This is a genomic window from Arthrobacter sp. 9MFCol3.1 (assembly GCF_000620385.1).
In the GTDB taxonomy this organism is placed as follows: Bacteria; Actinomycetota; Actinomycetes; order Actinomycetales; family Micrococcaceae; genus Arthrobacter.
The window spans coordinates 112706-167069 of record NZ_JIBJ01000007.1 but is presented as its reverse complement, the minus strand read 5'-3'; the positions used below and the strand labels follow the sequence as shown (position 1 = coordinate 167069).

The window sequence follows — 54364 nt, the reverse complement described above, 5'->3', positions numbered from 1 at the left end:
GCTCGACGACGGCAGGGGCACCGTTGACTCCGGCACGCCCGCGACCGGCGCGCAGGCAAAGCCGGACGCTCTGGACTCCTTCGGCACCGGGCATGGAATCGCCGGAATGCGGGAGCGGGCCAGGATCTACGCCGGCACCGTGTACGCCGGGCGCGCCGGTGACCGCGGCTGGCGGGTGCACGCGGAACTGAACTGCAACGGCGGGAATGCCACGGAATCAAGGGGGAACAATGTCCGACAACGGACCGGTACGCGTCCTGCTGGTGGATGACCAGCCGCTGCTTCGGATGGGCTTCCGCCTCATTCTGGAGGGTGAGGACGATTTGAGCATCGTGGGCGAGGCATCCAACGGTGCCGAAGCGGTCCGCCACGTCCGGGAGCTCGCGCCCGACGTCGTCCTGATGGATGTGCGGATGCCGGTGCTGGACGGGATCGAGGCCACCCGGGCCATCGCCGCCTCGGGATCCGACGCCAAAATCATCATCCTGACCACCTTTGACCTCGATGAATACGCCTTTGCAGCCCTGCGGGCCGGGGCCTCTGCGTTCCTGCTCAAGGACGTGGCGCCGGCGGAACTGATCAGCGCGGTGCGGGTGGTGGCCAGCGGCGACGCCGTGGTGGCACCGCGCGTTACACAGCGGCTGCTGGAGACCTATGTCCGCGGTGCCGGCGGCATGGATCCTGCAGGGACAGCCGACGGCCAGGGCGCCGTCAGCCCCGCACGCCCGGCGCGGGATCCGTTGCTGGAGGACCTGACACCCCGCGAAAACGAGATGCTCGGGGCGATGGCGGAGGGGCTCTCCAATGCCGAAATCGCGCACCGATACTTCCTGTCCGAGGCCACCGTCAAGACGCATGTGCGCCGGATCCTGACCAAGCTCCACCTCCGCGACCGCGTCCAGGCCGTGGTGTACGCATACGAGACCGGCCTCGTGGTGCCGAGCAACGCGGACTACTGACGGACGCCGCCCGGCGGCCGCGAGGCAGGCTACCGGCCGGTAGTGCCCGGAGCAGTGGTTTCAGGCACATTGCCGAATTGCCCGTGAGGCAACTTTGGTTGCCCCATCGGCCTTCCCATTGGGGGATAGCCCGGTCTCACCCGCCGTCATTTGTGGGACTGCACAAGACGGACCGTGCGCCGCGCGGTCTAGTGTGAAACGACATTGTGGTCCGCCGCACAGCATGGATTCGATTCCGTGCCGGCACAGAGCGGGCCTGAACCCCCCCACGAAGGACGGCGCTTCCATGCCCGCTGACCAGCAGCTCTCAAAATCCCTGAAACCCAGGCATCTGTCCATGATTGCGATCGCCGGCGTGATCGGCGCCGGACTGTTTGTCGGTTCGGGTGCGGCGATCCAGCAGGCCGGCCCTGGCATCCTGGTTGCCTATGCCGCGGCGGGCCTCGTCGTCATCCTCGTCATGCGGATGCTGGGCGAGATGGCCGCGGCCAACCCGGAAACCGGCTCGTTTTCCACCTACGCGGACAAGGCCCTGGGCCGCTGGGCGGGGTTCAGCATCGGCTGGCTCTACGCATGGTTCTGGATCATTGTCCTCGGCATCGAGGCCACGGCCGGGGCAGCGATCATGCACCGCTGGGTCCCCGGCATTGACCAGTGGGTGTGGGCACTTGCCCTGATGGTGCTGCTGACGCTGACCAACCTCGGGTCCGTGAAGTCGTACGGCGAGTTCGAGTTCTGGTTCGCGTCCATCAAGGTCGCGGCCATCGTGCTCTTCCTGCTCTTCGGCGCCGCCGCGATCCTGGGCCTCGTCCCCGGCGTTCCGGCGCCCGGCCTGGACAACCTGATTGGCAACGGCGGGTTCATGCCCAACGGCCCCGGCGCCGTCCTGGCCGGCATCCTCGTGGTGGTGTTCTCGTTCTTCGGCGCCGAAATTGCCACCATCGCCGCCGGCGAATCCGAGAACCCGGTCGATGCCGTCAAGAAGGCCGTGAAGTCCACCGTCTGGCGCATCCTCGTGTTCTACATCGGCTCCATCGCCATTGTGGTCACCCTGCTGCCCTGGAACTCCGCTTCCGTCGCCAAGAGCCCCTACGTTGCGGTCATCGAGCTGTTCGGCATCCCCGGCGCCGGAACCATCATGGACATTGTGGTGCTGACCTCGGTGCTCTCCTGCCTGAACTCCGGCCTCTACACCGCCAGCCGCATGCTGTTCTCGCTGTCCCGCCGCGGCGATGCCCCCAAGTCGTGGATGCGGATTTCCAGGCGCGGCGTGCCTGCTGCCGCGGTGCTGGCCTCGACGGTGGTCGGCTTCGTCACCGTCGGACTGAACTACGTCGCCCCGGACACGGTCTTCCTGTTCCTGGTCAACACCTCCGGCGCCATCGCGCTGTTCGTGTGGCTTGTCATCGCGACTTCGCAGCTGATCCTGCGCCGCCGCATGGGGGCCGCCGCCAAGGACCTCCAGCTGAAAATGTGGCTCTTCCCGTACCTGACCTGGGTCTCGATCGTCAGCATCGTGGCCCTGCTGATCGGCATGGTGATCCTGGAATCCACGCGGGAATCGCTGCTGCTCTCGCTGGCTCTCGCCGCCGTCGTCGTGGGGATCGGGGTCGTCCGCTACCGCAGGAACGGTTCGAAGGCCGCTGTTCCCGCAGCAGGTGCCGCCGGGACTGTCACCGGGGACGCCACGGTGGCTGACTCCGAGGCTGGCGCCGAGGACGCCACGGTGGGCGCCCGTCCGGTGTCGTAGCCCGGAAGGCCCCCGCTGCGGTCCCGGACCACCGGACATGCCCTCCCCCCGCGCCCACCAGTGGACATAGCGCCATTATGTCCACTGCTCGGCGCGAGGGGAGGGCATCTCCATGCGGGCCGCGGGACATGCCCAGTCCCGGGGCCGAGGGGCGGGCATCTCCCTGCATGCCGGGGGGACATGCACAGTCCCCGGGCCGAGCGGAGGGCATGTCCAGCGGGAGCACAGCCGCATCACAGGAAGGGACTAGCCAGCCCATAGCGCGGCCGGGTTCGATGGGCTCATGACAAAAATGCCCCAGCCCCCGCACGAGCCGCACCCCAACCATGACCGCGGCCTGGAATTCGATCTCTCCACCCTCGTGAGCCGCCGGTCGCTGGGCATGTTCCTCGGCGCGGGAACGGCCGCGGCCCTCGCGGCCTGCAGCCCGGCCGGCACCAGCGGCACCGGCGGCGGTCCGACGTCGGCCGCGGCGACGTCGGCGGCAACAGCGGCGGCAACGTCGGCCGCAGCGACTTCGGCCTCGGCCACTCCGACGCTGACCCGGGCAATCGCCGAGTGCGGGGTTGAAATCCCGCAGGAAACCGCCGGACCCTTCCCCGGTGACGGTTCCAACGGTCCCAACGTCCTCGAGGCATCCGGTGTGGTCCGTCAGGACATCACGTCCAGCTTCGGGACCTCTACCAGCACGGCCGAGGGCGTACCGCTGACCGTCACCCTGACCCTGCTCGACAACGCCAACGGCTGCACCCCGCTGGCCGGTGCCGCAGTCTACGCCTGGCACTGTGACCGCGAGGGCAAATACTCCATGTACGATTCCGGGCTTCAAAACGAGAACTACCTCCGCGGCGTCCAGGAGGCCGACGCCAACGGACAGGTCACCTTCAGGACCGTCTACCCCGGCGCCTACAACGGCCGCTGGCCGCACATTCACTTCGAAGTGTTCGAGTCCATGAACAATGCGACGGCGGCCGGCCAGGTCCTGGCGGTGTCACAGATCGCGCTGACCGAGGCGGCCTGCAAGGAGGTCTACGGGTCGGCCGGGTACGAATCCAGTGCGCAGAACTTCCCCCGCACCACGCTGAAGTCCGACAACGTCTTCGGCGACGACGGCGGCATCTACCAGCTGGCCACCATGACCGGCTCGGTAGCCGCGGGCTACGCCGCCGGTCTCAACGTCACCGTCTAGGCACGGCGTCGCCCGTCTCCGGGGCCCGTGCGCGCCGGACTAGACTCGGAGCCATGCCAACACCGAGCACTGCCGCAGAGCACATCCAGGACCTCGGCGCGTACGTCAGCGCGTCGCCGTCGAGCTTCCACGCCGTCCACGCAGCCGCGCGCCGGCTGGACGCGGCCGGCTTCACGGGCCTGGACGAACTGCAGCCCTGGCCGGAGCCCGCGGCCGCCACTGCCGGCAAGTTCTACGTGATCCGCGACGGTGCCCTCATCGCCTGGGTGGTGCCGGCAGGCGCCGGACCGACCACGGGCTTCAACATCCTCGGCGCGCATACGGACTCGCCGTCCTTCAAACTCAAGCCGAAGCCCACCACCGGCAAGTTCGGCTGGCTGCAGGCCGGCGTCGAGGTCTACGGCGGACCCCTGCTGAACTCCTGGCTGGACCGCGAACTCCAGCTCGCCGGCCGGCTCGTCATGCGCGACGGCACGCAGCACCTCACGGCCACCGGCCCGCTGCTGCGCTTCCCGCAGCTCGCCATCCACCTGGACCGGGCCGTCAATGAGGGCCTGGCCCTGGACAAGCAGCAGCACATGAATCCGGTCTTTGGCCTGGGCGATCCCGCGGGCGAGGACCTGCTCGGACTCCTCGCGGACCGGGTTGCCGACGCCGAGGTGGATCCGGCGCAGATCGGCGGGTACGACGTCGTCATCGCGGACACCCAGGCCCCGGCGGTGTTCGGCGCCAGGGGCGAATTCTTCGCCTCCGGCCGGCTCGACAACCTCTCCGCGACGCACGCAGGGCTCACGGCCCTGGTGGCGAACGCCGCCACGCCGCTGCCGGACGGTGCGCCCATCGCCGTGCTGGCCGCTTTCGACCACGAGGAAATCGGCTCGGCGTCCCGGTCCGGGGCGTGCGGGCCCATCCTCGAAGATGTCCTCGTGCGGATCTCGGACGGACTCGGTGCCTCGGCAAGCCAGCGGCGGCAGGCCTTCGCGGCCTCGTTCTGCGTCTCCGCGGACGCGGGCCACGCCGTGCACCCGAACTATCCCGAGCGGCACGATCCCGCCAACCGGCCGGTCCTCAACGGCGGTCCGCTGCTGAAAATCAACGCCAACCAGCGCTATGCGACCGACGCCGCCGGGGCCGCCCTCTGGGCGCGGCTGTGCACCGACGCCGGTATTCCGTACCAGGAATTCGTCTCCAACAACGTGATGCCGTGCGGGTCCACGATCGGCCCGCTGACCGCCACGCGGCTGGGAATCCGGACGGTCGACGTCGGCGTCGCCCTGCTGTCGATGCATTCGGCACGCGAGCTCTGCGGTGTCGAGGACCCGCACCGGCTGGCCGTGGTGACCCGGACGTTTTTCCGGACGGCGGCCTGACGCCTGGCGGTGCCCCGGCCAGCCCGGCCGGGACCCCTGGCGGGCGTGGCCGGGCCTGAGCCGGGCCTAGACGGTCAGCCCGACCACGAGGTTGAGTGTGGCGGCCAGGATGATGGTCCCGAAAACATAGGACAGCAGGCTGTGTTTGAGCGCCTCGGCGCGCACACTGTGGTTTTCCAGGGCAGTGTCCGAGACTTGGTAGGTCATGCCGAGGCTCGTGGCGAGGTAGGCGAAATCCGTGTACTGCGGGGGGCCGGCCTGGTTGAAGTCGATGCCGCCAACCGCCGCCCCCGCGCGGACGTCGGTGCTGTAGTACAGCTCGGCGTACCGCAGCGTGAACAGGGTCTGGACCAGCAGCCAGGACATCGCCACCGAGGACAGCACCAACAGCCCGCCGCCGAAGCGCGCCCAGGTGTCAGTGCTGTGGGAATCGATGACGACGGCGGCCACCGCGACGAGGCTCGCCGCATTCGTGGTCAGGATCAGCAGGTCGGTGACGCTGCGGGACGGGTCCTCGGCCGTGGCGTGGGCCCTGGTTTGGGTGGGGTCCAGCCGGCCGACCACCAGCCAGACCCAGACCACGTAGCAGGCCGCGGCGCAGGTCCAGCCGACCGCCGGCGCCTCCACCCAGTACCCTGCCAGCCCGGTCACCGCGGCGGCGATCACGCCGACCATCATCATGGCCGCGAACCGCAGCCGGCTGCGGCGTACCGGTGGCGGCACGGAGGAGGAATCGGTGTCGGTGTCCATTTTCAGATCATGGCACAGACCCTGTCCCGGCAACCCGCCCCGCCGCGCTCCGTGCGGCGGTTTTCCACATGAGCGTCCCGCCCGCTTCCGGCGCCGGGCGCCCGGGTCTAGCGTGGCCCCATCAGGAATCGTCGAAACCAGCCCCGATGCACTAAGATATTGAAGTCTGTGCTGCGCCCTGCCTCCGTTCCGGCGGCCGGGCATTGCATGGCACCGCAAATGAACCTCCTGTTACGGAAATGCCGTAACCGCTTAGCCCAAAGGAGGTGGGTTCACATATGCGTCCTTACGAATTGATGGTAATCATCGACCCCGAGGTCGAAGAGCGTGCCGTTGAGCCGTCGCTTCAGAAGTTCCTGAACGTCATCACCAACGATGGTGGAACCATCGAAAAGGTTGACATCTGGGGCCGTCGTCGCCTGGCTTACGAAATCCAGAAGAAGTCCGAAGGTATCTACGCCGTGGTGAACTTCACCGCTGAGCCGGCTACCGCCAAGGAACTTGACCGCCAGCTGAGTCTCAACGAGACCATCATGCGCACCAAGATCACCCGCCCCGAAGAGCAGAAAGTTGTTGCTGAGTAATTCAGCGGCCAACCTTCAATCTTCATCCCCGCAGGAACGCACAAGGAGGCAGTAGATGGCAGGCGAAACCACTATCACGGTTATCGGTAACCTCACCAATGACCCCGAACTCAGGTTCACACCGTCCGGTTCGGCCGTAGCAAATTTCACCATCGCTTCTACTCCCCGCACCTTCGACCGGCAGTCCAATGAGTGGAAGGACGGGGAAACCCTGTTCCTCCGCGCTTCGGTCTGGCGCGAAGCAGCCGAAAACGTCGCCGAGTCCCTGACCAAGGGCATGCGCGTGATCGTCTCCGGCCGCCTGAAGAGCCGTTCCTACGAAACAAAAGAAGGCGAGAAGCGCACCGTTATCGAGCTTGAGGTCGATGAAATCGGCCCGAGCCTGCGCTACGCCAACGCCAAGGTCAACCGCACCCAGCGCTCCGGCGGTCAGGGTGGCCAGGGTGGCTTCGGCGGCGGCAACAGCGGCGGTGGATTCGGTGGCGGCCAGGGTGCAAACCAGGGCGGCAACACCGGTGGGACATGGGGCGGCAACCAGCCCGCCGCGCAGGAAGACCCGTGGGCCACGCCCGGGGTCAGCAATGCGGGCGGCGGCTGGGGCAACGGCCCGGATTCCGAACCTCCCTTCTAAACAACATCTAAGGTCCGGCAACGAAAACCGACTGGCCGCCGCAAGGCGGCCTGGTGCAGACAGCGCCGGATCACCACCATCCCGTGGATCAATATCCACGGGCTCCATCGAATAGGAGCTCCACGATGGCTAAGGCTGAACTCCGTAAGCCCAAACCAAAGTCCAACCCCTTGAAGGCCGCTGACATCACTGTCATCGACTACAAGGACGTAGCATTGCTGCGCAAGTTCATCTCCGACCGCGGAAAGATCCGCGCCCGTCGCGTCACTGGCGTCACGGTGCAGGAACAGCGCAAGATCGCCCAGGCAATCAAGAACGCCCGCGAAGTTGCTCTGCTGCCTTACTCCGGCGCTGGCCGCGGCTAAGGAAGGGATTAACTAAAATGGCAAAGCTCATTCTGACCCACGAAGTAACCGGTCTCGGTGCTGCTGGCGACGTTGTCGAGGTCAAGGACGGTTACGCACGTAACTACCTGCTGCCCCGCAACTTCGCCCTGACCTGGTCCAAGGGTGGCGAGAAGCAGGTTGAGTCCATCAAGGCTGCCCGCGTTGCCCGCGAGCACGCTTCCCTGGAAGACGCTCAGAAGCAGGCTGCTGCACTCTCCGCCAAGCCGGTCAAGCTGGTCGTCAAGGCTGGCGCAACCGGACGCCTGTTCGGCACCGTCAAGCAGGGCGACGTGGCCGACGCTGTTGAGGCCGCAGGCCTGGGCCGCATCGACAAGCGCAAGGTTGAACTGCCGGCACACATCAAGTCGACCGGTTCCTACCAGGCAAACGTCCGTCTCCACGACGACGTTTCCGCTGTGATCGAACTCGACGTAGTCGCAGGCAAGTAGCCCTCACCGGCTGCAGTCCTGAACTGCTGGAAGGCTCCCGCCTCCGGACCCCTCTGAGGGACCGAAGGCGGGAGCCTTCTGCTTTTAACGCCAGCGCACGGGGCCTAGCCGTGGTGCAGCACCGTGGTGACATGCCGGTAGCCGAGCCGGACCAATTCCGCCAGCACGGCCTCGTCGACGTCGTCGAGCTTGTTGACGTACAGGCAGCCGGCGCCGAGCTTGTGCCTGCCCAGCCCGCCGAGGAGTTCGGCGGCCTCCGGCCCATACGTCAGGCCGTAGAGCGACAGGCTGGATTTCCTGGGGGAGAAGCCGACCGCCGCGGCATCGCCCTCCCTGCCGCTCGCGTACTTGTAGTGGTAGCGGCCGAAGCCCACAATCGTCGGACCCCACATTTGCGCCGGTTCGCCCGTGATTTCGGACATCAGTGCCAGTAGGCGGAACCCGTCAGCGCGCCGGACCGGATGCTCGACGGCAGCCAGGAACTCCTGAACCGACGCGCCGGTTGCCTGTGTTTTGTTGTCAGCCATGAGGGCAGTCTGACAGAGCGCGGCAGTCCTGTCAGGCGGCGCGGGTGCCCGGGAATAAATCCCCGCGCCCGCCGCTTCTAAAGGTAGATGCAAACGCATGTAGTCGTGTTGCTGACCAGGATTCAACTTAGGAGCACTCCGTGGAAACCCGCCGTATCACCGTTATCTCCGCCGGACTCGGCGTCCCCTCCTCGAGCCGCCTGCTGGCGGACCAGCTGGCTGCCTCGGCCGAGCGGCAGCTTGCCGCGGCCGGCTACGCAGTGGAGATCGAGGTCTTGGAGCTGCGGGACCTCGCCGTGGACATCGCCAACAACTTTGTGACCGGATATGCGGCTCCGCGGCTGGCCGAAGTGATCGCCGGTGTCGAGGCCGCTGACGGCCTGATCGCCGTCAGCCCCGTGTTCAGCGCATCCTACAGCGGGCTTTTCAAGTCCTTCATCGACGTCCTCGACCCCAAGGCGCTCGAAGGCAAGGCCGTGCTGATCGGGGCCACCGCCGGAACGGACCGGCACCAGATGGTGCTGGACTTCGCGATGCGGCCGCTCTTCACCTACCTGCGCACCCGGATCGCCGCCACCGCGGTTTTCGCCGGCCCGCAGGACTGGGGAAACAACGACGACGGCGGCTCGCCGCTCTCGGTGCGCGTGGACCGGGCGGCGGGGGAGTTTGTCGCCCTGCTGCAGGACTCAGGGCCGCAGCAGAAGCCGGCCGCGCTGGAGTCCCTGCCGTTTGAGCAGCTGCTCGCCGGGATCTCTGCCCAGCGGTAGGGCCGCCGGCCTTCCGAACCTGCAGCGTCCGTCCGAACCTTTTCGGCCGCCCGCTCGTTGTCCGGGACATGAAGTGTCCCGTGGATTCTATTGACCTGATCATGAGTGAACGCAGCGGTGTGGAGATCGACTATTGCCCCCAATGCCGCGGGGTGTGGCTGGACCGGGGAGAGCTGGACAAGATCATCGACCGTGCGGCGGAGTCACTGGGCCCGGCAGCTGCAGGCCCCGCCGCGCCGTTGCCGCCGGCAGCGATGCCACCTACTACACCCGGTCACATACCGCCCCCGCTGTACAACCTGGACCCGCGCCGGGATGACCGGCGTCCGGATGACCGCCGCTATGACGACCGCCGGTACGATGAGCGGCGCGACCGTCCCCGCCCCGACCAGGGGCGGTATGAGCAGCCGCGTTACGATGACCGGCGCCGTCCCAAGAAGAAGGAAAGCTGGCTGGGGGACCTGTTCGACTTCTAGCCCTGCGGACTACCGGGCCCTGAGGGTGGCCCGGACTGGGCGTGGGGCCGGCGGTGCTCAGTCGCCGAGCAGTGCGATGAATTCCCGGGCCTGCTTCATGGAAATATCCGAGTGGCGGGTCAGGGCGGTCGCTGCGGCCTCGGTGTCGCCGCTCTTGGCCAGGGTGCGGATCCTCCCGTAGATCTCATCATTGAGCATGTTGCTGCTCACCTCGCGGGTGACATCGCCCTTGCTGGCGATCGCGCGGTAGCGGTACGAGAAACGCTGCGGGACGTCGTCGTCGTCCGGAACGGCCGCCGGCGCTGGCTCCGGGGCGCGGAAGGGCTGGGGGTGGGCTGCCAGTGCCGCGACGGCGTCGCGGGACGCCCGGAGGCCCTCGCCTGTTGCCTCGAGGTAGACCTTGATAGCGGCCATGGCCTGCCCCTGCGCGATGAGCGCGTAGAGCTGCCGGTGCTGCTCCTGGGTGAGGCTGGCGGCCGCCGTCCGGGCCAGCTCCGCGGAATCGGGGTCCGGCTGCGTCGCTGGAGCGGGCCTGGTGCGTTCGCCGCGGCGGCTCCACGCCCGCACCGTCAGCAGCACGGCGGCGGCCACGAGCACCAGGATCAGTACGGGAATGAGCAGGGAGTCCATGTGCTAGAGCCGATCTACGTAATTCTTTGCGGTCTTCAGGTCCGAGTTGGTCGATTGCCGCAGCAGCCGGACGGCCTTCGTCTTGTGGCCGTCGTGGGCCAGCGACTGCAGCTGCAGGAGGAGTTGGGGGTTCAGGTGTCCAATGGCGGACAACCCACCTTGGTGGCCGGAGCCGTCCCGGCCCAACAGGGCGGAGCGGGCGTGGTCGGCCTGCTGCGACTGCTGCTGGGAGTTCTGGCTGGGGCGCGTGGTCGCTTCAATCCGGGCGCGGGAGGCCTCGGCAGCCCGGACCTGCGCCGCGTAGTGGGCCTGGGACTTGAGCGCCAGTTCCTGCTGGTAGCGCTCGGCCTCTGAGATGCCGTGGTTCCGCGGCTTCAGCGCCGTGACCGCCGCCCAGAGCACCGCCGTGAGGATGAGGGCAGGCAACATGACTATCAGTACATCGCCCATGTTTAGAGCTTATGCCAGATTGCCGTTATCCACAGCATGTTCCGTACCTCGCATACAGCGCGCGGCGGCCGGCGTCAATTCGCTTCGGTGGGATGAATCCGGTCACAAAATGTGCGTATCGGGCGGCAAATGTGGCCTCCTGTGCTGCCTCGTATCCCCAGCCCCAAGGTGCAGGCTGTGGATGAAGCTTGGCGGAAATTGTTTTGTGTCCACAAGATGAATCCAACATTTCCGCAGGTCAAGTACGGATTACAGGCTTAACTTTTTTTCTATCCACAGCTCTACCCACAGACTGTGCACAAGCATCAGGCACTAGTGCACAGGTTATCCACAGGGCAGCGGAGTGGCCGGGTTGGTGCCTGCCCCATCGGCGGATAACGTTGCAGGATATCGGGCGTGGGAAGCGGAAAACCTGCGGTCGCCGGGTGGTGCCAACCAGGCCACCGACCCCGGGGCCCGATGGCCCACGGAGCCGCACCAACACTGTGGATAACGGCGGTGGTCGGACCGCGCGAACTGTCGGAGCTGACTGGTAGGAATAGAGCGGCCGGCATGTGCCGGGGTTTGCCGCCGGCTTCACAGCGGTTCAGCATCACAGCGGTTCGGCGTCACAGCGGTTCGGCGTCACAGCGATTCGGCATCACACAATGAAGGACGGCAGTTTTGTCAGTTACGCATCTGGACTCAGTCGAGGGTACGCGGGGAGCCGAAGGCAGCCGCAAGCCTCCGCAGGACATTCCCGCGGAGCAGTCAGTCCTGGGCGGCATGATGCTGTCCAAGGACGCCATCGCCGACGTCGTTGAGATCCTGCGTGGCCAGGACTTCTACCGTCCGGCGCACGAAACCATCTACGAGGCCATCATCGACCTCTACGGCCGCGGCGAGCCCGCGGACGCCGTGACCGTCTCGGACGAGCTGACCAAGCGCGGCGAAATCAACAGGATCGGCGGACCCGCCTACCTGCACGAACTCATCCAGACCGTCCCCACGGCCGCCAACGCCGGCTACTACGCCGAAATCGTGGGCGAACGCGCGGTGCTGCGCCGCCTGGTTAACGCCGGCACCAAGATCGTCCAGCTCGGCTACGGACAGGACGGCGAGGTCGAAGACCTGGTCAACCAGGCCCAGGCCGAGGTCTACGCCGTCGCCGAACGCCGGACCGCCGAGGACTACGTGGTCCTCAAGGACGTCATGGAATCCACCGTGGACGAGATCGAGGCCTCGGGCCACCGCGGCGAGGGCATGGTGGGCGTCCCCACCGGCTTCTACGAGCTCGATGAACTCACCCACGGCCTGCATCCGGGCCAGATGATCGTCATCGCCGCCCGCCCCGCTGTCGGCAAGTCCACGTTCGCGCTGGACTTCGCCCGCTCCGCCGCCATCAAGAACAACCTCGCGACCGTCATGTTTTCCCTCGAAATGGGCCGCAACGAAATCGCCATGCGCCTGTTGTCCGCCGAGGCCACGATCGGCCTCCAGGACCTCCGCAAGGGCACCATCAAGGACGAGCAGTGGTCCAAGATTGCCACCACCATGGGCCGGATGAACGATGCGCCGCTGTTCATCGATGACAGCCCCAACATGTCGCTGATGGAAATCCGGGCCAAGTGCCGGCGCCTGAAGCAGCAGCATGACCTCAAGCTGGTGATCCTGGACTACCTGCAGCTCATGAGCTCGGGCAAGAAGGTGGAGTCGCGCCAGCAGGAAGTCTCCGAGTTCTCCCGTGCCCTGAAGCTCCTGGCCAAGGAGCTGCAGGTGCCCGTGATCGCGCTGTCGCAGCTGAACCGTGGCTCCGAGCAGCGCCAGGACAAGCGCCCCATGGTCTCGGACCTGCGCGAATCGGGCTCCATCGAGCAGGATGCCGACATGGTGATCCTGCTGCACCGCGAAGACGTCTATGACAAGGAGTCCCCGCGCGCCGGTGAGGCGGACATCCTGATCGCCAAGCACCGTAACGGCCCCACAAAAGACATTGTGGTGGCCTTCCAGGGCCACTACTCGCGGTTCGCCAACATGGCCGCCGACGCCGGCGGTGGCGGCGGCTTCTAGCCCCCCGGCCCCTGTCCGGCCCTAGCGGTCGCGGGCCGCGAGCAGGTGGTTGGGCAGCCGGTTCCCCGGGGCCCGGCCGCGGATTTCCAGCAGTTCGCGGGCGTGGGCGTGGAGCCGGATGTCTTCCGCGGACACCGGCACCCACTGCGGAATCGGAACCGAGGTGCCGGTCTCGTCGCGGGCGACCATGACGGTCAGGCAGTAGGTGGTCAGGTTCAGCTCGCGCCCCTTGGGGTCTCCGGACCGGACGTGGACGGCGATGTGCATGCCCTTCGTCCCGGTGTAGACCAGCCGGGCCTCCACCTCCACGACGTGGCCGATCAGCAGCGGCCGGTAGAACCGCACGCCGCCGGAGAATACGGCCACGGTGTCCTTGCCGCAGTAGCGGGAGGCGCAGACGTAGGCAGCCTCGTCGATCCATTTCATGACGATGCCGCCGTGCACCTTGCCGCCCCAGTTCACGTCCGTGGGTGCCGCCATGAACCGCAGCACCACACGCTCGGCCGTGCCGGCGTCGGTATATTCCTGTGCGCTCATGGCCTCCACGATGTCCTCGCGGACTTTGATCCGGGCCAGCGCGTGGTCCCGCTGTTCGATTTCTTCCGGCGTCACGGGGACGAACTGCGGCACCGGTATCGGCTTGCCGTCCGCGCCCACGGCCACGAAGATCACGATGCACTGGCTGCGCATGGTGGCGGGCCCGCCCTTCGGATCGCCCGAGGACACCACGGTGCGGATATGCATCGAGGACCGCCCGGTGTACACGATCGTGGCCTCGACCTCCACCATGTCGCCGCTGTTGACCGGGTCCGCGAAGTGGATGTTCCCCACGTAGGCCGTCACGCAGTAGGACTTTGCCCAGCCGACGGCGGCTGCATAGGCGGCCTTGTCCACCCACTCGAGCACGGTGCCGGCGTCGACCGAGCCGCTGTGGCCGACATCGGTGGGGGCCGCCAGGAAGCGCAGGGTCACGGAATTGGGCGCGTTCTCGCTCATATTGTGAGTTTACTGATTCGCCCGGCGCGTGCCGCCGGCCGGCGACACAATGGCTGTCCGGTACGCCATAACCCCGCCGTAACCCGAAGACATGCGACGGCGGGCGGCCACCAGAAGGTGACCGCCCGCCGTCGCGCTCTCTAGGCCGTGAGCGGAGCCGTGTGTGCCTTAGGCCAGGACGCGGAGCTTCGAGTCGGCGCGGCCGAAGAGGGCGCGGTCGGCGGAGAGCCTGCCGGCGCCGACGAGGGCCACGGCTGCGGCGGCGGCCGCCAGGATCAGGACGAGTTCGTAGCCGCCGGTTGCGACGAAGACGCCGGCGGAGGCGTGGACCATGAACAGGGCGCCGAGCATGTCCAGGGCGAGGAGGGCCGCAAAGACGCGGGTGAGCACGCCCAGGATCAGCGCGAGACCGCCGACGAGCTCGAGGGTGGCGACGACGGGAGCCGCCGCCTGGGCTGCCGGGACTCCCATCTGGGTGAAGGCGGCCTGGGTGCCGGCGATTGTGAATTCGTTGAATTTCTGCCAGCCGTGGGCGGCGAACAGGAAACCGGCGATGACGCGCAGGATGGTTCGGGCGGAGGTGGTCAGGGCGGGCTGGTTCATGGGAAATACCGTTTCGTAAGGAGGAGGCGTCGCGGCTCTCTGCCGCTGCGGCTTCGGTGGCGTTCAACGTCAAGTCTCCCCGACATTTAGTTGAAATGTCAACTAAATGTCGGACTGGGTCGATGCGTTGGCCCGGCTAGGGTTAAGCCGTGCAACCTTCCCCGCAGCTGTCCACCGCCCCGCCGCCGTCCACCGGGCAGCGCCGGGAGATCCTGCGCCTGGCAGTGCCGGCCTTCGGCGCGCTGATCGCCGAGCCGCTGTTCCTGCTCGCGGATTCGGCCATTGTGGGCCACCTCGGCGTGGCCGAACTGGCCGGCGTCGGGCTGGCATCGGCGGTCCTGCACACGGCAGTCGGACTGATGGTGTTCCTCGCGTACTCCACGACGCCGGCAGTGGCGCGGGCCATCGGCAACGGCCAGCTGCCCAAGGCCCTCGCCGCCGGACGCGACGGCATCTGGCTGGCGCTCCTGCTCGGACTCGTCCTTGCGGTCGCGGGATTCCTGGCCGCCGGGCCGCTGCTGGACCTGATGGGCGCCCGCGGCGAGGTGCATGGGTTTGCCGTGGACTACCTGCGCGGGTCCATGCCCGGCCTCGTGGCGATGCTGCTCATCTTCGCGGGTACCGGCGTGCTGCGCGGACTCCAGGACACCCGGACCCCGCTGATCGTCGCCGCCGCAGGGTTCACGCTGAACATCGCCCTGAACCTGGTCCTTGTCTACGGGCTGGGCTGGTCCGTCACCGGCTCGGCCGTGGGCACCAGCATCGCGCAGTGGGCCATGGCGGCCGTCTATGTGCTGATCGTCCGGCGCAACGCCGGCACCAACGGGGTGTCCCTGGGGCCGGACTGGCGTGGCATCCGGGCCCTGACCGGAGTGGGTTCCTGGCTGATGCTGCGCACGCTTAGCCTGCGGATTGCGATTCTCGCCACGGTGGTGGTGGTCACCGCCCAGGGGCCGGTCAATCTCGCCGCGCACCAGCTGGCCATGACCATCTTCACATTCTTCGCCTTCGCCCTCGACGCCCTCGCGATCGCGGCCCAGGCCCTGATTGGCAAGGAACTCGGCGCGGCCCGGCCGGCGGAGGCACGTGCGCTGACGCGAACCATGACCCGGTGGGGGCTCGGCTTCGGCGCCCTGACCGGGGTCCTTCTGGCTGCCGCGGCACCATGGGCGGGCGCCCTCTTCACGCCCGACGCCGAGGTCCAGGCGGCGCTTACCGTCGCCCTTTGGGTGCTCGCCGCCGGGCAGCCGCTGGCCGGATACGTCTTTGTCCTCGACGGCGTCCTCATCGGCGCGGGCGACGCCAAATACCTGGCGATCGCCGGGGTCGTCAATCTCGCCGCCTACCTGCCGCTGCTGCTGGCCGTGCTGTCTTCCGGCGCCGGTGCCGGGACGGGATTGCTCTGGCTGTGGGCCGCCTTCTCACTCGGCTACATGGCGGCGCGGGCGCTGACGCTGGGTCTCCGGGCCCGGACGGACCGGTGGATGGTCCTCGGCGCGCGGTGAGTGCAGGCTGGGTGAGCATTGGTCCCGCCCGCGGGCAGGCGCGCGCAGCGGCGGCTTCGCACTAAACTGGACGGGTGACTCTTCCCGCAGCGCCTGACGCGACCCCTGCCATCCGCGCCGCGGCCGACCTCTTCAAGCCCGTGCTTGTCAGGGCGGCCGTTGCGCTCGTGTTTGGCGCGGTCACCGTGTTCTGGGCGGCGCCCCCGGAGTCGGGCATGGGCTGGGCCGGCGGCCTGTACGTGCTGGCCACTGGTGTGGTGATGATCTGGACCGTGCCCAAGACCGGATTCCGCCCGCAGGAAGGCGCCGGCAGGGTCCTCTCCGCCGGCGGAGCAGCCCTGGCCGGAGCCGGCGCGGCCGTGGCCCTGATCCCCGCCCCGCTGGTCTTCGGAATCATCGCGGCAATGGGCCTGGGCGTGGCCGGCGCCGCGGAGCTGTTCGCGGGCATTCGTTGCCGCGGCCGGTCCGTGCTGGCCCGCGACTGGATCGCCTCCGGTGTGATCGGGCTGGGCACTGCGGTTGCGCTGCCGTTCTTCATCGGCCTCGGCCCGCACGCCCTCCTCGGCGTTGCCGGCGGCGGGGCCATCATCAGCGGCGTCCTGTGGATGCTGTCCGGACTGACCCTGCGCCATGATGCTCCGGGCGATTCCGCGGAGGCCGTAAACTAGTACCGACAGGTTCTACCCGGCGTAGAACAATTGCGGTAACAAGACAGCCGCGCTTTTGCGCGGGCTGCAGGAGGAAAACACCTTGGCACAGCAGAAACCCGGAGCGCCCCGCAACCTGCGGACCTCGGTCAAGGGACCGCTCATGTTCTCCGCATTCTGGGCCGTGGTGGTTTTCTTCGGCGTCCTGATCTTCGCCTCGGGCGGCAGTGCCCGCGCACCCCGTTTCGATCTGGCGCTCATCGGCGCCGGGATCGCCTTTATTGTGATCCTGGTGGTGGCCGCCATGCTGGCCATGAGCCACAAGGAGAACCCCGCCGATCTGGGGAAAGGCTCCGGCGTTAACCTCAGTTCCAAGCGCACGCCCTCCGGCCATGGCGGCCCGTCAGCGCACCCCCGGCCCGAGGCCGGCCCCGGCGATTCCCGCGACAACGGGCCACGGGCCTAACAGCCGGGCTTAGCAGGCGTAGGCCTCACAGCGGCTCCTAACAGCGGGGCTTAGCAGGCATACGCCTCCCAGCGGCGCCCGCGGCGTCAGGACGCGGCTTTCCGGGCCCGGTACGCGGCCACGTGCGCGCGGTTGGCGCAGTTTCCCGTGTCGCAGTAGCGCTTCGAACGGTTGCGGCTCAGATCCAGCACGACGGCGTCGCAGTCGTCCGCGGCGCACACGAGCAGGCGGTCCATTTCCTTGCTGCGGATCACGTCCACGATCGCCATGGCCGCCTCCGTACTCATCCGGTCGGCCAGCGGCGCCTCCGGGGTGGTGGCGTGCAGGTGCCAGTCCCAGGGGTCGTGCTTGACCAGCTGGGGCAGCGCCCGGGCCTCCCGGAGCAGCCGGTTCACGGTCTCCGCGGCCGCCGACTCCCCGGCCTGCCAGAGCTCGGCGAGCTCACCGCGCAGCCGCCGCACGCTTGCCAGCTCGGCCCCGTCCCGCGTGCGGGAACCGGTGAAGCCCTCGGCCTCCAGGAAGCCGTCCAGATCCTTGACCGTGGCCAAATGTTCCTCACCGTTGGCCGCGGTGTTGATGAGGTTGACCACAGAACGCAGGGCAACTTCCGTGTCAGGGGCAAAAACCATCTTGACTCCTTACCTTGCCGGGGCGTAATGTCATGAGCATAACCCTACTTTACTCCTGACAGGAGAATGCCCGTGTCTGCCCCCCAGCGTCCCGCCGCCACCCCGGTCCGAGACCTTGCCGCCCAGCGGCCTGCCTCCGAACCGGGCGGCGCTCTGCAGGAAGACAAACGGGGAAGCAAACTCGAAGGCAAGCGGGGTAGCAAACAGGGCGCCAGGCAGGGCACCACGCGGGCCGCCGCGCCATCCGGGTTCATGGCATCGGGCCTGGGCGTCGCCCTGTTTTCGTCCGCGGTGTTCGGGCTCTCCGGATCATTCGCCAAGGCGCTCCTGGAAACGGGCTGGACTCCCGGGGCGGCCGTCACGGCCCGGCTCACCGGTGCGGCCCTGATTCTGGCCGTCTTTGCTCTTCCCTCCTTGCGTGGGCGCTGGCACCAGCTCCGGGACAACTGGCTGACCGTGCTGCTGTTCGGATTCATCGGCGTCGCCGCCTGCCAGCTGTTCTATTTCAACGCCGTATCCCGGCTCTCGGTCGGCGTCGCCCTGCTGCTGGAGTACCTGGCGCCGGTCCTGATCGTGCTCTGGCTGTGGGCCGCCAGCCGGAAACGGCCGCGGCCACTGACCATTGCCGGCACGCTCCTGTCCCTCGGCGGGCTGGTCCTGGTCCTGGACCTCACCGGAGCCGTCAAGGTCGACCTCATCGGGGTGCTGTGGGGGATCGCGGCCGCGGTGTGCCTGGCCATCTACTTCTTCATTACGGCCAAGGAAAACGACACCCTGCCGCCCATCCTTCTGGCCTCCGGCGGGCTCATGGTGGGCGCCATCGTCATGTGGCTGACCGCGGCAACCGGGCTGTTGCCGATGGCCTTCAGCACCGCCGACACCCGCCTGGGGCCCTGGATCACCCCGTGGTGGGTGGCGCTGGGCGGCCTCGTGGTCCTGGCCACGGTGGTGGCGTACGTGTCCGGAATTGTCGCCGCGCGGGCACTCGGCTCGAAAGTCGCGTCCTTTGTCTCCCTCACCGAGGTGCTGTTCGCCGTCGTCTGGGCGTGGCTGCTGCTCGGCGAACTGCCCGGCCCCATCCAGCTCCTGGGCGGACTGCTGATTGTCGGCGGGGTGGTGCTGGTCCGGCTGGACGAGCTCCGGGCCCCGTCCGGCACCGGCGCGGCAGCGCTGGACCACGCGAACGACTGCGAGCCCGTGCCGTAATTGGTTGTCCGTTCGGGCCCGGGCCCCTCGTTCCCGGGCCCGAAGGCCCTTAGCATGGAGATATGTGCCGAAATATCCGGACCCTCCACAATTTTGAACCCCACGCCACCACCGCGGAGGTGGAGGCCGCCGCGCTGCAATACGTGCGCAAGATCAGCGGCAGCACCAAGCCGTCCAAGGCCAACGAGGAGGCCTTCAACCGGGCTGTGCATGAGATTGCCCATGTGACGCAGCACCTCCTCGACTCCCTGGTGACCCACGCCCCGGCAAAGGACCGCGGGGAGGAGGCGGCCAAGGCCAAAGCCAGGGCTGCCATCCGCTATGGCGCAGCCTGAGGCGGGAGCGCCGGGGCTAAGGCCGGCTTACTTCCCGAAGCCGCGCAGCCGCAGCGAGTTGGCCACCACCAGCACGGAGCTGGCGGCCATGGCGGCGCCGGCGATCATCGGGTTGAGCAGGCCCAGGGCTGCCACCGGGATGCCCACGGCGTTGTAAAAGAAGGCCCAGAAGAGGTTCGTCTTGATGGTGCCGAGCGTCCGGCGGGACAGCCCGATCGCCTGCGCCACCTGCCCGAGGTCGTTGCCCATCACCGTCAGATCGGCTGCCTCGATGGCGACGTCGGTGCCGGAGCCCATGGCGATGCCCAGGTCCGCCTGCGCCAGCGCCGCGGCGTCGTTGACGCCGTCCCCGACCATGGCCACAGTGGCGCCGGCCGCTTGCAGCTTCCGCACGGCCTCAACCTTGCCCGCCGGGAGCACACCCGCGAAGACGTCATCCGGGCTGATCCCGACGGCGGCCGCCACCTGGGCGGCCACAGCGGCGTTGTCGCCGGTCAGCAGGATCGGCCGGAGCCCGAGTCCCCGGAGCCGGGTGACCGCGGCCGCGGAACCGGGCTTCACGGTGTCCCGCAGGCTGATGAGACCGGCGGTTTCGCCGTCCACGGCAACCCAGACCGCCGTGGCGCCAGAGTCTTCGGCAGCCCCCAGTGCCTCGCGCTGCGCCGGGGCAGGGGCCACGCCGGACTCCAGCAGCCAGCCGGTGCGCCCCGCGACCACGAGCCGGCCGTCAACGGTGCCCCGGACGCCGCCGCCGGGGGCGGAGCGGAAGCCGGCGACGGCGGGGAGGCCGGCGCCGTCGTGGTTCACGCGCCCCGCCGCCGCGGCCAACGCGGCAGCGGCGATGGCCCGGGCGATCGGGTGCTCGGAGGCGTTTTCCACAGCCCCCGCCAGGCGCAGGACGTCCGCGTCGCTGTACCGCCCGAAGCTTTGGACGCCGTCCACGGCAAGGCGGCCGGTGGTGACGGTTCCGGTCTTGTCCAGCAGGATCGTGTCCACCGTCCGGGTGTCCTCGAGGACTTGCGGGCCCTTGATCAGGATCCCCAGCTGGGCGCCCCGCCCGGTCCCGGTGAGCAGCCCGACCGGGGTGGCCAGCCCGAGGGCGCAGGGGCAGGCGATGACCAGCACGGCGACGGCGGCGGTGAAGGCGCTCCGGAGCTCGTCGGCGCTGACGTCCGGTGCGGCCGCCATCAGCCACGCCGCGAAGGTGAGGGCGGCGATGGCCAGGACGACCGGTACGAAGACGGCGCTGATGCGGTCTGCGAGCCGGGCGATCGGCGCTTTTCCGGTCTGCGCCGCCGAGACGAGCCTGCCCATCTGGGCCAGGGTGGTCTCGGACCCGACGCGGGTGGCACGGACCAGGAGCCGGCCGGAGGTGTTGATGGTGGCCCCGGTGACCTGGCTGTCCGGGCCGACTTCCACGGGCACGGATTCGCCGGTCACGAGGGAGGCGTCCACCGCAGAGGAACCGTCGATGACGACGCCGTCGGCGGCGATCTTCTCGCCGGGGCGGACCACGATCACGTCGCCGAGGCCCAGCTGGTCGGCCGGGATCCTGTGCTCGGTGCCGCCGCGCAGGACCGTCGCGTCTTTGGCCCCCAGGTCCAGGAGGGCCTTGAGGGCATCTCCCGCCTTCCGTTTGGCGTTGGCCTCGAGGTAGCGGCCAAGCAGCAGGAATGTGGTGACCACGGAGGCGACCTCGAAATACAGGCCGCCGGAGCCCATGCCCTCGGCTGCGGGATGTTCGGTCATGCCCGGGTCGGCAAGGAGCTGCCCGGCCGAGAACGAGTAGGCGGCAATCACGCCGATGGACACCAGGGTGTCCATGGTCGAGGCCAGATGCCGCGCGTTGATGGCCGCGGCGCGGTGAAACGGCCACGCCGCCCAGGCAACCACCGGCAGGGCCAGGATCGCGGCCACCCAGCCCCAGTTCGGGAACTGGAACGCCGGGATCATCGAGATCGCGAGGACAGGGACGGTGAGCACGGCCGCCACAACCAGCCGCGGGCGGAGCGAGGGGGCGGCCGTGCCGGGCGGAACCCCGGTGCCGGCCGGGAGTTCTGCAGGCTCCACCGGCGTGCCCGGGTACCTGGCGGACCGGATGGTGGCCTTGTAGCCCGCGGCCGCGACCGTGGCGGTGATTTGGTCGTCGGTGATGTCCGCGGGGACGCTGACGCGGGCGGACTCCAGGGGCAGGTTGACGCTGGCCGCGACGCCGTCGAGCTTTCCGAGCCTGCGCTCGACCCGGTTGACGCAGGAGGCGCAGGTCATGCCCTCGATATCGAGGTCAATGACGCGGCTCCCGGCCCGGTCCAACAACTGCTCGCTGCTCACGGCGCCCTTCTTTTCCCGCTCGATTGGTCGTCTGCTGTTCCGTCGTCTGCTGTTCCGTTGTCTGCGCCCGACGGCGTTTGCCGTTCCGGCGCCTGCGCGCGCCCGGCGCGATCGTCCCTCAGGCTTCGCTGGCGACCACGAGGTAGCCGGCCTCGGCGACTGCCTCACCGATTTCGGAGGACTGCAGTGCTTCGCTGGAGGTGATCGTGACGGTGGAGATGCCGCCGGCGTTGAGGTCGACGTCGACCTTTTCGACGCCGGAGAGCGCCTCAAGTTCTTCGCTGACGGAGGACACGCAGTGGCCGCAGGTCATGCCGGAAACGTTGACGGTGGTGGAAACGGTGGCCATGGAGTGCTCCTTGTCGCTGGGCCGGGTGTGGTTCCCCGGCCCGGTGGTGTGGTGGGTGGTACGGGTCCTAGCGGAGCAGGCGTCCGATGGCATCGGTGGCCTCCTTGACCTTGAAGTCGATGGCCTCCGCACGGAGCTCCGGATCCGGCTCGGCGGCGGCGCCAACAACACAGTGGCCGATGTGCTCTTCGACGAGCCCCAGGCTCACGGCATGCAGGGCCTTGGTGACTGCGGCGACCTGGGTGAGGATGTCGATGCAGTACTTGTCCTCGTCGACCATTCGGGCGATGCCGCGGACCTGCCCCTCGATCCGCTTGAGCCGGCGAAGGTAGGCGTCCTTGTTGGAGGTGTAGCCGTGCTCAGGGGGCCGGGCGTCAAGGGGAACAGCGTCCAGACTCGCCGTGCCGGGATCTTCTGACTCGCTCATGCCCTCAACATATACCCCCTAGGGGTATGTTTCAAGCCTGCGGTCCGGGACGGCGCCGATGTGGAACGTTGCGCAAAACAAAGAGCTCCGGAGTGCGTTATTGGGGGATACGCACTCCGGAGCAGCTTTGGGGTAACCCGTTCGTCCGGGCTACAGATCGAGCTTACTCGCCGGTAGTGGGATAACACCAGCGGTCCGAATAAGTACTTTCGCTTTACTTTCTTCCCGCCGGAGCGGCCGCCGGAACGATCAGGATTGGACGCTCCTGATGGTGGCTCAGCCATGCCGCCACGGAGCCATTGAGCGCAGCGGAGATGCGGTGGCCGAGGCCGCGTTCGGGGGTCCCCACCACGATCACGGACGCGTTGGTGTCCGCGGCCAGCCTGCCGATCGCCCGGGCCGGGTCCCCGGCCAGGGTGCGCAGCGTCCAGTCGATCCCCAGGGGTGCGCAGAGTGCCTCAACGACGGAACGCAGCTCCTGGGTGGTGGCCCGGATCCGGGCCTCGTCCGCGTCCGGGTGCAGGGACAGGCGGTGCGCGGACCGCCCCGGATCCCATTCCACGAGGTAGCTGGCCTCGTCCACGTAGGCGCAGACCAGGGGCGCGGCGAGGGACTTCGCGAGGGATGCCGCCGTCTGCAGCACTTCCGGATGCTGTCCCGGAACCACGCCCACCACGAGAGGCGCCGGGCCGTTGGCGGAGTCGTCAGGCATACTTCATTCTGGCGCCGGGGTGCGGTCCTGAACAGGGGCTTACTTCCCGTTTGCCCGGCCTGGGACGGTACCGGCGCCGAATGCCGCGGCCTCCCTTGAACAGCCCGCGGGTGGGGCCTACGGTTGAAGGACACAGGAGGAGGTGGCCGCCGTGGAGATCTACATGTGGTGGTTGGATCTGGATTTGGCGAGCAAGGAATGGCTTCGGGAAAACCTGCGGACCATCGAACTGCCCGAGGCCGTGCAGCGGGGAATCGCGGACGCCGGCGGGCCCCGTCCGGCTGAACCGTCCGCCGCCGGCACGGCCATATTGACGGCCGCGGACTGGGACTTCATCGAGACGCAGTCGGAGTTCGTCGACTGACCCACATGCCACCGGCGCGGTAGCACACCCCGGCAACGCCGGTAGAAACAGTGCCGGTAGAAAACCGTTGCGGCCTTCCGGCGGGGATGGTTGCATGGGACGCATGGCTACTGCAGAGAGTTACGTCCTGGCGATCGGGACCAAGAAAGGCCTTTGGCTGGCGACCAGCCCGGACCGGAAAGATTGGTCCCTGTCCGGACCGCATTTTCTGATGAGTGAGGTGCCGAGCATCGCCATCGATACCCGCGATGGCAGGACCCGGATCCTGGTGGGGGTCCGCTCCGAGCACTGGGGTCCCACGGTTTTCCACTCGGATGATCTCGGCGGATCCTGGACCGAACCCGAAAACGGTGCCATCACGTTCCCGGACGGCACCGACGCCGCCTTGGAACGGATCTGGCAGATTCACCCCGACGCCGACTCCCGCCCGGGCGTCGTGTGGGCGGGCTGCGAACCGATCTCGGTCTGGAAATCCACCGACGGCGGCGAGCACTTCGAGCTCAACCGCGGCCTCTGGGACCATCCGCACCGCAGCGAATGGGGCGCGGGCTACGGCGGCGCTGCGGCGCACTCAATCGTCGTCGACCCCACGGGCGAGAAGGTCCACGTTGCCATGAGCACCGGAGGGGTCTACCGCTCGCTCGACGGCGGCGCCTCCTGGGAGCCGCGCAACAAGGGAATTTCCGCGTACTTCATGCCGGATCCCAATCCGGAATTCGGCCAGTGCGTCCACAAGATCGCGGCCGACGCCGCCGTCGACGGCCGCCTGTACGCTCAAAACCACCACGGCGTGTACCGCAGCGACGACGACGCCGAGTCGTGGGAGTCGATTGCCGAAGGGCTGCCGGCGGACTTCGGTTTTGTGATGATGACGCATCCGCGGCGCGCCGGCACCGCCTGGGTGGTCCCGCTGAAGGCTGACGGCGAACGTATCCCGCCGGACGGGAAGCTGGCCGTGCACCGGACCGATGACGCCGGCGCCAGCTGGAAGCGGCTCGATGCCGGGCTGCCGGAGGCCGAGTACAACGCCGTGCTGCGTGATGCTGCCAGCGTCGACGGTGCGGAGCCCGCGGGCGTCTACTTCGGGACCCGGGGCGGCAGTGTCTACGCCAGCGCGGACGAGGGGGAACACTTCACCGAGGTCGCCTCGCACCTGCCGGATGTCCTGTGCGTGCGGGCAGCCGTGATCTCCGCGGCCCTGCTCCCGGCACGGCCGTGAAGGGGTAGAAGCGCATGACCAGCGGCGTGATCAGCGGCGAAACCATGCCGGCAGACCCGGCGATCAGTGTGGTCCTGCCCAGCGTCCTCCAACCGCTCGCCGGCGGGCAGTCCATCCTGACTGCGCCCGCCGAGGCGGCGGTGACGGTGGAGTGGGTGCTGGATACGGTGACCGGGGACTATCCGGCGCTGTCGCGGCGGTTGCGGGACGAGACCGGAAGTGTTCGCCGTTACGTGAATATATACGTCAACGGGAATGAAATCCGGCGGCTGCAGGGTCTGGTGACCGCCGTGGCACCGGGCCAGGAAGTCCTCATCATCCAGTCAGTGGCGGGAGGCTGACACCTCAGGCGACCCGCCAGACGCTGCATTCGTCAGCGTTGATGGCCTTGCGCATGCCGGTGTGGCGGTCCATGATCCAGACGACGCCGATTCCGGGGGCCGTTTCCTGAACGCTGCCGCGGCGGATCACGACGTCATCGTAGTTCGGGCCTACCCGCAGGCGGGCCTCGATCTCATCGCCGCGGTGCAGCTGGTCAAGGGCGCGGACGCGGGTTACATGGGCTTTCGCTTCCTTCAACATGGCGGGGCCTCCTGGCCTGGAGCTGGTGCCTGCTCTTGCCGGCACTTCCAGTCTCCTGCGCCAATGTTGCGTCCGCGTTTCAGTGCGGTAAGGGGCCCGTTAGATCTCGGGGGCGCGGCCGATACCGTGCCCCTTCAGGGCGGGGCGTCTCAGGGGAGGTGGCGTTCGCCCGGGCGCTCGACCCGGAACCACCGGTACCCGTAGCGGTCCAGCGGGACTTCGAAGGCGCCGTCGTCGGAGAGCGGGATGTCCGCGCCGCCGAGCAGGTCCCGGAGCACGGCCCCGGCGTACGAACGCCCCGCGCTGGCCTTTGAGTCCGGACCCCCCGGCCCGCCGTCCTCGTCCTCCGGCGGGACCAGCGCGGCCGTCACAGACGCCGGTTCGGCGCCAAAATTGTGGGCGGCCACCACCGTGGAGCCGTCCCACGTGCAGCGGTGCAGCAGCACCGCCGGTGCGGCCTGCTTGATGAGGTCGAACCTGCCCCAGCCGAGCTCGGGACATTCCCGGTAGCGCTGGATCAGCGTCGCGATGAAGTTCCACAGCGAATCAGGATCCCGTTTGGCGGCTGCGGCGTTGATGTGCGCCGGCCCGAACGGTCCGTCCACGGGCTGGGCCACGAGGTCCCCGGGAGGGGCGGTCGAGAAGCCGCCGTTCCCGGTGTGGTCCCACTGCATGGGGGAGCGGACGGCCGAGCGGCCCTTCGCGCGCAGGTCTTCGCCCATCCCGATCTCTTCGCCGTAGAAGAGCACCGGGGTGCCCGGCAGTGAGAACATCAGGGAGTAGACCATGCGGATCCTGGCCGGGTCGCCGCCGAGCATGGTGGGCAGCCGCCGCCGCAGTCCGCGGCCGTACATCTGCATGTCGGGATCAGGGCCGAAGGCGGCGAAGACCTCCTCGCGTTCGGCATCGCTGAGCTTGTCCAGGGTGAGTTCATCGTGGTTCCGGACGAACATGGCCCATTGGTTGTCAGGATTGATCCTCGGACGGCTGCTGAGCGTCCGGGCCAGCGGCCGGGCGTCCTGCCGGGCCAGTGACAGGTACATGTTCTGCATTGAGAGAAAATCAAACTGCATGTTCAGCTCGTTGCCGGCCGGGCCGCCGAAGTACTTCAGCTGCTCTTTGTACGGAAGGTTGACCTCGCCCAACAGCACCGCACTGCCATGGCGGCGGTTGAGGAAGCTGCGCAGGGCGCTCAGGTACTGGTGCGGGTCGATTTTCGCGGCTTCATCCTTGGGCTCGCCGAGCAGCTCCAGGAAGAAGGGCACCGCGTCCAGCCGGAAGCCGTCCAGGCCCAGCTGCAGCCAGAATCCCATCGACTTCGCAATCTCGTCCCGCACCTTGGCATTCATCACGTTCAGGTCCGGCTGGTGTTTGGCGAACATGTGCAGATACCACTCGCCGGTGGCCTTGTCCTGGGTCCAGATGGACGTTTCCTCGCCGGGAAACACCACCTGGTCCGAGGTATCCGGCGGCGTGTCCTTCCGCCAGACGTAGTAGTCGCGGTAGGGGTTGTCCACGGACTTCCGCGCCTGGACGAACCACGGGTGCCGGTCGGAGGTGTGGTTAATGACAAAGTCCGCGATCACCCGGATGCCGCGGTCGTTGGCGGTGCGGATGAATTCCACCAGGTCCCCCAGGCTGCCGAGCCGGGGATCCACGCCGTACATGTCGGTGACGTCGTAGCCGTCGTCGCGGTCCGGGGAGGGGTAGAAGGGCATGAGCCAGATGCACGTGACGCCGAGCGCGGCAAGGTAGTCCACCCGCTGGATCAGCCCGCCGAAGTCCCCGGTGCCGTCGCCGTCGCCGTCGAAGAACGTCTCCGGATCCAGGCAGTAGATCACCGCGTTCTTCCACCAGAGATCCGAGGTCTCGGCGATTCTCACAGCGCACCGTCCGTTCCGGCCCGGGTCTGCCCGGCCGGGCGGAGCTGGGGGAGGACATGTTCGGCGAAGGCGTCGATAAAGGGTGTCTGCTCCTGGCCGACAAAGTGCAGGTACAGCTCATCGAATCCGAGGTCCAGGTAGCCGGCCAGCCATTGGGCGTGCTGCCCGGCATCGGCGGAGACGTTGACCACCGCCCGCACCTGGTCCTCCTGGACACCGGTGCTGACGCCGTCGAAATGGGCCGCCGTGGGCAGGTCCCAGGGAATCGGCGGCGCAAAGACGTTGGTGCGCCACTGGTCCTCTGCGATCGCGACGGCCTCTGCCTCTGTCGGCGCCCAGGACAGGTGGACCTGGAGGGCAGTCTTCCCGCGGCCACCGGCGTCCCGGTAGGCCGCCAGCATGTCCTTCAGTTTTCCCGGCGGCTGGTTGACGGTGACGAGTCCGTCCGCCCAGGCAGCTGCCCGGCGCGCTGTTTCCACGCTCACGGCCGGGGCAATGAGCGGCGGTTTGGTCTCCGGAACGTCCCAGATCCGGGCCTGCTCCACCGTGACGAGCCCGTGGTGCGTGACCACGTCGCCGGCGTGGAGCCGGCGGATGACGTCCACGCACTCCTCCAGCCGGCGCTGCCGCGTCTCCTTCGGCGGCCAGGCCTCGCCGGTGACGTGCTCGTTCATGTACTCGCCGCTGCCCGGGGCCATCCAGAAGCGGCCGGGAAACATGTCCGCCAGGGTGGCTGAGGCGTGCGCGATGATCGCCGGGTGGTAACGCTGCCCGGGCGCCGTCACCACCCCGAAGCGCAGACCGGTGGTGGCCAGCGCTGCCCCGAGCCAGGACCAGGCGAATCCGGAGTGGCCCTGCCGGGCGGACCACGGCTCAATATGGTCCGAGCACATGGCGGCGTCGAAGCCGGCCTGCTCGGCCAGCTGCACGTCCTGCAGCAGGCGGCGGGGGCTGATCTGTTCATGCGAGGCGTGGAACCCGATGGTAGCCATCACCCATGTTTACCGCCGGGGCGGGCACGTGTCGAGGAACCCCGTTGAGGAAACCCTCAACGGGCAACCACTGCGTGGGGGGTGGCGGTGCCGGGTCCGCGGCGCAAGAATGGGCGCTATGCACCTGCCGTTGATGCCTCCCATTGCGCCCATGCTGGCCAAAGCACTCCCCGCACTGCCGTCGACGGACGCCGGAACGGGCTGGCTCTTTGAACCGAAATGGGACGGCTTCCGCTCCATTATCTTCCGTGACGGCGACGAGGTGGAGATCGGCAGCCGGAACGGCAAGCCGATGACGCGCTATTTCCCCGAGCTTGTCGAGGCGCTGAAGTCGGAGCTGCCGGAACGCTGTGTGGTGGACGGCGAGATCATCCTGGTGGCGGCCTCCGGGGACCGGCTGGACTTCGACGCGCTCCAGCAGCGCATCCATCCGGCCGCCAGCCGGGTGAAGCTGCTCGCGGAACAGACCCCGGCGCGCTTCGTGGCGTTCGACCTGCTGGCCCTGGGCGACGAGGATCTCACGGGCAAACCCTTCTCCGAGCGCCGCCGGCAGCTGGAGCGCGCACTTGGAGCCAGCGCGGCGCCGGTCCACGTCACGGCCGCGACCTCCGACCGGGACACGGCGCAGCGCTGGTTCCGGCAGTTCGAGGGCGCCGGTCTTGACGGGATTGTGGCCAAGACGCTGGAGGGCAGCTACCAGCCGGACAAGCGCGCGATGGTCAAGGTCAAGCACGAACGGACGGCGGACTGCGTGCTCGCCGGATACCGCGTGCACACCTCCGGTCCGGACCGGATCGGCTCGCTGCTCCTGGGGCTCTACGACGACGCCGGGGTGCTGGCGAACGTCGGCGTGGTGGGCGCCTTCCCGATGGCGAGGCGCGCGGAGCTCTTTGCCGAGCTGCAGGAGCTGGTCACCGGTTTTGACGGCCACCCCTGGGCCTGGGCCCGGCAGGAGGAGGGGGCGCGGACTCCGCGGAAGGCCGAGGGAAGCCGGTGGAGCGGCGGCAAGGACCTGTCCTTCACCCCGCTGCGGCCGGAGCGCGTGGTGGAAGTGAAGTATGACCACATGGAGGGCGAGCGGTTCCGGCACACAGCCCAGTTCCTGCGCTGGCGTCCGGACCGCGATCCGCGCTCCTGCACGTACGACCAGCTGGAGGAACCGGTGAAGTTCGATCTCGCCGCAGTACTGGGCGCCGCACCCTAGCCCGCCAACCACCGCACCGCCTTAACCCCTCAACGCCTTAACGCCGGCGGCCCGCCCCCGAAGGGACGGGCCGCCGGCGTGTAGTGCGATGCGGAAGCGCGGTTGAAATCCGCTGCCGGTGCGGGCTAGTGCTGGCCGAGCTGCTTGGTGGGGACCCGGAATGTTTCCTTGGCCGTCAGTGCCGCGACGGTGGCGATCAGGCAGATGATGCCGGTGAAGATGGAGATCTGGACCCAGCCGCCGGGCTGGATGCCGCCCATGGCCGCCACGATTGCGGGAGCGAAACCGGCCATCAGGAAGCCCAGCTGGGTGCCGATTGCGAGGCCGGAGAAGCGGACGTTGGTGCTGAACATCTCGGCGTAGAAGGAGGGCCAGACCGCGTTGGCCGCCGCGTAGCCGAAGGAGAAGAAGGCGATGGCGGCCAGGAACATCAGCGCGACGTTGCCGGATTCGAGGCTCAGCAAGAAGACCGGGGTCAGGACCGCGCTGGACAGTGCGCCGTAGATGAACACCGGCTTGCGGCCGATCTTGTCGGCGAGCATGCCGAAGAGCGGCTGGGTACCCAGGGCCAGGAAGTTGGCGCCGACGACGAGCCAGAGGGTGGTGGTGCCGTCCACGCCGGCGACGTTCTTGGCGTAGCTGATGGCCAGGGTGCCGAAGACGGTGGACACGGCGGCGATGAAGGCGCAGGCGATGACACGGACGACATCGCGCCAGTGGCTCTTGAGGAGGTCCGCGACGGGGAGCTTGGAGATCTGCTTGGTCTTCTGGGCCTCCTCGAACGCCGGCGGCTCGTGCAGGGTGCGGCGGATGAAGAACGCGATCAACACCACCACGGCGCTGAGCCAGAACGGGATGCGCCAGCCGATCGTGTACTTGATCTCATCAGGCAGGGCGAGGACCGGGATGAAGACGAGGGCGGCAAGGATCTGGCCGCCCTGGGTGCCGGTCAGGGTCCAGGAAGTGAAGAAGGAGCGGCGGTTGTCCGGGGCGTGCTCGAGCGTCATGGACGAGGCGCCGGCCTGCTCGCCGGCTGCGGACAGGCCCTGGCAGAGCCGGGCCAGCACCAGCAGGGCAGGGGCCCACCAGCCGACTGTGCTGAAGTCCGGAAGGCAGCCGATGACGAACGTCGAGGCGCCCATCAGCAGCAGCGTGAACATGAGGACCTTCCGGCGTCCCACCCTGTCGCCGAAGTGGCCCAGGACCACGGCGCCGACAGGGCGGGCCACGTAGGCGAAGCCGAAGGTGGCGAACGACATGATTGCCGCGTTGGTGTCCGCATCGGGGAAGAAGACATGCGGGAAGATCAGCGCGGCTGCGGAACCGAAGATGAAGAAGTCGTAATACTCGACGGCGCTGCCCAGGAAGCTGGCAAGGGCCGCCTTCTTCGGCGTCCCTCCTGTGGTGATACCCGGCGTCGTGGACGGGACAGTGTGGCTCATGGTGTTCCTTTGGTGTGACGACGTTGTCGCGGATGGATCAGGAAGGTCTCGGCTGCCGCTTGCTTAAGTGTGGTGCAGCCGGAGGTCCGTGGAAAGACCCGGACTAGTAGCCACATGGTGGGAGCTACTTGTGCGATGTAGCAATCATGACTGTGAGCGCAGTCACTTGTCAACAAAAATAATCACTATCTAGAAATAGCTCTCACTATGTGGGAACATCGATGCATGAGTGTGAATCAAACCACAGACGTTCCCGCCGCTTCCGGCTATCCCGCGGAGGCCCCTTCGAAGGCGGAGGCCCCTTCGAAGCCCGCCAGGGAGGACTCGCGGACGGACATGGTGGGCAAGGCCCTGGGCCTGTTGGTCCTCCTGGGCGACGAGCCGCGTGGCGCCAGTGCCGCGGAGATCTCCCGCCGCGCGGACCTGCCGTTCAGCACCACCTACCGCCTGCTCGGCTCCCTGACCCGGGACGGGTTCGTGGACTACGAGCCGGACGGCCGGCGCTACCACCTGGGGCTGCGGGTCTTCCAGCTGGGCCAGCGCGTCTCCAACCACCACGGCTTCGCGGGCACGGCGCTGCCCATCCTGCGGCGCGTGACCGAGGAAACGGGCGAGGCGACCATCCTCTCCGTGCGCGACGGCATCCATCACCTGACGGTGAACAAGGTGGACGGCCCGCAGACCTTCCGGGTCACGAGTGACCCCGGGCATCTCGGGGCGCTGCACACCACCTCGGTGGGCAAGGCGCTGGTGGCGTTCGCCGACGACGCCACCCGCGCCCAGCTCGTCGAGGAGCTGCCCCTGGAGCCGCTGACGGCGGTTTCCATCACCGACCGCGAGGCCTTCCGGGCCGAAATCGAGCAGGTCCGGCGCCAGGGCTTCGCCACCATGGACGAGGAAAACGAGCTCGGCATGCGCGCCGTCGCCGTCCCGGTCTTCAATGCCCAGGGGCATGCCTTCGCCTCGCTGGCCACGGCGGTCCCGGTCTTCCGCCTAAGCATGGAGGCCCTCGTGGCGCTCGTGCCGCTGCTGCAGGCGGCGGCCGCGGAGCTGTCGGCCCGGCTGCCCCAGCGGTGACGCCGGCGGGAACTGGCATGCGCCGCCGTCGTAAACAAGCCGCCGCAGTAATAATATGTTCGTCATTCGAACAACAGTGCAACATGTGAACAAAATCTGTAATGTAATCCCTATCACCCGGTCCGCCGCAGACGCCGCAGGCGTCGCCCCCGCCGAGTGCCGTTGTCAAAGGAGCTAACCGGATGAGCAATCGAGCAGAGTCCTTCCTCGTGGGCCTCGTGGGAGACGGCGTCATGCCTTCGCTCACGCCCTATATGCACGAACGCGAGGGCGACGTGCAGGGCCTCCGGTACCTTTACCGCCCCATCGACCTCATCGAACTCGGCCTGCCCGGCCAGGCCGTGGGGGAGCTGCTCTCCGGCGCCCGGAGCCTCGGGTTCAACGGATTGAACATCACGCACCCCTGCAAGCAGCTCGTGCTCGAGCACCTCGACGAGGTCTCCACCGACGCCCGGCGCCTCGGCGCCGTAAACACCGTGGTCATCCGCGACGGCCGGTTCATCGGCCACAACACCGACTTCTCCGGGTTCGCGGCGGCGCTGGCCTCCGGGCTCCCCGGCGCCACCCTGGACCGCGTGGTGCAACTGGGAGCCGGCGGCGCCGGATCCGCCGTCGCCTACGCGCTGCTCACCGCGGGGGTCCGCGAGCTGGACCTTGTAGACACCGACGCGGCCCGCTGCACCGCCCGGGCAGCCGAACTCGCCGGGTTCTTCCCGGACCGGACCGTCACCGCCCGGACCACAGCGGAGCTGCCGCAGCTCATGCCGCAGGCGGACGGCCTGGTGCACTGCACCCCCGTGGGCATGGCCGCCCACCCGGGCGTGCCGCTGGACATGTCCCTCGTGGAGTCCCGGCACTGGGTGGCGGACATCGTGTACCGGCCGATCGAAACCGAGCTCGTCCGCGCCGCCCGGGCCAAGGGCTGCGAGGTGCTCGACGGCGGTCGGATGGCCGTGGGCCAGGCGGCGGACGCCTTCCGGATCTTCACCGGACGCGAGGCCGACGCCGACCGCATGCGCTCCCACTTCCTGGAACTTGTGGCCGCAGAAGAAGTGGCCGCCTGATGCGCACCGGAATCGCCACCGTCTGCCTCTCCGGTACCCTGCGGGAAAAAATGCAGGCCTGCGCCGTCGCCGGGTTCGACGGGATCGAAATCTTCGAACAGGACCTCGTGACGTCCCCGCTGAGCCCGGAAGACGTCCGGAAACTGGCTGCCGACCTGGGCCTCACCCTGGACCTTTACCAGCCGTTCCGCGACTTCGACAGCGTTCCCGAGGACTTGCTCGCCGCCAACCTGCGCCGCGCGGACGCCAAGTTCCGGCTGATGTCCCGCCTGGGCATGGACACCATGCTGCTCTGCTCCAACGTCGGCACCGCCACGATTGACGATGACGAGCTCCGGGCCGCCCAGCTCTCCCGGCTCGCGGCCCTCGCCGGCGACCACGGCGTCAAGGTCGCCTATGAGGCCCTGGCCTGGGGCAAGTACGTCAACGACTACGAGCACGCCCACCGGCTGGTTGACATGGCGGACCACCCCAACCTGGGCACCTGCCTGGACTCGTTCCACATCCTCTCCCGGGACTGGGACACCGCGCCGATCGAAGCCTTCAACCCGGAGAAGATCTTCTTCGTCCAGGTCGCCGATGCCCCCAAGCTGTCCATGGACGTGCTGTCCTGGAGCCGGCACTACCGGGTGTTTCCGGGTGAGGGCCAGTTCGAACTCGCCAAGTTCATGGGCCACGTGGTCCGCGCCGGCTACGCGGGACCGGTGTCGCTGGAGGTGTTCAACGACGTCTTCCGCCAGTCCGATGTCGAACGCACCGCCGTCGACGCCATGCGGTCGCTGATCTGGCTCGAAGAGCAAAGCGCCCGCTGGCTGGAGGCAAATCCGGCCCCCGCCGCAGGCAAGGCGTCCGGCGCGTCGGTCCGTCGCCGGTACCCGATGGAGCTCGCCACGCTGCCCCGGGTGGCCGAGCCCGCCGGCTTCAACTTCGCCGAGGTCCGGGCCGGGGACACCGCCGGCCTGGAAACCCTGCTCGGCCAGCTGGGTTTTGCGTTCAACGGGCGCCATCGGACCAAGGATGTGCAATTGTGGACCATGGGCCACGCCCGCGTGATCATCAACGAGGAACCCGCACCCTTCGGCACACCGGCCACTGCCGGCGGCGGCCCTGCTGCCGGTACCGGCCAGCCGGCTCCCGCCGCCCCTGCCATCTCCGCCCTGGGCTTCGACGTCGACTCTCCCGTTATCGCCGCAGCCCGCGCCCAGCAGCTCAAGGCCCCCGCCGTACCGCGCAAGAGCCAGGCCAACGAGGAAGTCTTCCAGGGCTTCGCCGCGCCGGACTCCACCGAAATCTTCCTCTGCCAGGGCAGCCCGGACGGCACCGCGGCCTGGGTCGGTGAATTCGGCGAGCCACACGGATCCGGCGAGGAACTGCCTCTCGCCGCTCCAGGCGCCGGCCCCATTCCCGGCGCGGGCGCCGTGATCGACCACGTGAACCTCGCCCAGCCGTGGCAGCACTTTGACGAAGCCGTGCTGTTCTACACGAGCGCCCTCGCGCTGGAACCGCAGCCGTATGCCGAGGTGGCCAGCCCCACCGGCCTGGTCCGGTCCCAGGTGATGCTCACCGAGGACCGTGGCGTCCGCCTGGTGCTGAACCTGGCGCCGCTGCTGCAGCAGGAAGCCGCCGACGGAACAAAAGAACCCGGCGCTGCCGGGCCCGGCCACCGCCGCACGTACCAGGAGCATGTGGCGTTCGCGGTGGATGACCTCGTGGCCACGGCCCGGGCCGCACGGGACCGCGGACTGGACTTCCTGCAGATCCCGGCGAACTACTACGAGGACCTCGACGCCCGGTTCGCCCTGGACCCGGAATTCCTGGCCACGCTCCGCGAACTCAACCTGCTCTATGACCGCGACGCCGACGGCGAATTCCTGCATTTCTACACGGCCACCGTGGGCAGCGTGTTCTTTGAAATGGTGGAACGCCGCGGCGCCTACGACGGCTACGGCGCCCCGAACGCCCCGGTCCGGCACGCCGTCCAATACGACCACCTGCACCAGCTGACCCGCATTTCCTGACCCCATCCGAATAGTAAGCACACCAACGAAAGGAGGCTGCTGTGCCTGAAGAAATCAACCTCGACATCTTCAACGCCGACCCGATCACCGAGGACGTGTCCGACGAAGCCACGGAGGCAGGACCGAAGACGTATGCGCCCGTTGGCGCTGCCTTGGATACTGCCGCGGAGTCGCAGGCGGACCTCAGCGCCGAGATGAAGGCGATCGGCGACGCCTACGCGCAGGCCCTCAAGAACGGAGCCCCCGCCGAAACCCAGCCGCGGCTCGACTACGCGCCGTACCGCAGCAGCGTCCTGCGCCGTCCCACCAAGGACCTGCACCACGCGGACCCGGAAACCATCGAGCTCTACTCGCCGGCGTTCGGGCACATGGACGTGCACGCGCTGGAAGCGGACCTGACCATCGCGCACAACGGCGAACCGCTGGGCGAACGCATCGTGGTCTCCGGCCGCGTGCTCGACGGCGACGGCCGCCCCGTCGCGGGCCAGCTGGTGGAAATTTGGCAGGCGAACTCCGCCGGCCGCTACATCCACAAGCGGGACCAGCACCCGGCACCGCTGGACCCCAACTTCACCGGCGTCGGCCGCTGCATCACGGGCGCGGACGGCTCCTACAGCTTCACCACCATCAAGCCCGGCGCCTACCCGTGGAAGAACCACCTCAATGCCTGGCGCCCGGCGCACATCCACTTCTCCCTGTTCGGGCAGGAGTTCACCCAGCGGATCGTCACCCAGATGTACTTCCCCGGTGACCAGCTGTTCCCGCTGGACCCGATCTACCAGTCGATCGTGGACCAGGATGCCCGCGACCGGCTCGTGGCCACCTACAACCACGAGCAGACCAAGCCGGAATGGGCTCTGGCGTACAACTGGGACATTGTGCTGACCGGGTCCAAGCGGACCTGGACCGAAAACGAGGCATTGGGCGCAGGAGGCGACGAGAATGAATAGGAGCGCCATGAGTAAACTCACCCCGACACCGGGCCAGACCGTGGGGCCGTTCTACGGCTACGCCCTGCCCTACACCAAGGACCGCGAGCTCCTGGCTCCCGGCTCCCCGGGCTCCATCCGGCTCCAGGGCACCGTCTATGACGGCGCCGGGCACCCCATCCCGGACGCGATCCTGGAGATCTGGCAGGCCGACGCGGACGGCAACGTTCCGCACCGTAGAGGCTCCCTCGTCCGGGACGGCTACACCTTCACCGGCTTTGGCCGCAGCGCGGTCGGCAACACCGGCGTCTTTACCTTCACCACGGTGAACCCCGGCCCCACCGAGGAGGGCGCGGCGCCGTTCATCGCCGTCGCCGTCTTTGCCCGGGGCCTGATGAACCGCCTGTTTACCCGCGTCTACCTGCCGGAGGACGAGGAAGCACTGGCCAAGGATCCGCTGCTCAGCTCGCTCGAACCGGACCGCCGCCGGTCCCTCATCGCGCGTCGGGATTCCGACGGCGGCCTGACCTGGGACATCCGCCTCCAGGGCGAGGGCGAGACGGTGTTCCTGGATTTCAGCGGCGCCGAGGGTGCCTCGAAGTGACCTTCCTCGAAACCGACGGCGACGCCGGCCTGCAGGGCGAGCTGGGACTGCACGGTGACTTGGGCCTGCACGGTGACTTTGGCCTGCTCAGTCCCGTGTCGGCATCGCCGCATGTGGCGGCGCTGACCGGGGACCGTGCAGTGCTCGGCGCCATCCTCAAGGTCGAGGCCGCCTGGGCGGCGGTCCTGGACGAGGCTGGCCTGGCCCCGGCGGGGTCCGCCGCAGTGGTGGCCGCCGCAGCGGACGTGCAGCGGTACGACGTTGCAGGCATCGCCGTGCGGGCCCAAGGCGGCGGCAACCCCGTCATCCCGCTGCTCGCCGACCTCCGTGAACAGGTCAGGAACCTGGACACCGCCGGACTCGGCGCCGTCCAGGCCATTCACACGTCGCTGACCAGCCAGGACGTGCTCGACTCGGCCCTGATGGTGCTGGCCGCCGGGGCCATCCGCGAACTCCTCGCGGAGCTCCGGACGGCGACGGCCGCCCTCGCGGGCCTCGCCGAAGCGCATGCGCACACGCTTTGTGTCGCCAGGAGCCTGACCCAGCACTCGCTGCCCTACACCTTCGGGCTGCGGGCCGCGCAGTGGTTCAGCGGGCTGGCCGCCGCGGCCAGCCGGCTCGAGGCCCTCGAACTGCCGGTACAGACCGGCGGCGCCGCCGGGACCCTCGCCTCCGGCACAGTACTCACTGACGGCGCAGTGCTCACTGACGGCGCTGGACTTACCGACGGCACTGGGTTGACCCCAGGGGCGTTGACCCCGGAGCCGCTGTCCCCGTTTGATCTCGCCGACCGGCTGGCCGCCCGCCTGGGTCTCGCGCCCGTTCCTGCCCCCTGGCACACCAACCGGCTGGCAGTGACCGCGCTCGGCGACGCGCTGGCGGCGGTGACCGACGCGGCCGGAAAGATGGCCGCCGACGTCCTGTTCCTGAGCCGGCCGGAAGTTGCCGAGATTGCGGAACCGCGCGCCGCGGGGCGCGGCGTGTCCTCGGCCATGCCGCAGAAGCAGAACCCCGTGCTCTCCGTGCTGATCCGCAGCGCCGCCCTGCAGGCACCGGCACTGGCCGCCCAGCTGCATCTCGCGGCCGCCAATTTCAACGACGAACGCCCCGACGGCGCCTGGCACAGCGAATGGGCCGCCCTGCGCCAGCTGCTCCGCCTGGCCCTCGGCGCCGCGGGACAACTGCGGGAACTGGCCGAAGGGATGGCGGTCTTCCCCGGAACGATGCGCCGCAACCTCGGGCTCGGCGGCCCGCTGCTGCTCTCCGAAGCCGTCAACGCCGCCGTCGCACCACTTTTGGACGGGGCCGTTTTGAACGGGCGCGCCTTGGACGGGCGCGGCGCCGGGACGGGGGCGGGCCGGACCGGGAAACAGCGGCTGCAGGCCGTCGTCGACGAAACGCTCCGGGCCCCGGCTGCGGACCAGGCGGATACCTACCGGGCACTGCTCCGCGCGGCTGTCCCTGAAGAGCTGCTCACGGACGCCCGCCTCGAGGAGCTGTTGAACCCGGCCAACTACCTCGGCCAGTCCGTCGAGATCTCCCGCCGCATCCTCGCGGCGTATCCGGAATACACCGGCCAGGCCGGCGCCATTGCCCACCAACTCCAGAACGGAGCCTCCCGTGGCTAGACCCACCGTCAAAGCAGTCCTGCTTTCGCCCCAGCGCGAGCTGGGCGACAAACCCCTCCTCATCGTCGGGCCCTCGCTCGGAACATCCTCCCTGCTGTGGAGCCAGGCCGGCACATTGCTGGGCCCCGACGTCGACGTCATCGCCTGGGACCTGCCCGGGCACGGCGTCTCGCCCGCGGCGGAGGAGGCCTTCACGGTAGCCGACCTCGCGGATGCCGTGATCGGCCTGGTCGATTCGATCGCCCCGGGCGCGCGCTTCCACTACGCCGGGGTGTCCCTGGGCGGCGCCACCGGACTGCAGCTTGGCATCAAGCACGGTGACCGGCTCAAGAGCCTCTCCGTGCAGTGCTCCGGCGCGAAGCTCGGCACTGCCGAGGGCTGGCTGGAACGTGCCGAAACCGTGCGCACGCAGGGCACCCCGGTGATGATCCAGGGTTCCGCGCAGCGCTGGTTCGCCCCGGGATTCATGGAGAGCCAGCCGGAACTCAGCAGCCGGCTCCTGCACAGCCTCCGGGACGCAGACCGTTTCAGCTACGCCTTCTGCTGCGAGGCGCTGGCCGCCTTCGACGTGCGGGACCAGCTCGGCACCATCCGCGTGCCCACCCAGGTAGTGGCCGGCGCTCTGGACGCCGTCGCCCCGCCGTCGATGGCCGGGGAAGTCGCCGCGGGCATCACCTCCGGCGGCGGAACAGCTACGGCCGTCAGCCTGGAGGGCGTGGCACACCTGGCGCCGTTCGAGGCGCCGGGCCACGTCGCCGAGCTGCTCAAGGGCCTCATCACCTGGACCGAAACCCAGGGAGCGGGAGCATGACTCGCTCCGAAACCAGCAGTGCCGAATTCCACGGGCCCGAACGCAACGGTGTGGTCCAGCCCGGCGCGACCAGCCAGGAAATCTACGACGGCGGTATGAAAGTCCGCCGCGAGGTCCTCGGCGCCGCGCACGTGGACCGCGCCAACGCCAACAAGGATTCCTTCACCGAGGACTTCCAGGAGATGATCACCAGGATCGCCTGGGGCGGCATCTGGACCCGGCCCGGGATCAGCCGCCAGATGCGCTCAGCCGTCACCCTGACCGCCATGGTGGCCCACGGGCACTGGGAAGAACTGGCCATGCACATCCGCGCCGCCATCACCAACGGCCTGAGCCGGGACGAGATCAAGGAAATCCTGCTCCAGACCGCCATCTACTGCGGGGTCCCCTCCGCCAACACCGCCTTCAAGACCGCCCAGCACGTCTTTCATTCCATGGACGAGGCGGCCAGGGACGAGGCAGAAACGGACAAGAACCCATGAATCAGGCATTTATCTATGACGCCGTGAGGACCCCGTTCGGGAAGTTCGGTGCCGGCCTTGCCGGGGTCCGCCCGGATGACCTTGCCGCGCATGTGATCCGCGAATCCGTGAAACGCGCCCCGAAGCTCGATGTCGAGCGGATCGATGAGGTGGTGTTCGGCAACGCGAACGGCGCGGGGGAGGAAAACCGCAACATCGCCCGGATGGGCACCCTGCTGGCCGGGCTGCCGGTCTCGGTCCCGGGCACCACGGTCAACCGGCTCTGCGGCTCCTCCCTGGACGCGGCGATCATCGCCTCCCGCCAGATCAACACCGGCGACGCCGAGCTGATGCTGATCGGCGGCGCCGAATCGATGTCCCGCGCCCCCTGGGTGCTGCCCAAGACCGAGAAGCCCTACCCGGCCGGGGACCTGACCCTGGCCTCCACCACGCTGGGCTGGCGCCTGGTGAACCAGGCCATGCCCGCCGAGTGGACCATCTCGCTGGGCGAGGCCACCGAACGGCTCGCCGAAAAATACGGGGTCAGCCGTGAGGCGCAGGACGAATTCGCCGCCGCCTCGCACAACCTCTCCGCCGCCGCGTGGGACGAGGGCTTCTACGACGCCCTGGTCGCCCCGGTCCCGGGCACGGACCTGGTCCGCGACGAGGGCATCCGGCCCGGGTCCTCGGCACAGAAGCTCGCCGGGCTCAAGACCGTGTTCCGCACCGAGAACGGGACCGTCACCGCCGGGAATGCCTCCCCGCTCTCCGACGGCGCCTCCGCGGCGTGGCTGGGCAGTGAAAGGGCCGCCGGGCTGCTGGGGATGGAACCGCTGGCCCGGATCGCCGGGCGCGGCGCGCACGCCAACGACCCCCAGTACTTCGGCTACGCCCCGGTCGAGGCCGCGAACAAGGCCCTCGCCAAGGCCGGGATCGGCTGGGACCAGGTCGGCGCCGTCGAACTGAACGAGGCGTTCGCCGCGCAGTCCCTGGCCTGCATCAACGCCTGGGGCATCGATGCGGGAATCGTGAACCGGCACGGCGGCGCGATCGCCATGGGCCACCCGCTCGGCGCCTCCGGCGGACGGATCCTGGGCACCCTGGCCCGGTCCCTGCAGGCCTCCAGGCAGCGCTGGGGCGTCGCCGCGATCTGCATCGGCGTCGGCCAGGGCCTCGCCGTCGTGCTCGAAAACGTAACTTCCCGCGATGCGGCATAGAGGACAGGGCAAAGAGAGATGCTGAATTTCATTGACACCGTCGGCGAGGCCGTGGCCGGCATCAAGGACGGCTCCACCGTGATGATCGGCGGCTTCGGCAACGCCGGGCAGCCGTTCGAGCTGATCGACGCGCTGCTGGAGTGCGGCGCCACTGACCTGACCGTGGTGAACAACAACGCCGGCCAGGGCGACCAGGGACTGGCGCTGCTGATCAAGGAGGGCCGGGTGAAGAAGATGATCTGCTCCTTCCCGCGGCAGTCCGACTCCTGGCACTTCGACACCAAGTACCGCGCCGGCGAGATCGAGCTCGAACTCGTCCCGCAGGGAAACCTCGCCGAGCGGATCCGAGCCGCCGGCGCCGGGATCGGCGGCTTCTTCACGCCCACCGGCTACGGCACCATGCTCGCCGAGGGCAAGGAAACCCGCTTCCTGGACGGCAAGTGGCAGGTGTTCGAGACCCCCATCCACGCCGACGTCGCCCTGATCAAGGCCCTCACGGCGGACGGCAGGGGCAACCTCGTCTACCGCAAAACCGCGCGGAACTTCGGCCCCATCATGGCCGCCGCCGCGAAGCACACCATCGCCCAGGTGTCCGGGATTGTCCCCACCGGCGGCCTGGACCCGGAAAACATCGTGACCCCCGGCATCTACGTCAACAGCATTGTGAAGGTGGCCTGAGATGAGCATCCCAACCAATGACCAGGGTCTGCGGAACGGCAACCAGGCTGTTCTCCAGACGTCCGGCAAGCCGCTGGGCCGTGACGATCTCGCCCGCCTCGTGGCCCGTGACATCGCCCCCGGATCTTTCGTGAACCTCGGCATCGGCCAGCCCACCCTGGTCTCGAACTACCTGAAACCGGAGCAGAACATCACGCTCCACACCGAGAACGGGATGCTCGGCATGGGTCCGGAAGCTGCCGGGGACCAGATCGACGGCGACCTCATCAATGCCGGCAAGATCCCGGTGACCGAGCTGCCGGGGGCGTCCTACTTCCACCACGCTGACTCCTTCGCGATCATGCGCGGCGGCCACCTGGACATCTGCGTGCTCGGCGCCTTCCAGGTCTCCGCCACGGGGGATCTCGCCAACTGGCACACCGGGGCCCCGGACGCGATCCCCGCCGTCGGCGGCGCCATGGACCTCGCCACCGGCGCCAAGGACGTCTTCGTCATGATGACGCTCCTGACCCGCGACGGCGTGTCCAAACTGGTGGAGACCTGCACGTACCCGCTCACCGGGATCGGCTGCGTGACCCGCGTCTACACCGACAAGGCCGTCTTCCTGACCGGCCCCGACGGTGTCCAGGTGCGGGAGACCTTCGGCTGCACGCTCGAGGAACTCCAGGCCATGGTCCCGCTGCCGCTGCGGGCGGCGGAGCCAAGCTGACAGTCCTGCGGCCGGAGAACCTGTGCCCCGCTAAAGTGATGCGGGACCGAGAGGCGAAAAATGATTGAGCCAGCCAAGAGCGGCGGCGCGCCCGCGGCCAGCGACCAGTACGTGCAGTCGCTGGCGCGCGGCCTCGCCGTGATCCGTGCCTTCGACACGGAACACCCCAAGATGACGCTGACCGAGGTCGCGGCCCGGACCGAGCTGACCCGGGCCACGGCCCGGCGGTTCCTGCACACGCTCGCGGAGCTGGGGTATGTCCGCACGGACGGCAAGATCTTCGCCCTGACCGCCAAAGTGCTGCAGCTCGGCTACGCCTACTTGTCCGGGCTGTCCCTGCCGCAGCTCGCCCAACCGCACCTGGAAGAACTCTCGCTCGAACTGGGGGAGTCGACGTCGGCCGCGGTGCTCGAAGGCACCGACATCGCCTACATCGCCCGGGTGTCCACCCGGCGGATCATGACGGTCGGCATCACGGTGGGCACCCGCTTCCCCGCCTATGCCACCTCCATGGGCAGGGTGCTGCTCGCGGCCCTCCCGCCGGCGAAACTGGAAGAGTACCTCGCGGCTGCCGAGATCCGGCCCCTGACTCCCGGAGCCATCGGAACCCGGGCCGCCCTCCTGGCGGAGCTTGATACTGTTCGCGCCCAAGGCTGGTGCCTGCTGGACCAGGAGCTGGAGCTGGGACTGATGTCCATTGCGGCGCCCGTCCATGACGGGCCCAAGGTGGTGGCGGCGATCAACGTCTCGCTGCAGGCCCAGACTGTGTCTGCGCAGCCCGATCCCGATGCCTACCTCAAGGCCGTTCGTGAGGCGGCGTTGGCCACGGCGGAAATCATCTCCGAGGACCTGACCTCGGGACGGTGAGCCGCGCCCCAGACGGCACGTCTGGAATGGATACGTCTGAGAAGAGATACGTCTCGGCAGAGAACCGTCAGGAGGAAGCGGGGCCCGGGATGGGCTTTGTTGAAACCGTGATCGTGACGCCCCCCGGTTCGTCACCGATTTTCAGGTGCAAGTCCCTGCCCACCAGCAGGGCATGGATGTCTTCGCTGTCTCCGGGCGCGATCTGCTCGGCCAGCCGTGTGAGCGCCAGTGCCATCGCCCGGCCCCAGTCATGGGGGTCAATGCTGGATGATTCTGCCGTCGCTGAGTAATTTTCCGATTCAGTCATCTGCCCCCGCTTTCGGCGTCCGGAGCGCAGCGTCCGGCACATCACGAAGCCCAGTCTAGTGAGCCTGCGGAGCGCACGTCCACGATTCGCGCTGGCCCTGCGCAGGTTACGCGGGCACTGCGGCTAGGATTTTAGTTCGGGTACTCTTCGCCCAATTGCCCCTAAGGACGCCATGACAGAGAACAGCACCGCGACGCCGGAGACCCCGGGCAACGCCGCGTCCCGGCGCGCCGCCGTGGTTATCAACCCCATGAAGTCTCCCGGCGAGAGCTTCCGCGCCTCCTTCTTCCGCCTCTGCGAGACCCAGGGCTGGGCCGAGCCGCTGTGGCTGGAAACCACAAAGGAGGACACCGGGCTGGGCCAGGCACGCGAGGCGCTGGAGGCCGGAGTCGACGTCGTGATCGCCGCAGGCGGCGACGGAACGGTCCGCTGCGTGGCGGAAGTCCTCGCAGGCACCGGAACGCCGATGGGCCTGGTGCCCCTGGGGACCGGCAACCTGCTGGCCCGCAATCTCGGCATCGACATCACCGACCCCGTGGCTGCCAGCTACGACGTCCTGAGCGGCACGGACACCAAGGTGGATGTGGTGAAGGCGTCGCTGGACCACGCCGAGGCGGAGTCCACCTTCCTGGTGATGGCCGGTCTGGGCTACGACGCCGCCATCATGGCCAACACCGTGGACGAACTCAAGGACCGCGTGGGCTGGCTCGCCTATGTCGAGGCGGGCATCCGGCACCTGCCGGGCAAGCCCATCAGGGCGAAAATCAGCATTGACGGCCAGCACCCGGTACGGCGCCGGATCCGCAGCGTGATGGTGGGTAACTGCGGCAAGATCATGGGGGGCGTGGAGATCTTCCCCGACGCCAAGATCGACGACGGCATCCTGGACGTCGTGATTTTGGCGCCCATCGGCCGGTTCGGCTGGCTGGATGTGCTGGCCGGCGTCTTCGGCCGGAGGAACGCCAAGAACGCGTCGGTGGAATATTTCGCCGGAAAGTCAGCCGAGATCGAACTCGCCCACGAGCAGGAATTCCAGCTCGACGGCGACCCGCTCGGCAAGGCCAAGCACCTCAAGGTCACGGTCGAGCAGGATGCCCTCACCATCCGGATGACAGGCATCTGACCCCGGGCCAACCATTGCCGGGCCGGGCGGGCCGGCTAACGTGCCGCCGGCCGGTGCGCCAGGATCTCCGCGAGTTCGGCCAAACGGTGCGCGCGGGCGGATTCGGCTGGCGTGAACGGCTCGCCGGGCCGGGAAAACGTAATGGGGCCGTGCCACGCGGTAGGGATTTTCAGGACCGTCCCGTCACCGCCCGGCCGGGGCGAAGCCTCGGCGTTGCCGGCAGCCGGTCCGGGGATGATCCGTGCCCGCAGCAGTTCCGCGACCGCCAGCGGCAGCTCCTCCGGGCTGGCGGCGATCCGGGCGGCCAGGCTCAGCGCGCCGGTTTGCCCGTCGGCCATGGCCAGGGCGGTGGTCGGCCAGACGTGCGGATCCGCCCCGCCGCCGGCCCGCAGCGCCCGGAGCAGCTCGGCTTCGCGGACTTCACCGGGTGCCGAGAGCACAAACTCGTCCAGCACACCGCCGGCCACGGGGTGAACATGAATGCTGAGGATGTTCGTGTTCAGCCCGGCCAGGGCCTGCGTCAGTTTCTGCAGCGACCCGGGCTTGTCTTTCAGGACGGTCCGCGCCCGCCACAGGGCGGGTGCGGCGCCGAGCCGTTTGCGGTGGCGCAGGGCCGGGGCATGCAGCCAGCCCCTGAGCATCCGGGCCGCCGACGGTTCGGCCACCCAAATCACCAGGATGGTCGCGGTCAGGGTCAGAACCAGGACCTTGGCAACGTACGGCAGATGGGTTCCCACCACCGCCGCGTGCACCAGCAGCTCAATCGGAAGCATCACGGCGACATTGGCCAGGGTCAGCCGCGCCTTGGTCGGTTCGGGCATCTGGCCGCACACTTCGCAGCTCAACTCGGAGGTGGCCGGGGACTGGGATTTGCCTGGGGTTTTGCCTGTGTTTTTGCCTGTGGCGGTGCGCGTCATGCTCCCATGATTCCGGCCGGCTGTTTCGGCCGGATTGCCGCCGGGTGACGGTTTCGCGCCGGAACCGGGACCGGCACAGGTCAGGAGGGCGGGCTGTTACAAGCCCGGCCCAGCCTCCACGCCGTGCCGGAGCAAGCCACGGTGGGCGTAGAGGTCGCGGAGCAGGGCGACCTCGGCCAAGTGGTGGATCATCTCGCGGTTGATGTGCAGGACCAGTGCTGCCATCGGGGCATCGGCGAACGGATCCTCGGCCGGACCGCAGGGCGCCGCCAAACCCGCTTCATGGAGGCCCTTCACGCCCTGGATCCACCGGTCGTAGTACTCGTCCAGCTGGGCCAGTGCCCCGGCCGCGGTGCCGGGGTAGGCGAAGGACTGGTAGTCCACCGCAGGACCGCCAAAATGCGATGCCGTGCGTGCGCCGAGGACGCCGACCAGAATGTGGCACAGGCGCCACGCAATGGTTGTCACCGGAGCGGGAACGGGCTCCGGGTAGCTGAAATCAATGGTGAAATCGCCCGAACCCGGCGCGCCCGGGGGCGTTGAGGCATCCTTGCGGCGGACATTCCAGCCCGGCGCCGGCTCCCAAAAGTACTCGTGGTCAGTCAACCCGTCCAGACGGGGGCGGGCCTGGTTGGCAAAGTGCCAGTCCAATTGGTCCACCAGCTCGTGGTTCCAGTGAACATCCGGCATGGTGTTCCTCCTTGGCATCCGGGCTCGCGCGGCGGGGGCGTCTACATCAAAGCACTCCGGAACCCCCGCCCGCCAGAGGGCACACAGCAATGAGGGCTCAGGCGTGACTTCGGCTTGCGACTCCGGCCGGTTCGGACGACTGTGCCTTCCCGTCCGGGTGCTCCCCGTCCGGGTGCTCCCCGACCCGGGCGCGGGCTGCGCCGGCTTCCGGACCGGCCAGAGTGGCCAGCAGGTCGCGGATCTCGGCCAGCAGCGCGGTGTCGGCCGGGATCGGCTCTTCCTCGGGCTCGGCTGCGCTGAGCCGGCTCTTGACCATTCGGTTGATCCGGTTCATGGGGGCCACGAAGATGAAGTACACCACCGCGGCGGTGATGAGGAAGGTCAGGAAGGCCGTCACCACGGCACCGATGTTGACGAAGGTCTTGTCGTTGCCTGGCCAGATGTGAAAGCCCAGGCCCTGGGTCTGGACGCCGCCGGCGGCCGCGAGGATCGGGTTGACGATGTTCGAGGTGAACGCGCTGACCAGGGCGGTGAAAGCGGTGCCGACCACGACGGCGATGGACAGTTCGATCACGTTGCCGCGCAGGATGAAATCCTTGAATCCTTTGAGCATGGGGAACCTCCGGTATGCGTTGCGGGCTTGATTCAACCGATAGACGCTACCACTTCGCGGTGCAGCCGGCCGATCCCGATCAACGGATTCCGATGCCGCCGCCGCGCCCTTCCGGCGTAAGATCCGTCTTGGATGCCAGCGCCGCCGTCGTAACACCCCGGCTGCAAAGAAAGGCGTCCCGACCCGTGAGAACCCGCCCATGAAGGACTTTTTCGCTGTGAGGCCGGCGCCATGAAAGTGTTCGCCGAGATGTTCACCATCGCGCCGGGCAACAAGGACCACCAGGTTGCCTTCCGCTGCGCCGTGGGAGTCTTTGTTCCGCTGATCACGCTGGTGCTGCTGGACCGCCTGGATCTGGCAATCTTCGCTTCCTTCGGCGCCTTCACCGGCATCTACGGCCGCAACGAGCCGCACGCCAGGCGCCTGACCCTGCAGGTCCGCGGCGGCGGGCTGATGCTGCTGGTGATGTTCCTGGCCGCCCTCACCGCGCGGGTGGACGCCCTTGCCGGGTTGTCGGCGGCCGGCACCACGTGGGTCCTGGTCGTGGCCACCACCGTGATCGCGTGGGGATGCTCCCTGGTTGTCGCATGGTGGCGCCTGCGTCCCTCCGGTTCGCTGTTCCATATCTTCGCGTTCGCGGCCATCGCGTCGATCCCCAACCAGCCGCCGCTGTGGCAGGCCATGCTGGTGGCGGTCCTCACGGTGGCTTTCTCCCTGCTGCTCGGCCAGTCCTCGCGGGTGGCCCGGAGCCACCGGACGCCGTGGGTGAATCCGAGGCCGGCGCCCCTCACCCCGGAGGAGAAGCGCACCGCGTGGCACGAAAGCTGGGGCTACCTCGTGGCGGCAGGCCTGGCGGGAACACTGGGTACCTTGGCCGGGGCATGGCTGGGCATTGGCCACAATTACTGGGCGATGGTGGCCGCCGTCGTCCCGCTCGTGGGCCACACCACCCGGCACCGCGTCAGCCGCGGCCTGCAACGCGTCGCGGGCACCGCCCTGGGGCTGGTGCTGCTCGCCGGAATCCTGCTCCTGCAGCCGACGCCCTGGCAGACGGTGCTCGTGATTGCGGCGTGCCAGTTCGGCGCCGAGATGTTCATCGCCCGGCAGTACATGCTGGCGCAGGTATTCGTCACGCCTCTGGCCCTGACCTCCACGCTCCTCGTGGCGCCCGTGCCCCCCGGCCTCCTGCTCCGCGACAGAATCGTCGAGACCATCATCGGCGCCGCCGTCGGCATCGCCGTCGTGCTGGCGCCCGGCGCGTGGCGCAAACTCAGGGGCCGCCGCGAGGCGCAGGCCCCGGAGCGCTCCCCCTAGGAGTGGCGGACGGCTACGGGTGCCCGACGCTGGCGCCGGTGCGGGACACAGCCGGGACGGTCTGCGGGACGAAGGCGAGGGCGATGACCGCCAGGACCGCGGCGGCGGCGAAAACATAGAAGCCCCACGGGTAGGCGATGCCGGCGGCCACCAGCGCGCCGGTGACGGCCGGCCCCAAAATAGCTCCCAGCCGGCCCACGCCCGCGGCGAAGCCAAGGGCGGTGCCGCGCAGGCGGACCGGGAAGAGCTGGCTGACCCAGGCGTAGACCAGAACCTGGGAGCTGAAGACGAACACGCCGGTCACAAACACGGCGGCATAGAGCACCACTTCGTTCTGGATCTGGATGCTGAGCGCGGCCAGGAACACGGCGGAGAGGCCAAACCAGAGCAGGACGATCTTCTTGGTGCCGTGCCGGTCCGCCAGGACCCCGGCGATCAGCAGACCCACCACGGCGCCCACGTTCAGGACCAGGAGCAAGGCGAGGCCGGCGTTCAGGCTGTAGCCGGCGGAGGCCATGAGCTGCGGCAGCCAGGTGTTCAGGCCGTAGACCAGCAGCAGCCCCATGAAGGAAGCCACGGCCACGCCGGCCGCAATCAGCGGGTAGGGCTTGCGGCCCAGGTCGCGGAAGCTGGCGCGTTCCTCCGCGGGCGAGGGCGCGGCCACTGCCCTGTCCGGAGTGGCCGCCGGGGTGCCGGCAGGGGAGGCAGCTGCAGACCTGGCGGTTGCGGACTTCGCGGCGGCGGGGATGTGGTGGACCGGCGGGAGGGTCTCCGGAAGCTTGAACCACAGGAAGGGAACCAGGGCGAAACCGGCCAGGCCGCCGGCCACGAACATGGTCCGCCAGCTCGGAATGACCATGAGGGCCAGGAATGCGGTGGCCACGGCGCCGACGTGGTACCCGGTCATGGTCCGGGTGGTGGACTTTCCGGCCGTTCCGGCGGGTGCGTAGTCGTTCATGTACGCCAGGGCGGCGGGCAGGCAGGCGCCCAGGCCGAGGCCGGCCAGCAGCCGGAACGTGCTGAACCACGCCACGTTGGGTGCGAAGACGACGGCGATCGTAAAGAGGGAGAACCACGCCACGCAGGCCACCAGCAGGTTCCGCCGGCCGAGGCGGTCCGAGAGCGGGGCGATGAAGAGCGCGCCGAGCCCCACACCCACCAGGGAGACGGTTGCCGCGAACGTCGCCCCAACGGCATCGAAGCCAAGTTCCTGCGACTTGATGAGGGTCGGGATGACGGTGCCGAGCACCACCAGGTCAAAGCCGTCCAGCACCATGGCCAGCCAGCAGAGCCACACGGGCCACCGTGATTTCTGCCCCGATGACGACTTGTCCAATGACGACGTTGACATTGTTACCTCAGCATTAGTATTGATGTGATTCCGGGCGGCCGGCCGGTGCCGGCCGGCCCCTTTCCCATTGTGAGAGTTCTATCACTGCACCGTGTTGCATGGGACACTTAAAACCATTCAACGGAAGGGGCATGGTGGCCAATTCGAACTCCGGCGATTCGGTGGTGGACCGGGTCCTGCGGTTAATTGCCGCGTTCCCCGAAGGTGTCACGGCGCTGCAGCTCTCGGAGCTCGCCGCGAGGGCGGAGCTCCCCCTGACCACCGCGCACAGGCTCGTCCGGCAACTCGCCGGACATGGCCTGCTCGTCGTCGGCCCCGGCGGCTCCGTCAGCCTGGGCCTGCGGCTCTGGGAACTCGCCAACCGCAATTCGCCCACGCTCGAGCTCCGCCAGGCCGCCCTGCCGTTCATGGAGGACATCCAGCAGGTGCTGCATCAAAACGTGAACCTCGCGGTGCTGGACGGGCGGGAAGCGCTCTTTGTGGAGCGGCTGTCCCGCCGCGGCTCCGTCGCCAACCGGGCGCAGGTGGCCGGGCGGATGCCCGTGCACGTGTCTTCCGCCGGGCTGGTGCTCATGGCCAACCAGCCCCGCCCCGTCCAGGCCGAATACCTTGAGGGATTCAGTGATCCGACCGGCCGGCTGGCCCTGGCGGACCTCCGTGCCCTCCTGGGCGAAGCCGCCCATCAGGGTTATGCCCAGCTGGCCGGCGTCGTAGACCCGGACACGTGGGGGATCGCGGTTCCCGTGCTGGACCGCAGGAAGCACGCGGTGGCGGCCCTCGGCGTCGTCGTTCCCCTTCGAGAAGTGCGCCTGCAGGCGCTCGTTCCCGCCCTCCAGACCGCGGCGCGCGGAATCGGGCGGCGGCTTGGCGAGCCCCGCGAGAACCCGGCATTCCATTCAGCGGAATCTCTGTAACGCGCATCACGGCCGTGGGGGCACACTGTTAGCCAGACGAACCCAACCGGCCCCAGGCGCCCGCCCCCGGGGACCCGCAACGAAGCGAGACGCACATGGCACAGCGAAAAGTCATCACCACCCAGGTAGCCATCATCGGGGCCGGTCCGGCCGGGCTCATGCTGTCCCACCTGCTGGCCAGGGCCGGCATCGAGTCCACCGTCCTGGAGATCCGCAGCCACCAGGAGATCTCCGAGACGGTCCGCGCCGGCATCCTGGAGCACGGCTCGGTCAATATGCTGGTCGACGGCGGCGTCTCCGACCGCGTGCTGCGTGACGGTGACCGCCATGACGGCATCGAACTGCGCTTCAACGGCGAAAGCCACCGGATCGACTTCCAGGACCTCGTCGGGGAATCGGTGTGGCTGTACCCGCAGACGGACGTGTTCCTGGACCTCGCCGCACGCCGGAAGGCCGACGGCGGCGATGTCCGGTACGGCGTCACGGACACCACCATCCACGACATCGAAGCCCAGCCCAAGGTCTGGTTTACGGACGCGGACGGCGTCGAGTACGAGCTCCAGGCAGACTTCATCGCCGGCGCGGACGGTTCGCGCAGCCACTGCCGGTTCCAGATTCCCGAGACGCACCGCAAGTGGTACTTCCACGAGTACCCCTTCGCCTGGTTCGGCATCCTGGCCGAGGCACCGCGCAGCTCGGACGAGCTGATCTACGCCAACTCCGGGAACGGCTTCGCCCTGATCAGCCAGCGCACAGAGACGGTCCAGCGGATGTACTTCCAGTGCGACCCCAACGAAGACGTCGACAACTGGGATGACGACCGCATCTGGGACGCCTTCCGCAGCCGCGTCAACGGCAACGGCTTCGAGGTCAAGGAAGGGCCAGTGATCGACAAGACGGTCCTGAAGTTCCGCAGCTTTGTCCACGCCCCCATGCGGCACGGCAACCTGTTCCTCGCCGGGGACGCCGCGCACACGGTGCCGCCCACGGGGGCCAAGGGCCTGAACCTGGCCCTGAACGACGTCAAGGTCCTCTTCGAGGGATTCGACAGCTTCTATTCCACCGGCTCCGCCGCGCTCCTGGATGCCTACAGCGACCGCGCCCTGGACAGAGTGTGGAAGGCCCAGCAGTTCTCCTACTGGATGACCTCCATGCTGCACACCCCGGCCGGCGCCGATGACTTCTCCCGTGCCCGCCAGCTTGGCGAGCTCCAATCCGTGGTGTCCTCCCGCCACGGCAGCGCCTACCTCGCGGAGGCCTACACCGGCTGGCCGGGAGCCCGCTAGAGCACCGGCAGGATCCCCGGGAAGAAGCGCATATTTCCGTCGACAGGCACCGGGGCCAGGACTAGCCTTGAACCGTCCCAGCATGGCCCGACAAGGACGACGGAGAGGTGTCCGATCATGGGAACGGCAGAGAATGTTGAACTGGTTCGGCGGGGGTATGCGGCCTTCAATTCAGGGGATATGGCGACCCTCAGCGACATGTTCGCGGAGGACGCAGTCTGGCACGTTGCCGGAAGTGGCGTGCTGTCCGGAACCAAACAGGGTCGCGACGCGGTCCTGGCGTACTTCGGCGAACTGGGAGCGCGCACCCAGGGTTCCTTCCAAGCCAACCTCGAGGACATCGTCGGCGGCGAAAACTACACGGTAGCGATCCAGCACACCCGCGGTGAAAACAACGGCAAGACCCTGGACATGGCCACCGTCATCACGTTTGTGGTCCGCGACGGAAAGATCACGGAAGGGCGGGAGTTCTTCGAGGACACGGCCAAGGCAGACGATTTCTGGACCTGACCGGACAACCGCATGATCGGCCCCGCCCGCAAGCTGTTTCCATCATCGGCGGCGGCATCGCCGGGCTGGCTCTTGCAGCCCGGCTGGATCCCGCGCGTTTCGAGGTCACCGTCACCGAACAGCGGTACGGACTCCCGACCGTGGGGACATCCTTGGCCATGTGGCCCGCGGCCCAGCGCGCCCTCGGCGATTTGGGCATCCTGGACGCCGTCAGGGAGGCCAGCCCGGCGATCGACGGCATGACCGTCCGGGCGGCCTCCGGGAGGCCATGGACATCAGCGCAGGCGACGGGCCTGATCGGCGTCTCCCGGGTTGACCTCATCCGGCTCCTCGACGCTGCCGTTCCGGGCAGCGTGCGCCGGGTGTCCGGCCGCCTCGACGTCGTCCGGCCCGGTCCCGCCGGCCTCGTGGTGGGCGCCGACGGCGTCCACAGCGCGGTGCGCCGCAGCTGCTGGGGCGCCCGCTCCGGTGCCCGGCCCACCCGCTACCTCGCGGTCCGCGGCGTGGTTCCCGGATCGCTGTGGCGGGGACACACGGGCGAATACTGGGGCCGCGGGCAGCTCTTCGGGATTGGTCCCGCGGCGGCCGGGACCAACTGGTACGCGGCGTTCCGCTCCGGGCCGGGACGCGGAAGCCTCGACGTCGCCGCGGTCCTGGCGGAAACCCGGGTCCGCTATAGCGGTTACGCCCCGGGCATCCGCGGCGTCCTGGCGGCTGCGGTACCGGAAACGACCCTGGCGCAGCGGATCTGGACGGCGCCGCCGCTTGGTAGCTATGTCCGCGCCCGGGTGGCACTGCTCGGCGATGCCGCCCACGCGATGACACCCAACCTTGGCCGGGGCGCCTGCGAGGCGCTGGTCGACGCCGTGACCCTCGCGGCGCTGCTCAATACCCGGCCCGTGGACGAGGCGCTGAGCGCCTACAACCGGGCGCGTCACCTGCGCACGCAGGCTTTGCGGTGGGCGTCGTCGGCCGTGATGCGCCTGGCCCTGGCGGAGCGGGGCCAGCCTGTGCGGGACGCGCTGCTGGGCTTGGCTAGTCCTGGTCCAGGGTCTCGGTCAGGTGGTGCGTCGGAATCCGGTCCCGGTCATAAGTGATTTCGGTGTAGCCGTGCGGCTCGGGCTTCCCGGACGGGCTCAGGTTCACGAAGACGATCTCATCAATGGTGAGGATGCTGCGGCGCGTGATCATGTTCCGGACTTCGGCGCGCATGGTCAGCGATGTCCGGCCGAAGCGGGTCGCGGTCAGGCCCATTTCGATCAGGTCGCCCTGGACCGCGGAGCTGACGAAGTTGATTTCGGAGATGTACTTGGTGACGGCCCGGCCGTTGCCCAGTTGCAGGATGGCGTAGATGGCCGCCTCCTCGTCAATCCACTTCAGCAGGCTCCCGCCGAACAGGGTGCCGTTGGCGTTGAGGTCCTCGGGCCGCACCCATTTGCGGGTGCGGAAGGTGATGTCGGCCGGTTCCATAGTGCGAGGTTAGCCGACTCCGTGAGGGGCGGCGTTGTGTGACGCAGCAGCCCGGCGCCGCACCGCCTTACGCCATGGCGGTGTGCGCGGCGCTGTGCGAATCGATCGGCTTCGCGTAGCAGTACGAGTGCACCATGCCGACATAGGGGCCGAAGTTCGGCACGGACACGAAGCCGGAGTTCTCGTAGAACTGCCGCCCGTCGGTCTGCACCGAGCCGGCCTCCGCCGTCAGGGTGGTAATCCCCAGCGCGTAGGCGTGGGCTTCGAGGGCCGCGAGGATGGAGCTCGCCACGCCCGAGCCGCGGGTGTAGGGCAGCACGTAGAGGCGTTTGATTTCCGCGGTGTGCGCGTCCAGCATGCGAAGGCCGCCGCAGCCGACCGGCTGGCCTGAGGCCTTGTCGTGCGCCACCAGGAACACCGCGGTGTCCGCTTCCGACGGCGGCGGGCCGGGTTCGTGGTCGGGGCGGCCGAAACGGGCCTCGAGTTCCGCCTGCTGGGCGGCCCTCAGGTCCGCGCCGACGGGGTTCGCCCAGGTGACCTGACGGATGTTGAGCCGCGGGTTGGTCTGCATGACTGCCTCGATTCGCCGAAGTGTTATGCAGTCCAAGGCTAGGCACCAGCGGTTTCGGCTGTGTTTCCTGCGGGTAAGCGTCCGAAGAACTGTGAGTTGCGGTGCACTTGCGGCGTCCAGCCCGACGTCCGGGTGGACCTGGCGGTGGCGACAGCCTAGCGCCGCACCAGTGTCCGCAGGAGTTTCAGCGCCACAGAGATCGAGGCGATGTCCACCTGCCCCGGTTTGGTCACTTCCGCGAAGGTGTCCTTGAGCCGGCCCAGCTGCTCCTGGTGACCGCGTTCCCACTCCACGATGCGCTCCACGGCGTCGGATGTGCCGGCCTCTGCGGCACCAGGGCCGTGGGTGGTCTCCATCACCGAGACGGTCATGTCCG

Annotated in this window: 62 protein-coding genes (2 of these 62 cut by a window edge); 39 read left to right on the top strand and 23 right to left on the bottom strand. The window is 68.4% G+C overall.

From position 1 onward, the window contains the following. From C560_RS21475 to C560_RS0109280, 5 genes are all read left to right on the top strand, one after another. Positions 1–271, top strand: partial view of a sensor histidine kinase gene (locus tag C560_RS21475; RefSeq protein ID WP_051533067.1) — the end only. Its footprint begins 1109 nt before the window's first position; only the last 271 of its 1380 coding nucleotides appear in the window; its start codon lies beyond the left edge, outside the window; its stop codon occupies positions 269–271. Further along, the gene (locus C560_RS0109295; RefSeq protein WP_026538004.1) at positions 231–959 is read left to right on the top strand and encodes a response regulator; all 729 of its coding nucleotides are present in this window, start codon (positions 231–233) and stop codon (positions 957–959) included. The genes C560_RS21475 and C560_RS0109295 overlap by 41 nt, the downstream gene beginning before the upstream one ends. Positions 960–1245: 286 nt before the next feature. After that, positions 1246–2709, top strand: a complete 1464-nt coding sequence (locus tag C560_RS0109290; RefSeq protein ID WP_026538003.1) for an amino acid permease — start codon at positions 1246–1248, stop codon at positions 2707–2709. 292 nt (positions 2710–3001) lie between these two features. Further along, positions 3002–3898, top strand: coding sequence for an intradiol ring-cleavage dioxygenase (locus C560_RS0109285; protein WP_442853152.1), 897 nt, complete (start codon positions 3002–3004; stop codon positions 3896–3898). 53 nt (positions 3899–3951) lie between these two features. Next, positions 3952–5268, top strand: a complete 1317-nt coding sequence (locus C560_RS0109280; RefSeq protein WP_026538001.1) for a M18 family aminopeptidase — start codon at positions 3952–3954, stop codon at positions 5266–5268. Positions 5269–5334: 66 nt separating this feature from the next. On the opposite strand, the gene C560_RS0109275 is transcribed toward C560_RS0109280, so the two are convergent. Continuing rightward, positions 5335–6018: a DUF1345 domain-containing protein gene (locus C560_RS0109275; RefSeq protein WP_026538000.1), complete on the bottom strand. Its 684-nt coding sequence runs from the start codon at positions 6016–6018 to the stop codon at positions 5335–5337. A 278-nt stretch (positions 6019–6296) separates the two neighbouring features. On the opposite strand from C560_RS0109275, the gene rpsF reads away from it, so the two are divergent. From rpsF to rplI, 4 genes are all read left to right on the top strand, one after another. Further along, positions 6297–6602 carry a 30S ribosomal protein S6 gene (gene rpsF / locus C560_RS0109270; RefSeq protein WP_026266755.1) on the top strand — a complete coding sequence of 102 codons (306 nt, stop codon included), beginning with the start codon at positions 6297–6299 and terminating at the stop codon, positions 6600–6602. A gap of 55 nt (positions 6603–6657) precedes the next feature. After that, positions 6658–7233 carry a single-stranded DNA-binding protein gene (locus tag C560_RS0109265; RefSeq protein WP_018775330.1) on the top strand — a complete coding sequence of 192 codons (576 nt, stop codon included), beginning with the start codon at positions 6658–6660 and terminating at the stop codon, positions 7231–7233. 125 nt (positions 7234–7358) lie between these two features. After that, positions 7359–7598 carry a 30S ribosomal protein S18 gene (rpsR, locus tag C560_RS0109260; protein ID WP_003800144.1) on the top strand — a complete coding sequence of 80 codons (240 nt, stop codon included), beginning with the start codon at positions 7359–7361 and terminating at the stop codon, positions 7596–7598. A gap of 17 nt (positions 7599–7615) precedes the next feature. Next, positions 7616–8068, top strand: a complete 453-nt coding sequence (gene rplI / locus C560_RS0109255) for a 50S ribosomal protein L9 (protein ID WP_018775331.1) — start codon at positions 7616–7618, stop codon at positions 8066–8068. A gap of 104 nt (positions 8069–8172) precedes the next feature. Here the strand turns inward: rplI and C560_RS0109250 are convergent, their stop codons facing one another. Next, positions 8173–8595 carry a DUF1801 domain-containing protein gene (locus C560_RS0109250; RefSeq protein WP_026537999.1) on the bottom strand — a complete coding sequence of 141 codons (423 nt, stop codon included), beginning with the start codon at positions 8593–8595 and terminating at the stop codon, positions 8173–8175. A 140-nt stretch (positions 8596–8735) separates the two neighbouring features. On the opposite strand from C560_RS0109250, the gene C560_RS0109245 reads away from it, so the two are divergent. Both C560_RS0109245 and C560_RS0109240 read left to right on the top strand, forming a co-directional pair. After that, positions 8736–9362 carry an FMN reductase gene (locus tag C560_RS0109245; protein ID WP_026537998.1) on the top strand — a complete coding sequence of 209 codons (627 nt, stop codon included), beginning with the start codon at positions 8736–8738 and terminating at the stop codon, positions 9360–9362. A gap of 68 nt (positions 9363–9430) precedes the next feature. Continuing rightward, positions 9431–9838 carry a TFIIB-type zinc ribbon-containing protein gene (locus C560_RS0109240; protein ID WP_043422850.1) on the top strand — a complete coding sequence of 136 codons (408 nt, stop codon included), beginning with the start codon at positions 9431–9433 and terminating at the stop codon, positions 9836–9838. Between the two features lie 57 nt (positions 9839–9895). Here C560_RS0109240 and C560_RS0109235 read toward each other — a convergent pair whose 3' ends face one another. Then, positions 9896–10468 carry a hypothetical protein gene (locus C560_RS0109235; RefSeq protein WP_026537997.1) on the bottom strand — a complete coding sequence of 191 codons (573 nt, stop codon included), beginning with the start codon at positions 10466–10468 and terminating at the stop codon, positions 9896–9898. A 3-nt stretch (positions 10469–10471) separates the two neighbouring features. Further along, entirely contained in the window at positions 10472–10918 is a 447-nt protein-coding gene (locus C560_RS0109230) for a hypothetical protein (protein ID WP_026537996.1), read from the bottom strand. A gap of 663 nt (positions 10919–11581) precedes the next feature. Here C560_RS0109230 and dnaB point away from each other — a divergent pair. Beyond that, positions 11582–12967, top strand: a complete 1386-nt coding sequence (dnaB, locus tag C560_RS0109225) for a replicative DNA helicase (RefSeq protein WP_018775337.1) — start codon at positions 11582–11584, stop codon at positions 12965–12967. 21 nt (positions 12968–12988) lie between these two features. Here the strand turns inward: dnaB and C560_RS0109220 are convergent, their stop codons facing one another. Together C560_RS0109220 and C560_RS0109215 are read right to left on the bottom strand one after the other, a co-directional pair. Further along, complete coding sequence (locus C560_RS0109220; protein WP_026537995.1) at positions 12989–13963, bottom strand: acyl-CoA thioesterase; 975 nt, start codon at positions 13961–13963, stop codon at positions 12989–12991. 168 nt (positions 13964–14131) lie between these two features. Next, positions 14132–14566: a DoxX family protein gene (locus tag C560_RS0109215; RefSeq protein ID WP_026537994.1), complete on the bottom strand. Its 435-nt coding sequence runs from the start codon at positions 14564–14566 to the stop codon at positions 14132–14134. Between the two features lie 149 nt (positions 14567–14715). On the opposite strand from C560_RS0109215, the gene C560_RS0109210 reads away from it, so the two are divergent. From C560_RS0109210 to C560_RS0109200, 3 genes are all read left to right on the top strand, one after another. After that, a complete protein-coding gene (locus C560_RS0109210) occupies positions 14716–16071 on the top strand; it encodes an MATE family efflux transporter (protein ID WP_043422849.1) in 1356 nt (451 codons plus the stop codon). 74 nt (positions 16072–16145) lie between these two features. Further along, positions 16146–16739 (top strand): hypothetical protein, encoded by a 594-nt coding sequence (locus tag C560_RS0109205; protein ID WP_026537992.1) that lies wholly within the window; start codon positions 16146–16148, stop codon positions 16737–16739. A gap of 82 nt (positions 16740–16821) precedes the next feature. Next, complete coding sequence (locus tag C560_RS0109200) at positions 16822–17184, top strand: hypothetical protein (protein ID WP_043422877.1); 363 nt, start codon at positions 16822–16824, stop codon at positions 17182–17184. Positions 17185–17270: 86 nt separating this feature from the next. Here C560_RS0109200 and C560_RS0109195 read toward each other — a convergent pair whose 3' ends face one another. Continuing rightward, a complete protein-coding gene (locus C560_RS0109195; RefSeq protein WP_026537990.1) occupies positions 17271–17813 on the bottom strand; it encodes a CGNR zinc finger domain-containing protein in 543 nt (180 codons plus the stop codon). 252 nt (positions 17814–18065) lie between these two features. On the opposite strand from C560_RS0109195, the gene C560_RS0109190 reads away from it, so the two are divergent. Continuing rightward, positions 18066–19019: an EamA family transporter gene (locus tag C560_RS0109190; RefSeq protein WP_051082338.1), complete on the top strand. Its 954-nt coding sequence runs from the start codon at positions 18066–18068 to the stop codon at positions 19017–19019. A gap of 62 nt (positions 19020–19081) precedes the next feature. Then, positions 19082–19354 carry a DUF2277 domain-containing protein gene (locus tag C560_RS0109185; RefSeq protein WP_026537988.1) on the top strand — a complete coding sequence of 91 codons (273 nt, stop codon included), beginning with the start codon at positions 19082–19084 and terminating at the stop codon, positions 19352–19354. A 27-nt stretch (positions 19355–19381) separates the two neighbouring features. Here the strand turns inward: C560_RS0109185 and C560_RS0109180 are convergent, their stop codons facing one another. The 4 genes from C560_RS0109180 to C560_RS0109165 all read right to left on the bottom strand — a co-directional run bounded on the left by C560_RS0109180 (position 19382) and on the right by C560_RS0109165 (position 23173). Further along, on the bottom strand, positions 19382–21622 hold the full coding sequence (locus C560_RS0109180; protein WP_442853151.1) for a heavy metal translocating P-type ATPase: 2241 nt from the start codon (positions 21620–21622) through the stop codon (positions 19382–19384). Between the two features lie 181 nt (positions 21623–21803). Further along, positions 21804–22034, bottom strand: coding sequence for a heavy-metal-associated domain-containing protein (locus tag C560_RS0109175; RefSeq protein WP_018775347.1), 231 nt, complete (start codon positions 22032–22034; stop codon positions 21804–21806). A gap of 67 nt (positions 22035–22101) precedes the next feature. Then, a complete protein-coding gene (locus tag C560_RS0109170) occupies positions 22102–22461 on the bottom strand; it encodes a metal-sensitive transcriptional regulator (RefSeq protein ID WP_026537986.1) in 360 nt (119 codons plus the stop codon). 214 nt (positions 22462–22675) lie between these two features. Continuing rightward, positions 22676–23173: a universal stress protein gene (locus tag C560_RS0109165; RefSeq protein WP_026537985.1), complete on the bottom strand. Its 498-nt coding sequence runs from the start codon at positions 23171–23173 to the stop codon at positions 22676–22678. A gap of 151 nt (positions 23174–23324) precedes the next feature. Here C560_RS0109165 and C560_RS0109160 point away from each other — a divergent pair, with 151 nt between their 5' ends. The 3 genes from C560_RS0109160 to C560_RS0109150 all read left to right on the top strand — a co-directional run bounded on the left by C560_RS0109160 (position 23325) and on the right by C560_RS0109150 (position 25097). Next, complete coding sequence (locus C560_RS0109160) at positions 23325–23537, top strand: hypothetical protein (protein WP_026537984.1); 213 nt, start codon at positions 23325–23327, stop codon at positions 23535–23537. Between the two features lie 94 nt (positions 23538–23631). Next, on the top strand, positions 23632–24756 hold the full coding sequence (locus C560_RS0109155; protein ID WP_026537983.1) for a WD40/YVTN/BNR-like repeat-containing protein: 1125 nt from the start codon (positions 23632–23634) through the stop codon (positions 24754–24756). A gap of 14 nt (positions 24757–24770) precedes the next feature. Next, on the top strand, positions 24771–25097 hold the full coding sequence (locus C560_RS0109150) for a MoaD/ThiS family protein (RefSeq protein WP_197026128.1): 327 nt from the start codon (positions 24771–24773) through the stop codon (positions 25095–25097). Positions 25098–25101: 4 nt separating this feature from the next. Here C560_RS0109150 and C560_RS0109145 read toward each other — a convergent pair whose 3' ends face one another. The 3 genes from C560_RS0109145 to C560_RS0109135 all read right to left on the bottom strand — a co-directional run bounded on the left by C560_RS0109145 (position 25102) and on the right by C560_RS0109135 (position 28213). Continuing rightward, the gene (locus C560_RS0109145; RefSeq protein WP_018775353.1) at positions 25102–25338 is read right to left on the bottom strand and encodes a hypothetical protein; all 237 of its coding nucleotides are present in this window, start codon (positions 25336–25338) and stop codon (positions 25102–25104) included. A gap of 149 nt (positions 25339–25487) precedes the next feature. After that, complete coding sequence (locus tag C560_RS0109140; protein ID WP_026537982.1) at positions 25488–27221, bottom strand: alpha-amylase family protein; 1734 nt, start codon at positions 27219–27221, stop codon at positions 25488–25490. After that, on the bottom strand, positions 27218–28213 hold the full coding sequence (locus tag C560_RS0109135) for a TIGR03885 family FMN-dependent LLM class oxidoreductase (RefSeq protein ID WP_026537981.1): 996 nt from the start codon (positions 28211–28213) through the stop codon (positions 27218–27220). The genes C560_RS0109140 and C560_RS0109135 overlap by 4 nt, the downstream gene beginning before the upstream one ends. A 118-nt stretch (positions 28214–28331) precedes the next feature. On the opposite strand from C560_RS0109135, the gene C560_RS0109130 reads away from it, so the two are divergent. Then, a complete protein-coding gene (locus C560_RS0109130) occupies positions 28332–29417 on the top strand; it encodes an ATP-dependent DNA ligase (RefSeq protein WP_026537980.1) in 1086 nt (361 codons plus the stop codon). Between the two features lie 125 nt (positions 29418–29542). Here C560_RS0109130 and C560_RS0109125 read toward each other — a convergent pair whose 3' ends face one another. Beyond that, entirely contained in the window at positions 29543–30859 is a 1317-nt protein-coding gene (locus C560_RS0109125; protein WP_026537979.1) for an MFS transporter, read from the bottom strand. A 225-nt stretch (positions 30860–31084) separates the two neighbouring features. On the opposite strand from C560_RS0109125, the gene C560_RS0109120 reads away from it, so the two are divergent. The 12 genes from C560_RS0109120 (at position 31085) to C560_RS0109065 (ending at position 42922) form a co-directional block, all read left to right on the top strand. Next, entirely contained in the window at positions 31085–31936 is an 852-nt protein-coding gene (locus C560_RS0109120) for an IclR family transcriptional regulator (protein WP_026537978.1), read from the top strand. Positions 31937–32118: 182 nt separating this feature from the next. Next, positions 32119–33000: a shikimate dehydrogenase gene (locus C560_RS0109115; RefSeq protein ID WP_018775359.1), complete on the top strand. Its 882-nt coding sequence runs from the start codon at positions 32119–32121 to the stop codon at positions 32998–33000. Next, entirely contained in the window at positions 33000–35018 is a 2019-nt protein-coding gene (locus C560_RS0109110) for a bifunctional sugar phosphate isomerase/epimerase/4-hydroxyphenylpyruvate dioxygenase family protein (RefSeq protein WP_026537977.1), read from the top strand. The genes C560_RS0109115 and C560_RS0109110 overlap by 1 nt, the downstream gene beginning before the upstream one ends. 95 nt (positions 35019–35113) lie before the next feature. Continuing rightward, complete coding sequence (pcaH, locus tag C560_RS0109105) at positions 35114–35968, top strand: protocatechuate 3,4-dioxygenase subunit beta (protein WP_051533082.1); 855 nt, start codon at positions 35114–35116, stop codon at positions 35966–35968. 7 nt (positions 35969–35975) lie between these two features. Beyond that, a complete protein-coding gene (gene pcaG / locus C560_RS0109100) occupies positions 35976–36551 on the top strand; it encodes a protocatechuate 3,4-dioxygenase subunit alpha (RefSeq protein ID WP_026537975.1) in 576 nt (191 codons plus the stop codon). A gap of 47 nt (positions 36552–36598) precedes the next feature. After that, positions 36599–38179: a lyase family protein gene (locus C560_RS0109095; protein ID WP_442853150.1), complete on the top strand. Its 1581-nt coding sequence runs from the start codon at positions 36599–36601 to the stop codon at positions 38177–38179. Then, positions 38172–38990, top strand: coding sequence for an alpha/beta fold hydrolase (locus tag C560_RS0109090; protein ID WP_026537973.1), 819 nt, complete (start codon positions 38172–38174; stop codon positions 38988–38990). Before C560_RS0109095 ends, C560_RS0109090 begins: the two co-directional genes overlap by 8 nt. Then, positions 38987–39472, top strand: a complete 486-nt coding sequence (gene pcaC, locus C560_RS0109085) for a 4-carboxymuconolactone decarboxylase (RefSeq protein ID WP_026537972.1) — start codon at positions 38987–38989, stop codon at positions 39470–39472. Before C560_RS0109090 ends, pcaC begins: the two co-directional genes overlap by 4 nt. Further along, entirely contained in the window at positions 39469–40668 is a 1200-nt protein-coding gene (locus C560_RS0109080) for a thiolase family protein (protein WP_026537971.1), read from the top strand. The genes pcaC and C560_RS0109080 overlap by 4 nt, the downstream gene beginning before the upstream one ends. 18 nt (positions 40669–40686) lie before the next feature. Then, positions 40687–41346, top strand: a complete 660-nt coding sequence (locus tag C560_RS0109075) for a 3-oxoacid CoA-transferase subunit A (RefSeq protein WP_026537970.1) — start codon at positions 40687–40689, stop codon at positions 41344–41346. 1 nt (position 41347) lies between these two features. Next, a complete protein-coding gene (locus tag C560_RS0109070) occupies positions 41348–42055 on the top strand; it encodes a 3-oxoacid CoA-transferase subunit B (protein WP_051533066.1) in 708 nt (235 codons plus the stop codon). A gap of 60 nt (positions 42056–42115) precedes the next feature. Then, complete coding sequence (locus tag C560_RS0109065) at positions 42116–42922, top strand: IclR family transcriptional regulator domain-containing protein (RefSeq protein WP_018775369.1); 807 nt, start codon at positions 42116–42118, stop codon at positions 42920–42922. Positions 42923–42989: 67 nt separating this feature from the next. Here the strand turns inward: C560_RS0109065 and C560_RS0109060 are convergent, their stop codons facing one another. Continuing rightward, positions 42990–43229 (bottom strand): hypothetical protein, encoded by a 240-nt coding sequence (locus C560_RS0109060; RefSeq protein ID WP_018775370.1) that lies wholly within the window; start codon positions 43227–43229, stop codon positions 42990–42992. 172 nt (positions 43230–43401) lie between these two features. Here C560_RS0109060 and C560_RS0109055 point away from each other — a divergent pair, with 172 nt between their 5' ends. Further along, positions 43402–44352, top strand: coding sequence for a diacylglycerol/lipid kinase family protein (locus C560_RS0109055; protein WP_026537968.1), 951 nt, complete (start codon positions 43402–43404; stop codon positions 44350–44352). A gap of 35 nt (positions 44353–44387) precedes the next feature. Here the strand turns inward: C560_RS0109055 and C560_RS0109050 are convergent, their stop codons facing one another. From C560_RS0109050 to mscL, 3 genes are all read right to left on the bottom strand, one after another. Then, positions 44388–45269 carry an ACT domain-containing protein gene (locus C560_RS0109050; protein WP_026537967.1) on the bottom strand — a complete coding sequence of 294 codons (882 nt, stop codon included), beginning with the start codon at positions 45267–45269 and terminating at the stop codon, positions 44388–44390. 96 nt (positions 45270–45365) lie between these two features. Further along, the gene (locus tag C560_RS0109045; RefSeq protein WP_026537966.1) at positions 45366–45959 is read right to left on the bottom strand and encodes a DinB family protein; all 594 of its coding nucleotides are present in this window, start codon (positions 45957–45959) and stop codon (positions 45366–45368) included. Positions 45960–46056: 97 nt separating this feature from the next. Further along, positions 46057–46572 (bottom strand): large conductance mechanosensitive channel protein MscL, encoded by a 516-nt coding sequence (mscL, locus tag C560_RS0109040; RefSeq protein ID WP_026537965.1) that lies wholly within the window; start codon positions 46570–46572, stop codon positions 46057–46059. 231 nt (positions 46573–46803) lie between these two features. Between mscL and C560_RS0109035 the strand changes: the two genes are divergently transcribed. Beyond that, positions 46804–47886 carry an FUSC family protein gene (locus C560_RS0109035; RefSeq protein ID WP_026537964.1) on the top strand — a complete coding sequence of 361 codons (1083 nt, stop codon included), beginning with the start codon at positions 46804–46806 and terminating at the stop codon, positions 47884–47886. Positions 47887–47899: 13 nt separating this feature from the next. On the opposite strand, the gene C560_RS21470 is transcribed toward C560_RS0109035, so the two are convergent. Continuing rightward, the gene (locus C560_RS21470) at positions 47900–49237 is read right to left on the bottom strand and encodes an MFS transporter (protein ID WP_043422847.1); all 1338 of its coding nucleotides are present in this window, start codon (positions 49235–49237) and stop codon (positions 47900–47902) included. A 134-nt stretch (positions 49238–49371) separates the two neighbouring features. Between C560_RS21470 and C560_RS0109025 the strand changes: the two genes are divergently transcribed. The 4 genes from C560_RS0109025 to C560_RS0109005 all read left to right on the top strand — a co-directional run bounded on the left by C560_RS0109025 (position 49372) and on the right by C560_RS0109005 (position 53044). Continuing rightward, positions 49372–50151, top strand: coding sequence for an IclR family transcriptional regulator (locus C560_RS0109025; protein ID WP_043422872.1), 780 nt, complete (start codon positions 49372–49374; stop codon positions 50149–50151). Between the two features lie 95 nt (positions 50152–50246). Then, complete coding sequence (locus C560_RS0109020; RefSeq protein WP_026537962.1) at positions 50247–51437, top strand: 4-hydroxybenzoate 3-monooxygenase; 1191 nt, start codon at positions 50247–50249, stop codon at positions 51435–51437. A 117-nt stretch (positions 51438–51554) separates the two neighbouring features. Further along, on the top strand, positions 51555–51947 hold the full coding sequence (locus C560_RS0109015; protein ID WP_026537961.1) for a nuclear transport factor 2 family protein: 393 nt from the start codon (positions 51555–51557) through the stop codon (positions 51945–51947). 44 nt (positions 51948–51991) lie between these two features. Continuing rightward, on the top strand, positions 51992–53044 hold the full coding sequence (locus C560_RS0109005) for an FAD-dependent monooxygenase (protein WP_197026132.1): 1053 nt from the start codon (positions 51992–51994) through the stop codon (positions 53042–53044). Here the strand turns inward: C560_RS0109005 and C560_RS21465 are convergent. The 3 genes from C560_RS21465 to C560_RS0108990 all read right to left on the bottom strand — a co-directional run. Then, positions 52983–53417, bottom strand: coding sequence for an acyl-CoA thioesterase (locus C560_RS21465; RefSeq protein WP_018775381.1), 435 nt, complete (start codon positions 53415–53417; stop codon positions 52983–52985). The genes C560_RS0109005 and C560_RS21465 overlap by 62 nt on opposite strands. A gap of 67 nt (positions 53418–53484) precedes the next feature. After that, positions 53485–53988, bottom strand: coding sequence for a GNAT family N-acetyltransferase (locus tag C560_RS0108995; protein ID WP_043422845.1), 504 nt, complete (start codon positions 53986–53988; stop codon positions 53485–53487). Between the two features lie 155 nt (positions 53989–54143). Further along, positions 54144–54364, bottom strand: partial view of an NAD-glutamate dehydrogenase gene (locus C560_RS0108990; RefSeq protein WP_026537958.1) — the end only. Its footprint extends 4636 nt past the window's final position; the window shows 221 of its 4857 coding nt (coding positions 4637–4857); its start codon lies beyond the right edge, outside the window; the stop codon is at positions 54144–54146.

Coding starts and splice junctions, on each gene's coding strand:
- C560_RS0109295 (WP_026538004.1), top strand. CDS start 231: ATGTCCGACAACGGACCGGTACGCGTCCTGCTGGTGGATGACCAGCCG.
- C560_RS0109290 (WP_026538003.1), top strand. CDS start 1,246: ATGCCCGCTGACCAGCAGCTCTCAAAATCCCTGAAACCCAGGCATCTG.
- C560_RS0109285 (WP_442853152.1), top strand. CDS start 3,002: ATGCCCCAGCCCCCGCACGAGCCGCACCCCAACCATGACCGCGGCCTG.
- C560_RS0109280 (WP_026538001.1), top strand. CDS start 3,952: ATGCCAACACCGAGCACTGCCGCAGAGCACATCCAGGACCTCGGCGCG.
- C560_RS0109275 (WP_026538000.1), bottom strand. CDS start 6,018: ATGGACACCGACACCGATTCCTCCTCCGTGCCGCCACCGGTACGCCGC.
- rpsF (WP_026266755.1), top strand. CDS start 6,297: ATGCGTCCTTACGAATTGATGGTAATCATCGACCCCGAGGTCGAAGAG.
- C560_RS0109265 (WP_018775330.1), top strand. CDS start 6,658: ATGGCAGGCGAAACCACTATCACGGTTATCGGTAACCTCACCAATGAC.
- rpsR (WP_003800144.1), top strand. CDS start 7,359: ATGGCTAAGGCTGAACTCCGTAAGCCCAAACCAAAGTCCAACCCCTTG.
- rplI (WP_018775331.1), top strand. CDS start 7,616: ATGGCAAAGCTCATTCTGACCCACGAAGTAACCGGTCTCGGTGCTGCT.
- C560_RS0109250 (WP_026537999.1), bottom strand. CDS start 8,595: ATGGCTGACAACAAAACACAGGCAACCGGCGCGTCGGTTCAGGAGTTC.
- C560_RS0109240 (WP_043422850.1), top strand. CDS start 9,431: ATGAAGTGTCCCGTGGATTCTATTGACCTGATCATGAGTGAACGCAGC.
- C560_RS0109235 (WP_026537997.1), bottom strand. CDS start 10,468: ATGGACTCCCTGCTCATTCCCGTACTGATCCTGGTGCTCGTGGCCGCC.
- C560_RS0109230 (WP_026537996.1), bottom strand. CDS start 10,918: ATGGGCGATGTACTGATAGTCATGTTGCCTGCCCTCATCCTCACGGCG.
- C560_RS0109220 (WP_026537995.1), bottom strand. CDS start 13,963: ATGAGCGAGAACGCGCCCAATTCCGTGACCCTGCGCTTCCTGGCGGCC.
- C560_RS0109215 (WP_026537994.1), bottom strand. CDS start 14,566: ATGAACCAGCCCGCCCTGACCACCTCCGCCCGAACCATCCTGCGCGTC.
- C560_RS0109195 (WP_026537990.1), bottom strand. CDS start 17,813: ATGGTTTTTGCCCCTGACACGGAAGTTGCCCTGCGTTCTGTGGTCAAC.
- C560_RS0109190 (WP_051082338.1), top strand. CDS start 18,066: ATGGCATCGGGCCTGGGCGTCGCCCTGTTTTCGTCCGCGGTGTTCGGG.
- C560_RS0109185 (WP_026537988.1), top strand. CDS start 19,082: ATGTGCCGAAATATCCGGACCCTCCACAATTTTGAACCCCACGCCACC.
- C560_RS0109180 (WP_442853151.1), bottom strand. CDS start 21,622: ATGACCTGCGCCTCCTGCGTCAACCGGGTCGAGCGCAGGCTCGGAAAG.
- C560_RS0109175 (WP_018775347.1), bottom strand. CDS start 22,034: ATGGCCACCGTTTCCACCACCGTCAACGTTTCCGGCATGACCTGCGGC.
- C560_RS0109170 (WP_026537986.1), bottom strand. CDS start 22,461: ATGAGCGAGTCAGAAGATCCCGGCACGGCGAGTCTGGACGCTGTTCCC.
- C560_RS0109165 (WP_026537985.1), bottom strand. CDS start 23,173: ATGCCTGACGACTCCGCCAACGGCCCGGCGCCTCTCGTGGTGGGCGTG.
- C560_RS0109155 (WP_026537983.1), top strand. CDS start 23,632: ATGGGACGCATGGCTACTGCAGAGAGTTACGTCCTGGCGATCGGGACC.
- C560_RS0109150 (WP_197026128.1), top strand. CDS start 24,771: ATGACCAGCGGCGTGATCAGCGGCGAAACCATGCCGGCAGACCCGGCG.
- C560_RS0109145 (WP_018775353.1), bottom strand. CDS start 25,338: ATGTTGAAGGAAGCGAAAGCCCATGTAACCCGCGTCCGCGCCCTTGAC.
- C560_RS0109135 (WP_026537981.1), bottom strand. CDS start 28,213: ATGGCTACCATCGGGTTCCACGCCTCGCATGAACAGATCAGCCCCCGC.
- C560_RS0109130 (WP_026537980.1), top strand. CDS start 28,332: ATGCACCTGCCGTTGATGCCTCCCATTGCGCCCATGCTGGCCAAAGCA.
- C560_RS0109125 (WP_026537979.1), bottom strand. CDS start 30,859: ATGAGCCACACTGTCCCGTCCACGACGCCGGGTATCACCACAGGAGGG.
- C560_RS0109120 (WP_026537978.1), top strand. CDS start 31,085: ATGAGTGTGAATCAAACCACAGACGTTCCCGCCGCTTCCGGCTATCCC.
- C560_RS0109115 (WP_018775359.1), top strand. CDS start 32,119: ATGAGCAATCGAGCAGAGTCCTTCCTCGTGGGCCTCGTGGGAGACGGC.
- C560_RS0109110 (WP_026537977.1), top strand. CDS start 33,000: ATGCGCACCGGAATCGCCACCGTCTGCCTCTCCGGTACCCTGCGGGAA.
- pcaG (WP_026537975.1), top strand. CDS start 35,976: ATGAGTAAACTCACCCCGACACCGGGCCAGACCGTGGGGCCGTTCTAC.
- pcaC (WP_026537972.1), top strand. CDS start 38,987: ATGACTCGCTCCGAAACCAGCAGTGCCGAATTCCACGGGCCCGAACGC.
- C560_RS0109080 (WP_026537971.1), top strand. CDS start 39,469: ATGAATCAGGCATTTATCTATGACGCCGTGAGGACCCCGTTCGGGAAG.
- C560_RS0109075 (WP_026537970.1), top strand. CDS start 40,687: ATGCTGAATTTCATTGACACCGTCGGCGAGGCCGTGGCCGGCATCAAG.
- C560_RS0109070 (WP_051533066.1), top strand. CDS start 41,348: ATGAGCATCCCAACCAATGACCAGGGTCTGCGGAACGGCAACCAGGCT.
- C560_RS0109065 (WP_018775369.1), top strand. CDS start 42,116: ATGATTGAGCCAGCCAAGAGCGGCGGCGCGCCCGCGGCCAGCGACCAG.
- C560_RS0109060 (WP_018775370.1), bottom strand. CDS start 43,229: ATGACTGAATCGGAAAATTACTCAGCGACGGCAGAATCATCCAGCATT.
- C560_RS0109055 (WP_026537968.1), top strand. CDS start 43,402: ATGACAGAGAACAGCACCGCGACGCCGGAGACCCCGGGCAACGCCGCG.
- C560_RS0109050 (WP_026537967.1), bottom strand. CDS start 45,269: ATGACGCGCACCGCCACAGGCAAAAACACAGGCAAAACCCCAGGCAAA.
- C560_RS0109045 (WP_026537966.1), bottom strand. CDS start 45,959: ATGCCGGATGTTCACTGGAACCACGAGCTGGTGGACCAATTGGACTGG.
- mscL (WP_026537965.1), bottom strand. CDS start 46,572: ATGCTCAAAGGATTCAAGGATTTCATCCTGCGCGGCAACGTGATCGAA.
- C560_RS0109035 (WP_026537964.1), top strand. CDS start 46,804: ATGAAAGTGTTCGCCGAGATGTTCACCATCGCGCCGGGCAACAAGGAC.
- C560_RS21470 (WP_043422847.1), bottom strand. CDS start 49,237: ATGTCAACGTCGTCATTGGACAAGTCGTCATCGGGGCAGAAATCACGG.
- C560_RS0109020 (WP_026537962.1), top strand. CDS start 50,247: ATGGCACAGCGAAAAGTCATCACCACCCAGGTAGCCATCATCGGGGCC.
- C560_RS0109015 (WP_026537961.1), top strand. CDS start 51,555: ATGGGAACGGCAGAGAATGTTGAACTGGTTCGGCGGGGGTATGCGGCC.
- C560_RS21465 (WP_018775381.1), bottom strand. CDS start 53,417: ATGGAACCGGCCGACATCACCTTCCGCACCCGCAAATGGGTGCGGCCC.
- C560_RS0108995 (WP_043422845.1), bottom strand. CDS start 53,988: ATGCAGACCAACCCGCGGCTCAACATCCGTCAGGTCACCTGGGCGAAC.